The organism is Stenotrophomonas maltophilia, assembly GCF_006970445.1.
In the GTDB taxonomy this organism is placed as follows: domain Bacteria; phylum Pseudomonadota; class Gammaproteobacteria; order Xanthomonadales; family Xanthomonadaceae; genus Stenotrophomonas; species Stenotrophomonas maltophilia_AU.
On sequence record NZ_CP033877.1, the window covers coordinates 3,085,992 to 3,143,662 of the forward strand.

50 protein-coding genes and 3 tRNA genes (2 of these 53 cut by a window edge) are annotated in these 57,671 nt (G+C 66.1%); 8 read left to right on the forward strand and 45 right to left on the reverse strand.

Features of this window, described 5'->3' with window-relative positions:
- The 5 genes from EGM71_RS14310 to thrS form a co-directional block, all read right to left on the reverse strand.
- Nucleotides 1-450, reverse strand: partial view of a phenylalanine--tRNA ligase subunit alpha gene (locus tag EGM71_RS14310; RefSeq protein WP_005417865.1) — the beginning only. It extends 546 nt beyond the left edge of the window; the window shows 450 of its 996 coding nt (coding positions 1-450); it begins with the start codon at nt 448-450; its stop codon lies off the left edge, out of view.
- A gap of 193 nt (nt 451-643) precedes the next feature.
- The gene (gene rplT, locus EGM71_RS14315) at nt 644-1,003 is read right to left on the reverse strand and encodes a 50S ribosomal protein L20 (RefSeq protein ID WP_005410435.1); all 360 of its coding nucleotides are present in this window, start codon (nt 1,001-1,003) and stop codon (nt 644-646) included.
- Between the two features lie 11 nt (nt 1,004-1,014).
- Nucleotides 1,015-1,212 carry a 50S ribosomal protein L35 gene (rpmI, locus tag EGM71_RS14320; protein WP_005410436.1) on the reverse strand — a complete coding sequence of 66 codons (198 nt, stop codon included), beginning with the start codon at nt 1,210-1,212 and terminating at the stop codon, nt 1,015-1,017.
- A gap of 266 nt (nt 1,213-1,478) precedes the next feature.
- On the reverse strand, nt 1,479-2,021 hold the full coding sequence (gene infC / locus EGM71_RS14325; protein WP_079222586.1) for a translation initiation factor IF-3: 543 nt from the start codon (nt 2,019-2,021) through the stop codon (nt 1,479-1,481).
- 48 nt (nt 2,022-2,069) lie between these two features.
- Nucleotides 2,070-3,971 (reverse strand): threonine--tRNA ligase, encoded by a 1,902-nt coding sequence (thrS, locus tag EGM71_RS14330; RefSeq protein WP_188485449.1) that lies wholly within the window; start codon nt 3,969-3,971, stop codon nt 2,070-2,072.
- Between the two features lie 430 nt (nt 3,972-4,401).
- On the opposite strand from thrS, the gene EGM71_RS14335 reads away from it, so the two are divergent.
- The 3 genes from EGM71_RS14335 to EGM71_RS14345 are packed head-to-tail and all read left to right on the forward strand — an operon-like array spanning nt 4,402 to nt 6,531.
- Entirely contained in the window at nt 4,402-4,698 is a 297-nt protein-coding gene (locus EGM71_RS14335; RefSeq protein WP_049445770.1) for a hypothetical protein, read from the forward strand.
- The gene (locus EGM71_RS14340; RefSeq protein ID WP_188485450.1) at nt 4,698-4,961 is read left to right on the forward strand and encodes a hypothetical protein; all 264 of its coding nucleotides are present in this window, start codon (nt 4,698-4,700) and stop codon (nt 4,959-4,961) included. The genes EGM71_RS14335 and EGM71_RS14340 overlap by 1 nt, the downstream gene beginning before the upstream one ends.
- Nucleotides 4,962-4,971: 10 nt before the next feature.
- Nucleotides 4,972-6,531, forward strand: a complete 1,560-nt coding sequence (locus EGM71_RS14345) for a PepSY-associated TM helix domain-containing protein (protein ID WP_188485451.1) — start codon at nt 4,972-4,974, stop codon at nt 6,529-6,531.
- 24 nt (nt 6,532-6,555) lie between these two features.
- On the opposite strand, the gene EGM71_RS14350 is transcribed toward EGM71_RS14345, so the two are convergent.
- Both EGM71_RS14350 and EGM71_RS14355 read right to left on the reverse strand, forming a co-directional pair.
- On the reverse strand, nt 6,556-6,960 hold the full coding sequence (locus tag EGM71_RS14350) for a VOC family protein (RefSeq protein ID WP_075677149.1): 405 nt from the start codon (nt 6,958-6,960) through the stop codon (nt 6,556-6,558).
- 90 nt (nt 6,961-7,050) lie between these two features.
- The gene (locus tag EGM71_RS14355; RefSeq protein WP_188485452.1) at nt 7,051-8,241 is read right to left on the reverse strand and encodes a glycoside hydrolase family 18 protein; all 1,191 of its coding nucleotides are present in this window, start codon (nt 8,239-8,241) and stop codon (nt 7,051-7,053) included.
- Nucleotides 8,242-8,463: 222 nt separating this feature from the next.
- On the opposite strand from EGM71_RS14355, the gene EGM71_RS14360 reads away from it, so the two are divergent.
- A complete protein-coding gene (locus EGM71_RS14360) occupies nt 8,464-9,450 on the forward strand; it encodes a hypothetical protein (protein WP_223224479.1) in 987 nt (328 codons plus the stop codon).
- Between the two features lie 134 nt (nt 9,451-9,584).
- On the opposite strand, the gene pnp is transcribed toward EGM71_RS14360, so the two are convergent.
- The 27 genes from pnp to EGM71_RS14495 all read right to left on the reverse strand — a co-directional run bounded on the left by pnp (nt 9,585) and on the right by EGM71_RS14495 (nt 37,087).
- Nucleotides 9,585-11,693, reverse strand: a complete 2,109-nt coding sequence (pnp, locus tag EGM71_RS14365) for a polyribonucleotide nucleotidyltransferase (RefSeq protein WP_188485454.1) — start codon at nt 11,691-11,693, stop codon at nt 9,585-9,587.
- Between the two features lie 151 nt (nt 11,694-11,844).
- A complete protein-coding gene (gene rpsO / locus EGM71_RS14370; protein WP_005410445.1) occupies nt 11,845-12,105 on the reverse strand; it encodes a 30S ribosomal protein S15 in 261 nt (86 codons plus the stop codon).
- A 174-nt stretch (nt 12,106-12,279) separates the two neighbouring features.
- Nucleotides 12,280-13,188: a tRNA pseudouridine(55) synthase TruB gene (gene truB / locus EGM71_RS14375; protein ID WP_188485455.1), complete on the reverse strand. Its 909-nt coding sequence runs from the start codon at nt 13,186-13,188 to the stop codon at nt 12,280-12,282.
- Between the two features lie 107 nt (nt 13,189-13,295).
- Nucleotides 13,296-13,679 (reverse strand): 30S ribosome-binding factor RbfA, encoded by a 384-nt coding sequence (gene rbfA, locus EGM71_RS14380; protein ID WP_005410447.1) that lies wholly within the window; start codon nt 13,677-13,679, stop codon nt 13,296-13,298.
- Nucleotides 13,680-13,760: 81 nt separating this feature from the next.
- Nucleotides 13,761-16,412: a translation initiation factor IF-2 gene (gene infB / locus EGM71_RS14385; RefSeq protein ID WP_188485456.1), complete on the reverse strand. Its 2,652-nt coding sequence runs from the start codon at nt 16,410-16,412 to the stop codon at nt 13,761-13,763.
- Between the two features lie 92 nt (nt 16,413-16,504).
- A complete protein-coding gene (gene nusA / locus EGM71_RS14390; protein WP_005410449.1) occupies nt 16,505-18,016 on the reverse strand; it encodes a transcription termination factor NusA in 1,512 nt (503 codons plus the stop codon).
- A gap of 4 nt (nt 18,017-18,020) precedes the next feature.
- The gene (rimP, locus tag EGM71_RS14395) at nt 18,021-18,611 is read right to left on the reverse strand and encodes a ribosome maturation factor RimP (protein WP_014037945.1); all 591 of its coding nucleotides are present in this window, start codon (nt 18,609-18,611) and stop codon (nt 18,021-18,023) included.
- Nucleotides 18,612-18,978: 367 nt separating this feature from the next.
- Nucleotides 18,979-19,055, reverse strand: a tRNA-Met gene (locus EGM71_RS14400).
- Nucleotides 19,056-19,137: 82 nt separating this feature from the next.
- Nucleotides 19,138-19,214, reverse strand: a tRNA-Met gene (locus EGM71_RS14405).
- Between the two features lie 127 nt (nt 19,215-19,341).
- On the reverse strand, nt 19,342-20,802 hold the full coding sequence (nuoN, locus tag EGM71_RS14410) for an NADH-quinone oxidoreductase subunit NuoN (RefSeq protein WP_075677141.1): 1,461 nt from the start codon (nt 20,800-20,802) through the stop codon (nt 19,342-19,344).
- 15 nt (nt 20,803-20,817) lie between these two features.
- A complete protein-coding gene (locus tag EGM71_RS14415) occupies nt 20,818-22,326 on the reverse strand; it encodes an NADH-quinone oxidoreductase subunit M (RefSeq protein ID WP_188485457.1) in 1,509 nt (502 codons plus the stop codon).
- Nucleotides 22,327-22,349: 23 nt separating this feature from the next.
- A complete protein-coding gene (nuoL, locus tag EGM71_RS14420) occupies nt 22,350-24,515 on the reverse strand; it encodes an NADH-quinone oxidoreductase subunit L (protein WP_188485458.1) in 2,166 nt (721 codons plus the stop codon).
- Between the two features lie 7 nt (nt 24,516-24,522).
- Nucleotides 24,523-24,828, reverse strand: coding sequence for an NADH-quinone oxidoreductase subunit NuoK (gene nuoK, locus EGM71_RS14425; RefSeq protein WP_005410454.1), 306 nt, complete (start codon nt 24,826-24,828; stop codon nt 24,523-24,525).
- Nucleotides 24,825-25,481, reverse strand: coding sequence for an NADH-quinone oxidoreductase subunit J (locus tag EGM71_RS14430; RefSeq protein ID WP_093999837.1), 657 nt, complete (start codon nt 25,479-25,481; stop codon nt 24,825-24,827). Before EGM71_RS14430 ends, nuoK begins: the two co-directional genes overlap by 4 nt.
- Nucleotides 25,482-25,490: 9 nt before the next feature.
- Nucleotides 25,491-25,979: an NADH-quinone oxidoreductase subunit NuoI gene (gene nuoI, locus EGM71_RS14435; protein WP_005417924.1), complete on the reverse strand. Its 489-nt coding sequence runs from the start codon at nt 25,977-25,979 to the stop codon at nt 25,491-25,493.
- A gap of 4 nt (nt 25,980-25,983) precedes the next feature.
- Nucleotides 25,984-27,078, reverse strand: a complete 1,095-nt coding sequence (gene nuoH / locus EGM71_RS14440; RefSeq protein WP_012511706.1) for an NADH-quinone oxidoreductase subunit NuoH — start codon at nt 27,076-27,078, stop codon at nt 25,984-25,986.
- Complete coding sequence (nuoG, locus tag EGM71_RS14445) at nt 27,075-29,309, reverse strand: NADH-quinone oxidoreductase subunit NuoG (protein ID WP_188485459.1); 2,235 nt, start codon at nt 29,307-29,309, stop codon at nt 27,075-27,077. The genes nuoH and nuoG overlap by 4 nt, the downstream gene beginning before the upstream one ends.
- On the reverse strand, nt 29,306-30,646 hold the full coding sequence (nuoF, locus tag EGM71_RS14450) for an NADH-quinone oxidoreductase subunit NuoF (protein WP_005410459.1): 1,341 nt from the start codon (nt 30,644-30,646) through the stop codon (nt 29,306-29,308). The genes nuoG and nuoF overlap by 4 nt, the downstream gene beginning before the upstream one ends.
- 4 nt (nt 30,647-30,650) lie before the next feature.
- Entirely contained in the window at nt 30,651-31,178 is a 528-nt protein-coding gene (gene nuoE, locus EGM71_RS14455) for an NADH-quinone oxidoreductase subunit NuoE (protein WP_006381132.1), read from the reverse strand.
- Between the two features lie 97 nt (nt 31,179-31,275).
- Nucleotides 31,276-32,583 (reverse strand): NADH-quinone oxidoreductase subunit D, encoded by a 1,308-nt coding sequence (locus EGM71_RS14460; RefSeq protein ID WP_006458796.1) that lies wholly within the window; start codon nt 32,581-32,583, stop codon nt 31,276-31,278.
- A complete protein-coding gene (locus EGM71_RS14465; RefSeq protein WP_188485460.1) occupies nt 32,580-33,329 on the reverse strand; it encodes an NADH-quinone oxidoreductase subunit C in 750 nt (249 codons plus the stop codon). The genes EGM71_RS14460 and EGM71_RS14465 overlap by 4 nt, the downstream gene beginning before the upstream one ends.
- Nucleotides 33,330-33,362: 33 nt before the next feature.
- Entirely contained in the window at nt 33,363-33,917 is a 555-nt protein-coding gene (locus EGM71_RS14470; protein WP_005417936.1) for a NuoB/complex I 20 kDa subunit family protein, read from the reverse strand.
- Nucleotides 33,908-34,264 (reverse strand): NADH-quinone oxidoreductase subunit A, encoded by a 357-nt coding sequence (locus EGM71_RS14475; RefSeq protein WP_005414075.1) that lies wholly within the window; start codon nt 34,262-34,264, stop codon nt 33,908-33,910. Before EGM71_RS14475 ends, EGM71_RS14470 begins: the two co-directional genes overlap by 10 nt.
- A gap of 111 nt (nt 34,265-34,375) precedes the next feature.
- Nucleotides 34,376-34,460 (reverse strand) — tRNA-Leu (locus EGM71_RS14480).
- Nucleotides 34,461-34,511: 51 nt separating this feature from the next.
- Nucleotides 34,512-34,949 (reverse strand): preprotein translocase subunit SecG, encoded by a 438-nt coding sequence (gene secG, locus EGM71_RS14485; protein ID WP_014037951.1) that lies wholly within the window; start codon nt 34,947-34,949, stop codon nt 34,512-34,514.
- A gap of 31 nt (nt 34,950-34,980) precedes the next feature.
- On the reverse strand, nt 34,981-35,736 hold the full coding sequence (gene tpiA / locus EGM71_RS14490) for a triose-phosphate isomerase (RefSeq protein ID WP_188485461.1): 756 nt from the start codon (nt 35,734-35,736) through the stop codon (nt 34,981-34,983).
- A 415-nt stretch (nt 35,737-36,151) separates the two neighbouring features.
- Complete coding sequence (locus EGM71_RS14495) at nt 36,152-37,087, reverse strand: isopenicillin N synthase family dioxygenase (RefSeq protein ID WP_188485462.1); 936 nt, start codon at nt 37,085-37,087, stop codon at nt 36,152-36,154.
- 196 nt (nt 37,088-37,283) lie between these two features.
- Between EGM71_RS14495 and EGM71_RS14500 the strand changes: the two genes are divergently transcribed.
- Genes EGM71_RS14500 through EGM71_RS14510 form a run of 3 tightly spaced genes read left to right on the forward strand, consistent with a single transcriptional unit; the run spans nt 37,284 to nt 41,177 of the window.
- Nucleotides 37,284-39,161 (forward strand): DUF3413 domain-containing protein, encoded by a 1,878-nt coding sequence (locus EGM71_RS14500; RefSeq protein ID WP_188485463.1) that lies wholly within the window; start codon nt 37,284-37,286, stop codon nt 39,159-39,161.
- 20 nt (nt 39,162-39,181) lie between these two features.
- A complete protein-coding gene (locus EGM71_RS14505) occupies nt 39,182-40,327 on the forward strand; it encodes a glycosyltransferase family 4 protein (RefSeq protein ID WP_188485464.1) in 1,146 nt (381 codons plus the stop codon).
- Nucleotides 40,320-41,177, forward strand: a complete 858-nt coding sequence (locus EGM71_RS14510) for a polysaccharide deacetylase family protein (protein WP_188485465.1) — start codon at nt 40,320-40,322, stop codon at nt 41,175-41,177. The genes EGM71_RS14505 and EGM71_RS14510 overlap by 8 nt, the downstream gene beginning before the upstream one ends.
- A gap of 48 nt (nt 41,178-41,225) precedes the next feature.
- On the opposite strand, the gene EGM71_RS14515 is transcribed toward EGM71_RS14510, so the two are convergent.
- The 6 genes from EGM71_RS14515 to trpB form a co-directional block, all read right to left on the reverse strand.
- Nucleotides 41,226-41,708, reverse strand: coding sequence for an RcnB family protein (locus EGM71_RS14515; RefSeq protein WP_188485466.1), 483 nt, complete (start codon nt 41,706-41,708; stop codon nt 41,226-41,228).
- A gap of 259 nt (nt 41,709-41,967) precedes the next feature.
- Complete coding sequence (glmM, locus tag EGM71_RS14520; protein WP_014037959.1) at nt 41,968-43,329, reverse strand: phosphoglucosamine mutase; 1,362 nt, start codon at nt 43,327-43,329, stop codon at nt 41,968-41,970.
- A complete protein-coding gene (accD, locus tag EGM71_RS14525; protein WP_005410473.1) occupies nt 43,329-44,204 on the reverse strand; it encodes an acetyl-CoA carboxylase, carboxyltransferase subunit beta in 876 nt (291 codons plus the stop codon). The genes glmM and accD overlap by 1 nt, the downstream gene beginning before the upstream one ends.
- Nucleotides 44,205-44,419: 215 nt before the next feature.
- Complete coding sequence (gene trpA / locus EGM71_RS14530; RefSeq protein ID WP_188485467.1) at nt 44,420-45,229, reverse strand: tryptophan synthase subunit alpha; 810 nt, start codon at nt 45,227-45,229, stop codon at nt 44,420-44,422.
- A 1-nt stretch (nt 45,230) separates the two neighbouring features.
- On the reverse strand, nt 45,231-45,911 hold the full coding sequence (locus EGM71_RS14535; protein WP_188485468.1) for a hypothetical protein: 681 nt from the start codon (nt 45,909-45,911) through the stop codon (nt 45,231-45,233).
- Entirely contained in the window at nt 45,908-47,125 is a 1,218-nt protein-coding gene (gene trpB, locus EGM71_RS14540; protein WP_014647880.1) for a tryptophan synthase subunit beta, read from the reverse strand. The genes EGM71_RS14535 and trpB overlap by 4 nt, the downstream gene beginning before the upstream one ends.
- Nucleotides 47,126-47,222: 97 nt before the next feature.
- Here trpB and EGM71_RS14545 point away from each other — a divergent pair, with 97 nt between their 5' ends.
- A complete protein-coding gene (locus EGM71_RS14545; RefSeq protein ID WP_188485469.1) occupies nt 47,223-48,110 on the forward strand; it encodes a LysR family transcriptional regulator in 888 nt (295 codons plus the stop codon).
- Nucleotides 48,111-48,189: 79 nt separating this feature from the next.
- On the opposite strand, the gene EGM71_RS14550 is transcribed toward EGM71_RS14545, so the two are convergent.
- The 5 genes from EGM71_RS14550 to EGM71_RS14570 all read right to left on the reverse strand — a co-directional run.
- Nucleotides 48,190-49,299, reverse strand: a complete 1,110-nt coding sequence (locus tag EGM71_RS14550) for a toxic anion resistance protein (protein WP_188485470.1) — start codon at nt 49,297-49,299, stop codon at nt 48,190-48,192.
- A gap of 44 nt (nt 49,300-49,343) precedes the next feature.
- Nucleotides 49,344-50,051: a hypothetical protein gene (locus tag EGM71_RS14555; RefSeq protein WP_188485471.1), complete on the reverse strand. Its 708-nt coding sequence runs from the start codon at nt 50,049-50,051 to the stop codon at nt 49,344-49,346.
- Nucleotides 50,048-55,441 carry a DNA repair ATPase gene (locus EGM71_RS14560; RefSeq protein ID WP_188485472.1) on the reverse strand — a complete coding sequence of 1,798 codons (5,394 nt, stop codon included), beginning with the start codon at nt 55,439-55,441 and terminating at the stop codon, nt 50,048-50,050. Before EGM71_RS14560 ends, EGM71_RS14555 begins: the two co-directional genes overlap by 4 nt.
- An 85-nt stretch (nt 55,442-55,526) precedes the next feature.
- On the reverse strand, nt 55,527-57,545 hold the full coding sequence (locus tag EGM71_RS14565; protein WP_049445572.1) for a hypothetical protein: 2,019 nt from the start codon (nt 57,543-57,545) through the stop codon (nt 55,527-55,529).
- On the reverse strand, nt 57,542-57,671 hold the 3' end of the coding sequence (locus tag EGM71_RS14570) for a DUF1449 family protein (RefSeq protein WP_188485473.1). The gene runs 545 nt beyond the window's last position; 130 of the gene's 675 nt are visible here — the last part of the coding sequence; its start codon lies off the right edge, out of view — the gene reads right to left on this strand; it ends in the stop codon at nt 57,542-57,544. The genes EGM71_RS14565 and EGM71_RS14570 overlap by 4 nt, the downstream gene beginning before the upstream one ends.

Sequence of the window (57,671 nt, forward strand, 5' to 3'; positions counted from 1 at the left end):
CGGGTGGTGCGGCGGGAAGTTCAGCGCCTCGAAGTTGTGCCAGTCGTCCTCGATCTCCGGCCCTTCCGACAGCTCGTAGCCCAGTCGGCCGAAGATGCCGGTGATGCGCTCCAGGGTGCGGGTGATCGGATGCAGGCCGGCGCGGTCGCCGTTGCGACCCGGCAGGGTGATGTCGATGGCTTCGGCGGCCAGGCGCGCATCCAGTGCCGCGTCTTCCAGCAGCGCCTTGCGCTCGCCCAGCGCGCGGGTCAGCGCGTCGCGGGCCTGGTTGATCGCTTCACCGGCGGCCTTGCGCTCGTCGGCCGGCAGGGCGCCGAGCTGCTTGAGCTGCGAGGTGATGCTGCCACTCTTGCCAAGCAGGGCCACGCGCAGCTGTTCCAGCACGTCGGGGCTCTGTGCGGCGGCCACATCGGCCAGCGCCTGGGTGGTGAGGGATTGGATGTCGCTCATGGGGGGCCGGAACTCCAGTCGATCTGCCATCGCGATGCGCGAAGGGCCGACCCCTGTCGCCACCGCCGTCCCCGCGCTGCCGCCATGGCCTCGCCGGGACCCAAAAAAGAATGGGGAAGGACTTGCGCCCTTCCCCATGCATTGCCTTGACCTGACACCGTTCCGAGTGAACGGTTACGGCATCGGGAAGGACTTATGCCGCCAGCGCGCCCTTGGCCTTTTCGGCCAGCGCAGCAAAACCGGCTGCGTCGTGCACGGCGATGTCAGCCAGGACCTTGCGATCCAGGGTGATGCCGGCCTTCAGCAGACCGTTCATGAAGCGGCTGTAGCTCAGGCCGTTGATGCGGGCAGCCGCATTGATACGGGTGATCCACAGCGAACGGAAGTTGCGCTTCTTCTGCTTACGGCCGATGTAGGCGTACTGCTGTGCCTTGATGACCGCCTGCTTGGCGACGCGGAAGACCTTGCGACGGGCGTTGTAATAGCCCTTGGCGAGATCCAGAATCTTCTTGTGGCGGCGACGCGCCTGTACGCCACGCTTAACTCGTGCCATTTTTCAGTTCCTCAGAGGTAAGGGAGCATGCGGTCCAGACGGCCTGCGTCTTCTGCACGGACATGGCCCGTCTGACGCAGATTACGCTTACGCTTGGTCGCTTTCTTCGTGAGGATGTGGCTACGGTTGGCGTGGCCGCACTTGTACTTGCCCGAGGCGGTCTTGCGGAAACGCTTGGCCGCTGCCCGGTTGGTCTTGATCTTGGGCATTGCAATGTCCTTGATGGGATATGACCCTGGTTTCTGACTGATCTGGCGGCGGCCTGGGCCGCTCTTTCCGTCCTGCCATGATCGGCGTACGACCCGTCCTGGGTGGGTCGAGCCGGGCATGATACAGGCAAAACCGCCCTGTCACCAGCCCCTGCAACCCTTTCGCCGGCAATTCACCGGCCTGCTGCAAAAGCAAAGGGACGCCAGCGGCGTCCCCTTACCCTGAACCATTCAGCCAGGCGCCCCGAAAGGCGGCCCGTCAGGCCTCAGGTCTTCTTCTTCGGCGCGATCATCATGACCATCTGACGCCCTTCCAGGCGCGGACGGGATTCAATGACGATGTCCTCGCCCAGATCGGTCTCGATCCGGTTGGCCATTTCGCGACCCAGTTCCTGGTGGCTCATTTCACGGCCACGGAAACGGATGTTGACCTTGATCTTGTCGCCCTCTTCGAGGAACCCGCGCATCTTGCGCAGCTTGATCTGGTAGTCGCCCTCGTCCGTGACCGGACGGAACTTCACTTCCTTGATCTCGACCTGCTTGGTCTTCTTCTTGGCCTCGCTGGCCTTCTTCTGCGCTTCGAACTTGAACTTGCCGAAGTCCATGATCTTGCAGACCGGCGGATCGGCCTGCGGCTGGATTTCGACCAGGTCCAGGCCTTCATCTTCGGCCATGGACAGCGCTTCGTCGCGCGACAACACGCCGATCATTTCTCCGTCACTGCCGATCACGCGGACGCGCGGCACACGGATTTCCTGATTCTTGCGGTTCTGTTTGTTGTCAGGGGTGCTGATATTACGTTCTCCCAAGGGTATCGAACCGGTCCGGGTGCCTGTGCCCCCGGACCGGACCTTTGCTTACGCGCCCTCGGCCTGGAGCCGCTCGATGAAGGCCTGCAGGCTCATGCTGCCCAGGTCTTCGCCAGAACGCGTACGCACCGCCACAGCCCCATTTTCCTTCTCGCGGTCACCAATGACCAGCAGGTAGGGCACGCGCTGCAACGTATGCTCGCGGATTTTATAGCCGATCTTCTCGTTACGCAAATCCGAGCTGACGCGGAAGCCTTGCTCCGCAAGGGTTTTGGTCACGCCCGAGACGTAGTCGGCCTGGGCGTCGGTGATGTTGGCCACCACCACCTGGGTCGGCGCCAGCCAGGCCGGGAACTGGCCGGCATGGTGCTCGATCAGGATGCCCAGGAAGCGCTCCATCGAGCCGACGATGGCGCGGTGCAGCATGACCGGGTGCTTCTTCTGGCTGTTCTCGTCCACGTACTCGGCGCCGAGGCGGCCCGGCATCATGAAGTCGACCTGCATGGTGCCCAGCTGCCAGGTACGGCCGATGGCGTCCTTCAGGTGGTACTCGATCTTCGGGCCGTAGAAGGCGCCCTCGCCCGGCAGCTCCTGCCACTCCACCCCATTGCTGGACAGTGCCGAGCGCAGTGCGCCTTCGGCCTTGTCCCAGGTGGCGTCGTCGCCCAGGCGCGATTCCGGGCGCAGCGCGATCTTGACCTGAATCTCATCGAAGCCGAAGTGCTGGTAGACCGCCAGTGCCTGCTGGTGGAACGCGGTTACTTCCGCCTCGACCTGGTTTTCGGTGCAGAACACATGGCCGTCGTCCTGGGTGAAACCACGCACACGCAGGATGCCGTGCAGCGCGCCGGACGGCTCGTTGCGGTGGCAGGCACCGAACTCACCATAGCGGATCGGCAGGTCGCGGTAGCTGTGCAGGCCCTGGTTGAACACCTGCACGTGGCCCGGGCAGTTCATCGGCTTGAGCGCGTAGGTGCGCTTCTCCGATTCGGTGAAGAACATCGCGTCCTGGTAGTTGTCCCAGTGGCCGGATTTCTGCCACAGGCTCACGTCCAGGATCTGCGGGCAGCGCACTTCGCCGTAGCCGGTCTTGCGGTAGACCTTGCGCATGTACTGCTCGACCACCTGCCACAGCGCCCAGCCCTTGGGGTGCCAGAACACCAGGCCCGGCGCCTCTTCCTGCAGATGGAACAGGTCCTGCTGCTTGCCGATGCGGCGGTGGTCGCGCATTTCAGCTTCTTCGATGCGCTTGATGTACGCCTCGAGCTGCTTCTTGTCGGCCCAGGCGGTGCCGTAGATGCGCTGCAGCTGCTCGTTCTGCGCGTCGCCGCGCCAGTAGGCGCCGGAGATGCGGGTCAGCTTGAAGGCCTTCAGGAAGCGCGTGTTCGGCACGTGCGGGCCACGGCACATGTCCACGTATTCCTGGTGGTAGTACATGCCCATCGCCTGGATGTCGTCGGACATGTCCTCGATCAGGCGCAGCTTGTAGTCCTCGCCACGGGCCTTGAAGATCTCGATCACTTCGGCGCGCGGCGTCACCTTCTTGATGACGTCGTAGTCCTGGGCGATCAGTTCACCCATGCGCTTTTCGATCGCCGCCATGTCGTCCGGGGTGAACGGGCGCTCGGAGTAGATGTCGTAGTAGAAGCCCTCGGCGATCACCGGGCCGATCACCATCTTCACGTCCGGGTACAGTTGCTTGACGGCGTGGCCGACCAGGTGGGCACAGGAGTGGCGGATGATCTCCACGCCCTCCTCGTCCTTGGCGGTGATGATGCGCAGGCTGGCATCGTGATCGATGACGTCGCTGGCATCGACCAGCACGCCATCGACCGAACCGGCGATGGTGGCCTTGGCCAGGCCGGCACCGATCGACTGGGCAACGTCCATGACGCTGACGGGGTTTTCGAACTCGCGGCGGCTGCCGTCGGGAAGGGTAATGTTGATCATCGCATTGGCTTCGTGCGGGGCCCGCGAGGCGGGCTGGAAAGCGTTCCCGGGCCGTTGCCCGGGCAATAAAAAAGCGCCTCGAGGGCGCCTGGAACACAGGGCCTTCGGGGGCAGGTCAACAGTGGGCGGTGGTAGTGCTCATGTCGCACGCTCGGCCGGCGCTGGGCGCGGGCCACCTTGTTCCAGTCAGGGGTTCTGCGATGATCTTAAACCAGCGCACCGGAAAGCCCAAGGGCTACCGTACGGTACGCTGAATGGCCTTCGCTGGCGGCGTGAAAACGCAATGATTACCATGTCCGCGCAGCCCGCCCCGTGCCAGCCTGCCCGCTTCCCCCCAGGACCTCGTGATGCGCCACCCGCTCCGACCGGCTCCCGCCGGCCCCGCCCGTGCCCCGCGTTCGCTGGCCCGCTGCCACGGCGGCCGCCCGCAATGATCACCGTCGGCCTTTCGACCCTTGGCTTCTGCAGCCTGGGCATGCTGGCAGCGATGTTCTCCGCACTGGCCTTCTATGCCGCCTCGCCGCACTGCCGCTGGCCCCGCCTGCGCCGCGCCGGCCGCCTCGGCCACCAGATCGGCCTGGTCGCCGCGGCTGCCGCATTGTGGCTGTGGATGGCCGAACTCGGCTTTGCCGCTGGCCTGGTGGCGATGCTGTGCACCTGGATGCTGGCCGCGATGCTGCTGCCGGCACTGGCCGCCTGGCATCGTCCGGGCACGGAGTCGCCCTGATGTGGCCGCGCGCTTTCGCCGGCATCATCGCGGGCTTCCTGCTTGCGGCCGCCGTTACCGGCCTGCTGGCCTGGCTGCCACCCGGCCCGTGGCAGCGTGCGCTGGTGCCGACCCTGATCGCCTTCATCCCGTTATGGATGCTGTCCGCCCTGTGGGCGTTCAGCTTCCGCAGCGCACTGCGCGCCTGGCTGGTACTGGGTGGCAGCGCCGCGGCCGGCTTCGCCGCGCTCGGGCTGCTGCGCCTGACCGGCGCGGTGCAATGAGAGCTACCCCATGAAGTTCAGTTCGCAGACCCTGCGCACATTCACCACCCTGCACACCTGGGTCGGCCTGGTCGCCGGCTTCGGCCTGTTCGTGGCCTTCTATGCAGGCGCGCTGACCCTGTTCCATCACGACCTGCCGCTGTGGCAGACCCCGGGCGCAGCCACCGCGCTGCCAGCGGGCCTGGACGACGCGCAGTACCTGCTGGAAGACGTGCTGGCGACACACCCGGAAGCCCGCCGCCACGTCGGCATGACCTTCCCTGGCGCCGAGCATCCACAACCACTGGCCTATTGGCAGGCCGATGACGGCAGCTGGCGCTATGCCTGGCCGGGCCAGATCGCCGGCAGCCCGACGCCGCCACAGACCGGGCTGGCCGAACTGGTCAACGAACTGCATTACAGCCTCGGCCTGCCGGTGGCCGGCATCTACGTGATGGGCATCGTCAGCCTGCTGTATGGCATGGCGCTGCTGAGCGGCCTGGTGATCCACCTGCCGAAGCTGTTTGGCGACCTGTTCGCGCTGCGTCCGGGCCGCAACCTTAAGCAGCTGTGGCAGGACGCGCACAACGTGATCGGTGTGCTCAGCCTGCCCTTCCACCTGATGTTCGCAGTGACGGGCGCCCTGCTGTGCCTGGTGTTCGTACAGATGGCCCTGCTCAATCCACTGATCTACGACGGCAAGGCCCTGCAGGCGGTACCGACCGCAATGGACACCGCGCCGGTGCGCGATGCCAGCGGGATTCCGGCGCCACCGGGCAGCCTGCGCGTGCTGCATGCGCGCGCGCTCGAAGTGGCCCGCGCACAGGGCGTGGCGAACTTTGAACCGGCCTACCTGAAGCTGGCCAACGCCGGCGATGCCAACGCCACCATCGAAATCACCGGTGAAGCCAGCGGCACGCTGGGGCCGCTCGGCGCGGTGGCGCTGGACGTGGCCACAGGCAACCTGCTGGCCTCCCAGCTGCCGGGCCAGCGCGATGCCAACCACGCCACGCTCAGCGCGGCCTACGCATTGCACTTTGGCGAGTTCGGCAACGGCGTGGTGGTCTGGCTGTACTTCCTGCTAGGCCTCGGCGGTGCATTCCTGTTCTACTCCGGCAACCTGTTGTGGATCGAGTCGCGGCGCAAGCGTCGCCAGCCGCAGCAGCCACGCGCCGGTGTGAACATGGCGCGGGCCACGGTCGGCGTGTGCATCGGCCTGTGCGTGGCGATCTCGGTCGCGTTCGTCACCGCGCTGGTGCTGGAGCGGCTGGCACCGTCGGCAGTCGACCACGGCATCCGATGGGCGTGCTTCGGCAGCTGGGGCGCTTGTGCGCTGTGGGCTGCGCTGCGTCGCCCTGCACAGGCCGCACGCGAACTGCTGTGGGCCGCAGCGATCAGCACTGCGCTGGTGCCGGTCCTGCACGGCGCACTCAATGGTGACTGGCTATGGCGCGCCGCCGCGCGTGGTCACTGGCCGCTGTTCTGGGTCGATGCCATCGCGCTGGCCATGGCCTTCGGCTTCGCTCGCCTGGCCGTCGCCAGCCAGCGTCGCGCCCGCAGCGGCGACCCCAACAGTGTCTGGGCCAACTGAGTCTTCGCCGGGCATCGCCCGGCGCTACCGCTGCGGGTGTTCTTCGCCCGGGTAACGACTCACTTCGATCAGGTTGCCATCCGGGTCGCGGAAGTACACCGATTCGATCGGCCCCAGCGCACCGGTGCGTGCCACCGGCCCCTCCTCCACCGCAATGGCCTGCGCCTGCAGGTGCGCCAGCACATCGACCGTTGCTGTTCGCGTGACCAGGCACAGGTCGGCACTGCCCGGCGTGGGTCGCAGCGCATGCGGCTGCAGTGGCGCGCTGGCCGGATGCAGATTGATTTTCTGCTGGCCGAACTGCAGCGCGGTACGGCCCGCGCCGAAGCGCACGACCTGCATGCCGAGCACGCGCTGGTAGAAATCACAGCTGCGTTCGATGTCGGCGACGGTGAGGACCAGGTGGTCCAGGCGTTCGAGATGGATCATGCCCGCAGCGTAACGTTGCGGGCATGGACATGCTGTGCGGCGTTCGGCCGATGGCGTTGCGGCATTGCGCCGGACATCGCCTGATGCCGCTCAATCGCCGATGCGTGCCTTCTGCCAGGGGCCCAGCATGGCGTTGAGCAGGCTGGCCTGTTCGTCGTCGCCGGTCAGCTCCCACATGAACACCCCGGCCAGGCCCTGCTCGCGGGCGAACTGGGCACGCAGGCCGATCGAGCGCGGGTCTTCATAGCTGATGAAGATTTTCTGCCCGGCGTTGTACAGCCACGGGCTCTGCGCCTGCGGCTGCCAGTGCTTGGTCCAACCCGGCTGGTCGAGATAGCGCGCCTTGATCACCCGCCAGTCGCCGGCGTCGGCCGGTGCGCTGTAGGACTGGTACAGGCCATCCGCTGCATCGCCGGTGACCTTGAAGCCGCGTCCGTAGAACGGCACGCCCAGCACCAGCTTGTCGGCCGGCACGCCATGCTCGCGGTAGTACTGCACGGCGCCGGCCACGTTGTTCCAGCGCCGCAGCTCCGGCGCCAGCGGATCGGCCGGCACTTCCTGCAGGGGCGCATTGAAGGTCGACACCGAAGAGAAACCGGTGCCCATGTCGTAGCTCATCAGGTTGATGAAATCGAATACCTTGGCCAGCGCCAGCAGGTCGTAGCTCGCCGCCGGATCATAGGGACCGTCGGTCTGCAGGCGACCGGCGGCCAGTGCGGCGGTCAACAGCATCGGCTGCCCCGCCTTGCGGCCATGCGCATCAAGGGCCACGCGGAACGCCTGCGCGAGCCGGGTCAGATTGGCGCGGTCCTGCGGGCGGTGTGCCAGCTCCTTCGGTCCGCCACTGACCGGGAACTCCCAGTCGATGTCCACGCCATCGAAACTGCCAGCATGACGATCGAAGAACAGCGCCATGCATGAGTCGACCAGGCGCTTGCGGCTGCCCTCGGTCAGCGCTGCATCGGAGAATCCACCTGCGCCCCAGCCACCGATCGAAATCAACGTGCGCAGATGCGGGTGCGCCTTCTTCAGCTCGGCCAGCGCCGCGAAGTTCTTCGGCGCTTCCGCACCGATCGTGCAGCGCCCGTCCTCGATGGTGGAGAACGCGTAGAACAGGTGGGTGAGGCGCTCGGCCGGAATGCTCGACACCGGGTAGCGCTCGGCCGAACCACCGGGGTAGTAGGCACCGAAGATCGGCGGCTGCGCGGGTGCCGCATGCACGGCTATGGGCAAGGCACCGGCAATCAGCACGGCAAGGGCAACCACAGTCTGGCGGAACATGGGATCTCCCGGTTCGAAGGCGCAGCCACGTTAGCAAACGGATGGGGCTGTGGGACGGTTGTCGTGGCATGTCGTCCAGTGGACAAGTGCATCCCGCCGGATGACGACAACGCGCCAGTCATGCAACGACCCTCATGCACTGCAGCAGGACACACGCCGACGCTGCGTTCGCGGGCTCGCGCATCGGCTAAGGTAGCCGCGGACCTTCAACCGCGCATGGACATGAGCACCGACCACGACAGCCTCGACGACGGCGACCTGCTGGACGACGAAACCCTCGACGAATGCCAGGCCCTGGAGGCACGCGCCTACGCCGCCTTCCGAGAGGGCGACCTGCAGCAGGCGGTGGCGCTGTTCGGCGAGCTGATCGCACTCGCCCCCGAAGTGCCGTACCTGCATTACATGCGCGGATTGGCGCACAAGTACCTGCGCGACTGGGCTGCCTCACTGCAGGACAACCTGCAATCGGAGCAGCTGCGTGGGGAATTCGATGTCGCCACTGCCTGGAATGCCGGCATCGCCGCCACCGGCATGGCGGACTGGGCCGAAGCACGACGCCAGTGGACCCGCTGTGGCATCACCCTGCCCGAAGGCGAGGGCCCGATCGAGGGCCACTTCGGCGTGGCCTGCGTGCGCCTGGCACCGTGGTCGGATGCCGAAGTGGTGTATATGAGCCGCATTGATCCGGTGCGTGCACGCATCGACAACGTACCGCTGCCCGAAAGCGGCTTCCGCTTCGGCGACATCGTGCTGCACGACGGCGCCTCGACCGGCCGCCGTACGTACAGCGAACACGAGGTGCCGGTGTTCAATGCAATGCAGCACCTGCAGGCATCGGACATGGCGACCTTCACCGTGTTCGTGCAGTGCGATTCGGCCGATGACATCGCTGCGCTGGAGGCAATCACCCTGCCCGGCATCGGCATGGTCGAGGACTGGACGGCTACCGTGCGCCGGCTGTGCCGCCGCTGCAGCTACGGCACGCCGCACCAGCATGGTGATGAGGCGCCAGATGAAGACCAATGGAGACGCGAACGTGACCTCGGCGTGGCCGCACAGGGCCGGGCTGCGGTGGAAAAGCTCATGGCGGTGTGGGTCGCTGCAGCCCCCGGCCGGGTGCTGGAGGCCATCGAACAGCGCGAGCACCCGATGAGCGACCCGGAGCCAGGCCAGGTCTGGTGGCTGGGGGAGGACGAAGAAGACGCGTAAGTGCAAGGACCAACGGTCCTCATCCACAGGATTCCAGGCAAAGAAAAAGCGGGCCGAAGCCCGCTTTTTCATTTCAGCGATTCCAGAAGCGTGTCAACCAAGGTTGACACCTACCGTAATCGACCGGAGGTCGATTATTCGGCGCTGGCGGCTTCGCCTTCTTCAACGGCCTTCATCGACAGGCGGATACGGCCCTGCTTGTCGACTTCCAGCACCTTGACCTTGACCACATCGCCTTCCTTCAGCACGTCGCCGACCTTCTCGACGCGATCGCTGGAGATCTGCGACACGTGGACCAGACCGTCCTTGCCCGGCAGGATCGTGACGAACGCACCGAAGTCCATGATCTTGGCGACCTTGCCTTCGTAGATGCGGCCCGGCTCGACGTCCGAGGTGATCTGCTCGATGCGGGCCTTGGCAGCCTGGGCAGCGATGGCATTGACCGAAGCGATGACGATGGTGCCGTCATCCTGGATATCGATCTGGGTGCCGGTTTCCTTGGTGATGGCCTGGATGGTCGAACCACCCTTGCCGATCACTTCGCGGATCTTGTCCGGGTGGATCTTGATGGTCAGCAGGCGCGGCGCGTAGTCCGACAGCTCTTCACGCGGAGCGGTCAGGCCGTGGGCCATCTCGCCCAGGATGTGCAGACGGCCAGCCTTGGCCTGCTGCAGAGCCTGCTTCATGATCTCTTCGGTGATGCCTTCGATCTTGATGTCCATCTGCAGGGCGGAAATGCCCTCAGCGGTACCAGCCACCTTGAAGTCCATGTCGCCCAGGTGATCTTCGTCACCCAGGATGTCGGACAGGACGACGAAGCGCTCGCCTTCCTTGACCAGGCCCATGGCGATACCGGCCACCGGCGCCTTCACCGGCACGCCGGCGTCCATCAGGGCCAGCGACGAGCCGCAGACCGATGCCATCGACGAGGAACCGTTCGACTCGGTGATTTCCGAGACGACGCGGATGGTGTACGGGAAGGATTCCAGCGACGGCATGACAGCCAGCACGCCGCGCTTGGCCAGGCGACCGTGGCCGATTTCGCGGCGCTTCGGGCCCATCATGCGGCCGCACTCACCCACCGAGAACGGAGGGAAGTTGTAGTGGAACAGGAAGTTTTCCTTGTACTCACCGGCAACGGCATCGATGACCTGGCCATCACGGGCAGTGCCCAGGGTGATGGTCACGATGGCCTGGGTTTCGCCACGGGTGAACAGCGAGGAACCGTGGGTACGCGGCAGCACGCCGGTCTTCACGGCGATCGGGCGGACGGTGTCCAGCGCACGGCCATCGATACGGACCTTGGTGTCCAGCACCGAGTCACGCATGGTGCGGTATTCCAGCTCGCCGAATTCCTTCGACAGCTCAGCCGGGTTCCAGCCTTCAGCGGCCACGCGGCCAGCCAGGGTTTCGACCACGTCCTTCTTGATCGCCGAGATGGCGTCACGGCGCTGCAGCTTGTCACGCACCTGGAAGGCTTCGCCCAGGCGCGGGCCGATGGCTTCCTTCAGGGCGGAGATCAGCACGTCGTTCTTGGCCGGGGCTTCCCAGGTCGACGGCTTGGTGCCGGCTTCGACGGTCAGCTCGTTGATCGCGTTGATGACCTTCTGCATTTCGCGGTGACCGAAGGTCACGGCGCCCAGCATCACTTCTTCGGACAGCAGCGCGGCTTCGGATTCAACCATCAGCACGGCGTTGGAGGTACCGGCGACGACCAGTTCCAGCTGCGAGTCAGCCAGTTCGCTGACGGTCGGGTTCAGGATGTACTCGCCGTTCTTGTAGCCGACCTTGGCAGCGCCGATCGGGCCCATGAACGGGGTGCCGGCCAGGGACAGGGCGGCCGAGGCACCGATCAGGGCAGCGATGTCGCCGTCCACGTCCGGGTTCAGCGACATGACCGTGGCGATGATCTGCACTTCGTTCTTGTAGTCTTCCGGGAACAGCGGACGGATCGGACGGTCGATCAGACGCGAGATCAGGGTTTCCTTCTCGGTCGCACGGCCTTCACGCTTGAAGAAACCACCCGGGATGCGGCCGCCGGCGTAGAACTTTTCCTGATAATCGACGGTCAGCGGGAAGAAGTCCTGGCCTTCGCGCGCGCTCTTGGCGGCGACGGCGGTGACCAGCAGTACGGTGTCGTCCATCTTGACGATGACGGCACCGCTGGCCTGACGGGCGACTTCGCCGGTCTCAAGCGTGACGGTGTGCTTGCCGTACTGGAAGGTTTTGGTGATTTTTGCCACGGAGGGTGTCCTTGGGGATGCTGTCTGCGAATTTGGACCGTCGGCGACCCTTGCCGCCAGCGGGTGGCCGGATCGTTCCGGCCTGAATCGGGGATTGCGGTGCTACAAAACAAAACCGCGGCGCATCGCTGCGCCGCGGGGGATTCGTTGCTTAGCGACGCAGGCCAAGCTTCTCGATCAGGGCCTTGTAACGCTCGACGTCCTTCTTCTTCAGGTAGTCGAGCAGGCTGCGACGGCGGTTGACCATCTGCAGCAGGCCGCGGCGGCTGTGGTGATCCTTCTTGTGGGTCTTGAAGTGGCCGGTCAGCAGTTCGATGCGGGCGGTCAGCAGTGCAACCTGGACTTCCGGGGAGCCGGTGTCAGCCGAGCTGCGCTTGTTGTCTTCAATGACCTTCTGGGTGTCGATCGACATTTTCTTTTTTCTCTGTGATGCGTGGCCGGCAGGAACGCGCTTCGCGCACCGCCAGGCTCGCCGTGGACTACGAGGATGAAACCTGCGCGAGGCAGGTTGCCGGAAAACGGCCGCGAAATTGTAACGGCCAGGGGCTTCCGGGACAAGGACCGGGGCTGAACCACCCTGCCCCGGTCAGAGGTTGAAACGGCGTTGCGGGGCCAGCAGGCCACTGTCGTCGACCTGGCCCAGGCCCTGGACAGCATCGTCCGGACCGAACACGGCCACCAGGCCATGCGGCCAGGACGCGCCACGCTGGCGCTGACCCACGCAGAAGCGGTGGATCTGCTCGGCATCGAGGTCGACCCGCGGGTATTCAGCCAGGCCGGCTGCCAGCGGCAGCAGCAGCGCGTCCATGCCCGCCTCGTCGCCCGCCTCGACCATCGCCCGCAACTGGTCCAGGGTGACCATCGCCGGCTCGCGGAACGGCTCGACCCACAGCCGGCGCAGGGCGCTGATGTGGGCGCCACAGCCCAGGCTTTCGCCGAGATCGCGGGCCAGGCTGCGGATATAGGTGCCGGAGCCACAGGTCACGCGCAGCCGCAGCCGTTCCGGCTGCTGCTCCAGCACCTCGATGGCCTGCACCTGGACCTCGCGCTCGGGCGCTTCGATGGCATCACCGCGGCGCGCCTTCACATACAGCGGTTCACCGCCCTGCTTCAGCGCCGAATAGATCGGGGCACGCTGGCGGATGTTGCCGGTCAGTGGCGCCAGCGCAGCCTGCAGGGCTTCGGCGCTGATCGCCGGCACCGGGCGCTGCAGCAGCACCTGGCCTTCGGCATCATCGGTATCCGTGGTCTGGCCAAGCACGATCTCGGCGTCGTAGGCCTTGGCCGAACCCAACAGCAGGCCGGCGATCTTGGTCGCCTCGCCGAAGCACAGCGGCAGCAGACCGGTGGCCAACGGGTCGAGGCTGCCAGTGTGGCCACCCTTCTCGGCACGGAACAGGCGGCGTGCCACCTGCAGGGCGGAGTTGGAGCTCATGCCGGTCGACTTGTCGAGCAGCAGGATGCCATCCAGACGGCGGAACTGAATTCGGGTCATGACAGGAAAGTGTTGAGCCGAGCCGTGCTCGGCTGCCGCAGCGCGGTCTGTATCAGACATCGCGCAGCCGGAATGCAACAACGCCGGGCATGCCCGGCGTCGCGCGGTTATTCTTCGTCGCTCTCGCGACGCTTCTCGGCGGCCAGCGTATCGGGCAGGTCGCGCAGGATGTTGTCGATGTGCTCACCACGGTCGACCGAGTCGTCGTAGTGGAAATGCAGCTCCGGCACGTGGCGCAGCTTCATCGCACGGGCCAGGTCCATGCGCAGGCGGTAGCCCAGCTCCTTCAGGCCGGCCACGGCTTCAGCCGAACGTTCCGGCATCAGCGCGGTGACGAACACCTTGGCATGGGCCATGTCGCGGGTGATTTCCACGTCGGACACGCTCACCGAGGGCAACCCGTGCTCGCGCACGGCGTTGTGCACCAGGGTGCCGAGTTCACGGCGCAGCTGGGCGGAGACACGGTCGGTTCGATGGAAAGTCTTGGGCACGCGTCAGGCTCGTATGGGTTGCGTTGTTGCAGTTTACGGGATGAAACAGGACCGGCCCGTGAGGGCCGGTCCAGTGCAGCATTACAGGGTGCGCGGCACTTCGATACGCTCGAAGCACTCGATCTGGTCACCCGGCTTGACGTCGTTGTAGGCCTTCACCGCGATACCGCATTCGGTACCGTTGCGGACTTCCTCGACGTTCTCCTTGAAGCGACGCAGCGATTCCAGCTCACCCTCGAAGATCACCACGCTGTCGCGCAGCACGCGGATCGGCTTGTTGCGCTTGACCACGCCCTCGATGACCATCGAACCGGCGACGGCGCCCAGCTTGGAGCTGCGGAAGACGTCGCGGACCTCGGCGATACCGATGATCTCTTCGCGGATCTCCACGCCCAGCAGACCGGAAGCCACCTGCTTCACCTGATCGATCACGTCATAGATGATCGAGAAGTAACGCAGGTCGACGCCGTTGGATTCAATGATGCGACGGGCCGAAGCATCCGCACGCACGTTGAAGCCGATGACGGTGGCCTTCGAAGCGGCCGCCGAGTTGGCGTCCGATTCGGTGATGCCGCCCACGCCGGAGTGGATCACGTTGATGCGGATGTCTTCGTTGGACAGCGCGACCAGTGCCTGGCTCAGGGCCTGCACCGAACCCTGCACGTCGGCCTTGATGACCAGGTTGAGGACCTGCTGGCCCTCGCCCTTGCCCAGGGTCGCCATGATGTCTTCCATGCGGCTGCCAGCGGTGGCGACCAGGCGCGATTCACGACGCTTGGTCTCGCGCTGCTGGGCAACGTCCTTGGCCAGGCGCTCGTCCTCGACCACCACGAAGTCGTCACCGGCTTCCGGCACACCGGACAGGCCCAGGACCTGCACCGGGATCGACGGGCCGGCGAACTCCGGCTGCTTGCCGGTTTCGTCGAACAGCGCACGCACGCGGCCGTACTGGATGCCGCACACCAGGTAGTCGCCCTTCTTCAGGCGGCCCTGCTGCACCAGCACGGTAGCGACCGGGCCGCGGCCCTTGTCCAGCGACGATTCGATCACCACGCCCGAGGCGCGGCCTTCGTCAACGGCCTTCAGTTCCAGCAGTTCGGCCTGCACCGACACCGCGTCCAGCAGGTCGTCGATGCCCAGGCCGGTCTTGGCCGAGATCTCCACCATCTGGATGTCACCACCGAAGTCTTCGGCCACGACCTGCTCGGAGAGCAGCTCGTTCTTGACCCGCATCGGGTCGGCGCCGGACTTGTCGATCTTGTTGATCGCCACGATCAGCGGCACACCCGCCGAACGGGCGTGCTGGATCGCTTCCTTGGTCTGCGGCATGACGCCGTCGTCGGCAGCCACCACCAGCACCACGATGTCGGTCAGCTTGGCACCGCGGGCACGCATCGAGGTGAACGCGGCGTGGCCCGGGGTATCCAGGAAGCTGATGACGCCCTTGGGCGTCTCGACGTGGTAGGCACCGATGTGCTGGGTAATGCCGCCGGCTTCGCCGTGGGCGACCTTGGTGCGGCGGATGTAATCCAGCAGCGAGGTCTTGCCGTGGTCGACGTGACCCATGATGGTGACCACCGGCGGGCGCTGCACGGCTTCGCCCTGGTTTTCACCGGTCGAGGCCAGCAGTGCGTCTTCGGCGTCGTTGTCGTTGGCACGGATCGCCTTGTGGCCGAGTTCTTCGGTCACCAGCGCAGCGGTGTCGTGGTCGATGGACTGGGTGATGGTCGCCATCACGCCCATCTTGAACAGCGCCTTCACCACCTCGCCGCCCTTCAGCGCGAGCTTCTGCGCCAGGTCGGCCACGGTGATGGTCTCGCCGATCGCCACTTCACGCACGACCGGTGCGGTCGGACGCTCGAAGGCGTGCGGACCGGCGTTGTTGCCACCACGCGACATGTCGCGACGGCCACCGCTCTGGTTGCGGCCACCCGGACGACCACGGTTGTTGCTGTTGTTGCTGTTGCCACGACGCGCACGGTCGGCAGCCGACAGATGCATCTGGCCGGCGAAACGGTCGCCCGGGCCACGCTCGTTGCGCGGCGCGCTGCGGTTGTTGCGGTCGTCGCTGCGCGGCGGCGGCGGCGGAGCACCACGCGGCGCAGCCGGGGCGGCAGCCGGGGCGCGCGGCGGGCGCGGCGCGGTTTCGTCGATCGGAGCGCGCACCTTGGGCTTGCTGGCAGCCAGCGCCTCGGCAGCCTTGGCAGCAGCCGCAGCTTCCTCGGCCGCCTTCTTCTCGGCTTCAGCACGCTCCTTGGCGGCAACCTCTTCCTCACGGGCACGGACGATGGCCTCGTCGCGCAGCCGATCCTTCTCGGCCAGGGCCTGCTGTTCGGCAAGGTTGCGGGCACGCGACTCTTCCAGCTTGCGCAGGATGTCGGCGCGCTCTTCGTCCGGAGTCATGGCGCGAGCACCATCCTTGACGTAGGTACGCTTCTGGCGCACCTCGACATTCACGGTCGTCTTGCTACGACCGGAATTGACCGTCACTTCCTGCTGCTTCCGGCGGTTGAGCGTGATCTTCTTTGCAGACTGATCGGTCTCTTCCGGGGCCTGCTCGGGCTTGCCGTGCGAACGACGAAGGAAGCCCAGGAGCTTTACCTTCTCGGAGCTGGTCACGACCTGGTCGGGACCGCTGAACTTCATGCCGGCACCGGCCAGCTGTTCCAGCAGTTTTTCGACCGGCGTGTTGACCAGTTCGGCAAGCTTGCGGATGGTGGTTTGCTGCGACATTCGGATCCTATGATCTTGTGGGCGCCCCCCCGCATGTGGAGGTGGCGCGGATTCTACGCCCTGAGCGGCTCAGGGCCCTGTTCATTGCCGGCTCATTCGCCGCGTTCCAGTCGGGCGATCTCCTCGGCACGGGCGGCCAGGATCAGCGCAGCGGCGCGCGCCTGATCCAGTCCTTCGATGCCGAAGTCCATGACCTCGTCGGCGGCCAGGTCGGACAGGTCCTCACTGGTACGCACGCCGTGGCCGGCCAGCGCATATGCGGTGGCTTCGTCCATGCCCTTCAGGGACAGCAGGTCCTGCGCCGGCTGGCCGTCTTCAAGGCCTTCCTCGACTGCCAGGGCCTCATTGAGCAGCGCATCGCGGGCACGAGCGCGCAGCTCTTCGACGATGTCCTCGTCGAAACCTTCCACGGCCAGCAGTTCGCCGACCGGGACATATGCGATTTCCTCGACGGTGCCGAAGCCTTCGCTGACCAGGATGCCGGCGATCTCTTCGTCCACTTCCAGCTTGTCCATGAACAGCTGGCGGGCCGAAGCCTGCTCGGCCTCCGACTTGGCGGTGACCTGGTCCTGGGTCATCACGTTGAGCTGCCAGCCGGTCAGGCGGCTGGCCAGGCGCACGTTCTGGCCACCCTTGCCGATCGCCTGGGCCAGGCGGTCTTCGGCGACGGCCAGGTCCATCGAGTGCTTGTCTTCATCGACGATGATCGACTGCACTTCGGCCGGCGCCATCGCGTTGATGACGAAGTTGGCCGGGTTGTCATTCCACAGCACGATGTCCACGCGCTCGCCATTGAGCTCGTTGGACACGGCCTGCACGCGCGAACCGCGCATGCCGATGCAGGCACCGATCGGATCGGTGCGCTGGTCGTGGGCCAGCACGGCGATCTTGGCGCGGTCGCCCGGATCGCGGGCGCAGGCCTTGATTTCCACCAGGCCCTGGCCGACTTCCGGCACTTCCAGCTTGAACAGCTCGATCATGAATTCCGGGGCGGCACGGCTGATGAACAGCTGCGGGCCACGCGGCTCCGAGCGCACTTCGGCCAGGTAGCCGCGCACGCGGTCACCGGCGCGCAGCACGTCGCGCGGAATGCCCTTGTCCTTCGGAATGAAGCCTTCGGCGTTGCCACCGAGGTCGACATAGATGTTGCCGCGCTCGGCGCGCTTGACCACGCCGGTGATCAACTCACCCACGCGATCCTTCCACGCATCCACGACCTGCTGGCGCTCGGCTTCGCGCACGCGCTGGACGATGACCTGCTTGGCGGCCTGGGCAGCGATGCGGCCGAAATCCGGGTTCTCGATCTGCTCTTCGATGTAGTCGCCGACGTCCACGCCCTCGGCTTCATCGACGGCGTCCATCAGGCGGATCTGACGGTCCGGCGATTCCATGACCACGTCATCGGCCACCACTTCCCAGCGGCGGAAGGTTTCGTAGCTGCCATCCTTGTGGTCGATGACCACGCGGGTCAGCACTTCCTCGTCGGGATAGCGCTTCTTCGCTGCCGAGGCCAGGGCGGCCTCGATGGCATCGAAGATCACTTCACGCGGCACGCCCTTCTCGTTGGCGACTGCGTCGACTACCAGCAACAGTTCCTTGCTCATTGGCTCACTCCGCGCGCGGCTTCTTTGCCGCCGGCTCGTTGGAAGAAGAATTCTTGTTCGGCTTCGGACGCTTCGGTGCCGGACCGGTCGGCTTGCTCGGGGCCAGCCCCAGCGCCACCCAGTCGGGCATGATCCGTGCCTTGTCGATGTTGTCGGCCGACACGACCACTTCCGCCTTGTCGACGATGAAGGTGATGGTGTCTGCGGCCTCGTCGGTCGCCTCGATGCGGCCCTGCAGGCGACGACGATTGTCCTGCGGCAGCTTCAGCGTGACCTTGGCCATTTCGCCGAGGTGACGGCCGAACTGCTCCAGGTTGAACAGCGGACGGTCGACGCCCGGCGAAGACACTTCCAGCGTGTAATTGCCGCTGATCGGGTCTTCGACGTCCATCTGCGCCGACACTTCACGGCTGACGCGTTCGCAGTCGTCGACATTGATGATGCGCTCGGGCTGTTCAGCCAGCGGCACGTCGATGTAAAGGCGCAGGGTCGCACCGCCGGGGGCCGGCAGATACTCAACGCCCAGCAGCTCCAGGCCCAGCGACACAACGGTCGGGGCGAGCAGATTCGCGATGTCGGTTGCCTTGTCGCTCACAGCCTGCCTTGATCTCTATGGTTGGGTGCCGGCCTTGGCCGGCGTGGAAACATGACGCCCCGGAAACGACAAAGGGCCCGTTGGGCCCCTTTTCCGGAAAGACTCCGGTGACTGGATTCCGGTTGCAACCTGCATTGCCTGCCGGTTGCGGCCCTCCTTCCGGGTCCGGACTCCCGCTGGGAGGCCGCCTTCAGGGGTACTGCTAGGCCGCTGATGATAGCGACTGCACCGCGCTGGTGCAAGGTGCGGACCCGGGGTCAGATCCCTTTTCCACGGGAAAAGGGATCTGACCCCAATCACTCGGAAACGACGCAGACCCCAAAGAAAAACGCCTTCGAAGCAGGACTTCGAAGGCGATTTCTTTACTTGGTAGCGGGGGCAGGATTTGAACCTGCGACCTTCGGGTTATGAGCCCGACGAGCTGCCAGACTGCTCCACCCCGCATCAGAAGCGGAATTATGAGTGAATGCTTCAAAACATGCAAGCCTTCCCTCATTCATCAAACCGGTTGGCGCCGATATGAAGTTGGTAGCGGGGGCAGGATTTGAACCTGCGACCTTCGGGTTATGAGCCCGACGAGCTGCCAGACTGCTCCACCCCGCACCGGAAGTGTTTGAACTGCTGCCCTGCTCTTTCGAGGAGGGCTACCGCAACGATGTTCTGGCTGAACCGCTGCAGTGACAACTCAGGCTGCGCATATTACACGAATCGCGCAGCTTTGTGTCAACTTTTATGCAAGATGCGCAAATGCCTGCTGGCACCAGACCATGATCGGGTTCCAGGCCAGGCCCAGGGCCAGCAGTGCCAGCGCGTTCACGCCCAGCACCACGCCCAGCACGCGGTCGTTGCTGCGCGGCATGGCCTCGCCCACCGGCTCATCGAAGTACATGACCTTGATGACACGCAGGTAGTAGAAGCAGCCGACCACGGCGCACAGCACGCCGAGGATGGCCAGCCACAGCAGGCCGCCGTTGACGGCCGCGCCCAGCACCGCCAGCTTGGTCCAGAAGCCCAGGAACGGCGGGATGCCGGCCAGCGACGCCATGATGCACAGCACCAGGCCGGCCATCCACGGGTTGCGGGCATTCAGGCCCTTGAAGTCTTCGATGTTCTCGGCTTCGAAGCCGGCACGCGACAGCGCGATGATCGCACCGAAGGCGGCGGTCGACATGATGGCGTAGGCCAGTGCGTAGAACAGTGCGGCGGCATAGCCCTGCGAACCGCCACCGGCGATGCCCATCAGCAGGAAGCCGATGTGCGAGACGGTGGAGAACGCCAGCATGCGCTTGAGGTTGCTCTGCGCGATGGCCATCAGGTTGCCGATGACCAGCGAGACCGCGGCCAGGCCGGCGATCAGCAGCTGCAGTTCGGTCGACAGCGGGCCCACGCCCATTTCCAGCAGGCGGTACGCCATGCCAAAGGCGGCCAGCTTCGGCGCCGAGCTGATGAACAGTGCGATCGGTGCCGGGGCACCCTGGTACACGTCCGGCAGCCACATGTGGAACGGCGCGGCACCCAGCTTGAAGGCGACACCGGCGATCATGAACACCGCACCGGTGATCAGCAGCACGCGCTCTTCAGAGTGCGGGATGGCCTCGCGGATGACGTCCAGGTGCAGGCTGCCGGTGGCGCCGTAGATCAGCGACATGCCGTACAGCAGCAGGCCCGAGGCCAGCGAACCGAGCACGATGTACTTCATCGCCGCTTCCGAGGCCAGGCCGTTCTCGCGGTTGCTGGCGACCAGGGCGTAGGAGCACAGCGCCAGCAGTTCCAGGCCCAGGTAGACCATCAGCAGGCTGCCGGCCGAGACCAGGATCATCATGCCGGCGGTGCCGAACAGGATCAGCACCGGGATCTCGCCCTGGAACAGGTTGCGGTCACGCAGGTAGCGCCAGCCGTAGACCAGGGTCAGGCCGCTGAGGAGCACGATCCCGGTCTTCATCACGTCCGCGGCGGTATCGCGCACGAACATGCCATGGAAGACCTCCCCCTGCCCGCCCACGCCGGTGGCCAGCATGAACAGCACCACGGCCAGCGCAGCGAGCGAGAACAGGTGGGTGACGATCTTGTTCCGGTTGCTGACGAACAGGTCGAGGATCATCAGGGCGAAGGCGCTGCCGATCAGCACCAGCTCGGGAGCGAGCGGTGGCAGGTCAGCGGCGGTCAATGGCAGCAGCGGCGAGGTGGTCATCATCAAATCCTGGAATTACAGCAGCTTGCTGGATGCGATCTGCATCGCCAGCTTCGCGATCGAGGGCTCCATCAGGTCGGTCAGCGGCTTGGGATAGATGCCCAGCGCCAGCACGCCAATGGCGAACACGCCCAGCACCAGCCATTCGCGGCCGTTGATGTCCTTCAGTTCGGCAACATGGCTGTTGGCCACTTCACCGAAGAAGATGCGCTTGTACAGCCACAGGGTGTAGGCGGCGCCGATGATCAGGGTGGTGGCCGCGCCCAGTGCGATCCACGGATTACGCTGGAAGGCCGACAGGATGACCATGAACTCGCCGACGAAACCGCTGGTACCCGGCAGGCCCGCATTGGCCATGAAGAACAGCATGGCGAAGGTGGCGAACCACGGCATCACGTTGACCACGCCGCCGTAATCGGCGATGCGGCGGCTGTGCATGCGGTCGTACAGCACGCCGACGCAGGAGAACATCGCGCCGGACACGAAGCCGTGCGAGATCATCTGCACCATGGCGCCCTGCAGGCCCAGGCGGGCGGCATCGGCGTTGCCGGCTTCACGCACCAGCCACAGGGCGATGAAGGTGCCCAGGGTGACGAAGCCCATGTGCGCGATCGACGAATAGGCGATCAGCTTCTTCATGTCGTCCTGCACCAGGGCGACCAGGCCGACGTAGATCACCGCGATCAGCGACAGCGCGATCACCAGCCAGGCCCATTCCTGCGATGCGTCCGGGACGATCGGCAGGTTGAAGCGCAGGAAGCCGTAGCCACCGATCTTCAGGGCGATGGCGGCCAGGATCACCGAACCGGCGGTCGGCGCCTCCACGTGGGCATCCGGCAGCCAGGTGTGGACCGGGAACATCGGCACCTTGACCGCGAAGGCGATCAGGAAGGCGAAGAAGATCCAGGTCTGTTCCTTGGCCGACAGCGGCAGCGCGTACAGGTCGGCCAGCTGGAAGCTGCCGCCCTTCATGTACAGGTAGATCAGCGCCACCAGCATCAGCACCGAGCCGAGGAAGGTGTACAGGAAGAACTTCAGCGCAGCATAGATGCGGCGCGGGCCACCCCAGACACCGATGATCAGGAACATCGGGATCAGCATCGCCTCGAAGAACACGTAGAACAGCATCGCGTCCGTCGCCGAGAAGATACCGACCGTGACGCCTTCCAGGATCAGGAAGGCCGCCACGTACTGGTTCACGCGCTTGTCGATGGCGCTCCAGGCGCCGATCAGGGCAAGCACGCTGACCAGGGTGGTCAGCAGGATCAGCGCCACGGCAATGCCGTCCACGCCCAGGTTGTAGCCGATCTTGTACGCCGGGATCCAGGCATGGGTCTCGACGAACTGCAGACCGTCGATGCCCGCGTTGTAGCCGCTCAGCAGCGAGAGGCTCGCCACGAACGTCAGCACCGCTACGCCCAGCGACGCCCAGCGGGCGGTCTGCGCATCACGGATCGCAAGGATCAGGGCGCCACCGAGGATCGGCAGCCAGATGAGGACACTGAGTAGAGGCCAGTTCGACACGTCTTCTTATTCCGTACAGGTCATCAACGCAGGTAATGCATCAGCACGCCCAGCAGGGCAATCAGGCCGATGATCATCGCGAAGGCGTAGTGATAGAGGAAACCGGATTGGGTGCGACGCAGCACGCCGGCTGCAACGTCCACAACACGTGCCGAGAGATTGACCACGCCGTCGACGATGTTGCTGTCGATCCAGCGCGAGACCTTGCCCAGCTTGACGCTGCCACCGGCAAAGCCATCGATCCACAGCTTGTCGAAGCCGTACTTGTTTTCCAGCACCGACACCAGCGGAGCGAAGGTCTTGCGAGCCTTGCCCGACAGGTCCGGCTTCCACAGGTAGAACAGTGCGGCCAGCAGGAAGCCCGCAACGGTCAGCATGAACGCCGGAGCCATCATGCCGTGCAGCGCGAAGGCAACCGGGCCGTGGAACTCTTCACCCAGGAAGCCGATGGTGTTCTTGGCCGGATCGTAGAAATCGACGACGCCGGTGAAGAACGTATGCGCCTGGCCCTTGATGGCATCGTGCGCGTGGTTGCCGGCCCAGTCGGTGCCGTACAGCATCGGACCGATGCTGAAGAAACCGATGGCGATCGACGGGATGGCCAGCAGGATCAGCGGCAGGGTCACCACCCACGGGGTTTCGTGCGGCTCATGCGGACCGTGGCCATGGCCGTGGTCATCGTGATGCGCATCGCCGTGGTGGGCGTCGGCGGCGTGGTGATCGTCATGGCCGTGACCATGATCGTCATGATGCGCGTCGCGGAAACGCTCCTTGCCGTGGAAGGTCAGGAACAGCAGGCGGAAGCTGTAGAAGCTGGTGACGATCACGCCCCCCAGCACCGCCCAGTAGCCATAGGTGGCCACCCAGTTGTTGGACAGGTGCGCGTGCAGCTCGGCGGCCTCGATGATGGTGTCCTTCGAGTAGAAGCCGGAGAAGAACGGCGTACCGACCAGTGCCAGGGTACCGATCCACATGGTGATGAAGGTGATCGGCATGTACTTGCGCAGGCCGCCCATCTTGCGCATGTCCTGCTCGTGGTGCATCGCGATGATGACCGAGCCGGCACCCAGGAACAGCAGCGCCTTGAAGAAGGCGTGGGTCATCAGGTGGAACACGGCGGCCGAGTAGGCCGACACGCCCAGGGCGACGGTCATGTAGCCCAGCTGCGACAGCGTCGAGTACGCAACGACGCGCTTGATGTCGTTCTGCACGATGCCGATCAGGCCGGTGAAGAACGCGGTGGTGGCACCGATGAACAGCACGAAGTTCAGCGCGGTCTGCGACAGCTCGAACAGCGGCGACATGCGGGTGACCATGAAGATACCCGCGGTCACCATCGTCGCGGCGTGGATCAGTGCCGAGATCGGGGTCGGGCCTTCCATCGAGTCCGGCAGCCACACGTGCAGCGGGACCTGGGCCGACTTGCCCATGGCACCGATGAACAGGCAGATGCAGATGACGGTGGCGATCGACCAGATCACCGGCTCGTTCAGCAGCTGCATGCCCAGGATCGTGCCGTCCCAGATCTGCAGCTGGGCACGCGGGTCAGCCAGCATGCCGGCCTGAGAGAACACCTGCGAGTAGTCCAGGGTGCCGAACACCCACAGCACGCCGGCGATGCCCAGCAGGAAGCCGAAGTCACCGACGCGATTGACCAGGAACGCCTTCATGTTGGCGAAGATCGCGGTCGGGCGCTTGAACCAGAAGCCGATCAGCAGGTACGACACCAGGCCCACCGCTTCCCAGCCGAAGAACAGCTGCAGGAAGTTGTTGCTCATCACCAGGGTGAGCATCGAGAAGGTGAACAGCGAGATGTAGCTGAAGAACCGCTGGTAGCCCGGATCGTCCTGCATGTAGCCGATCGTGTAGATGTGGACCAGCAGCGACACGAAGGTCACCACCACCATCATCATCGCGGTCAGCTTGTCGACCATGAAGCCGACATGCGCGGAGTACTGGCCAACTTCGAAGAACGTGTAGATGTTCTGGTTGAACGGCTGTGCGCCACCCCAGATCAGCTGGTAGAGCGTGTACATCGACAGGCCGCAGGCAACCGCGACGCCGAGGATGGTGATGGTCTGCGCGCCGAAGCGCTTGACCTGGCGACCGAACAGGCCGGCGATGATGCTGCCGAACAGCGGTGCAAGCACCACTGCGATCAACAGACTCTTGGAGAGAGTGATTTCCATCTGTGGATCAGCCCTTCAACGAATCGACTTCGCCGACATTGATCGTGCGGCGGGTGCGGAACAGGGTCACCAGGATCGCCAGGCCGATGGCGGCTTCCGCGGCGGCGACGGTCAGGATGAAGAACACGAACAGCTGGCCGGACGGATCGCCCAGCTGACGCGAGAAGCCGACGAAGTTGATGTTCACCGACAGCAGCATCAGTTCGATCGACATCAGCAGGACGATGACGTTCTTCCGGTTGAGGAAGATGCCGGCCAGGCTGATGGCGAACAGCACCGCGCCGAGCGCAAGCATGTGGCCAAGGGTAATCACGGCTGGGTCTCCTCGCCGGCGGCCGGCTTGCTGTTGCTGTGCACGACCGGTGCCTCGGCGCCCATCTTGACCATGCGCAGGCGCTGGCCGGCCTTGACCATGGTCTGCTCGCCCGGGTTCTGGCTCTTCACGCCGGTACGGCGACGCAGGGTCAGCATCACGGCGGCAACCACGGCCACGGTCAGGATGACGGCGGCAAACTCGAACGGCAGCAGGTACTCGGTGAACAGCGTGCGCGCCAGCCAGGTGACGTTGGAGCTGTCGGCAGCGACCGCGGCGGCGTTGTCGGCCGGGAACGGGGTCACCGCCCTGCCCTTCACGCCGATCAGGATCAGCATCTGCACCAGCATGGCCACGGCAACGATCAGGCCGACCGGCAGGTAGCGCACCCAACCCTCACGCATCTTGGTGGGGTCGATGTCCAGCATCATCACCACGAACAGGAACAGCACCATCACCGCGCCGACGTAGACCAGCACCAGCGCCACGCCGAGGAATTCGGCGCCCACCAGCAGCCACACGCAGGCGATGGAGAAGAAGGTCAGCACCAGGCAGAGCACGGCGTGAACCGGGTTGCGCACGCTGATCACCGCACCGGCCGAAACCGTTGCCGCGATGGCGAACACCCAGAAAGCGATATTTACCCAATCCATCTCTCGACCTCAGCGGTAAGCGGCATCGGCGGCGCGACGCTCGGCGATCTCGGATTCGAGACGGTCGCCCAGGGCCAGCAGCTGCGGCTTGGTAACGATGTTTTCGCCACGATTCTCGAAGTGGTACTCGAGGATGTGGGTTTCGACGATCGAGTCCACCGGGCAGCTTTCTTCACAGAAGCCGCAGAAGATGCACTTGAACAGGTCGATGTCGTAGCGAGTGGTACGGCGGGTGCCGTCTTCGCGCTTGGCCGAGTCGATGGTGATGGCCAGTGCCGGGCACACCGCTTCGCACAGCTTGCAGGCGATGCAGCGCTCTTCACCGTTGGGGTAACGGCGCAGGGCGTGCAGGCCACGGAAACGCGGCGACTGCGGGAACTTCTCCATCGGGTACATCATCGTGTACTTGGGCTTGAAGCTGTACTTCAGCGTCAGCCAGAGACCGGCCAGCAGTTCGAGCAGCAGCAGGCTCTTGAAGTAATGGGTAATCCTGTTCATCACTTTAGACGCCCTTTTGAATCACGCCGAAGAACACCATGACGGCGGTAACCGCGATCCACAGAATGGCCAGCGGGATGAAGACCTTCCAGCCCAGGCGCATGATCTGGTCGTAGCGGAAGCGCGGGAAGCTGGCACGGAACCAGATGTAGGCACTGGCGAAGAAGAACACCTTGACGAACAGCCACGGTGCACCGCCCTTCCAGATCCAGTCGACCAGCGGCGAGATGTCGCCCGGGTTGACCCAGCCCTGGATCGGGCTCAGCCAGCCGCCGAGGAAGAAGATCGAGATCAGGAAGCTGATCAGGATCATGTTCGCGTATTCGGCCAGGAAGAACAGGGCGAACGCACCGCCGGAGTACTCGACCATGTGGCCGGCGACGATTTCCGATTCGCCTTCCACCACGTCGAACGGCGCGCGGTTGGTTTCAGCCACGCCCGACACCCAGTAGATGACGAACAACGGGAACAGCGGCAGCAGGAACCAGTCGAAGAAACCGGAATTACCGGCCTGCGCCATCACGATGTTGCTCAGGTTCAGGCTGCCCGACGCGATCATCACGCCGACCAGGGCGAAGCCCATCGCGATTTCGTAGCTGATCATCTGCGCCGAGGCGCGCATGGCACCCAGGAACGCGTACTTCGAGTTCGACGCCCAACCGGCCAGGATGATGCCGTAGATGCCCAGCGAGGTCATCGCCAGCAGGTACAGCAGGCCGGCGTTGGCGTTGGACAGCACGATCTGCGAATCGAAGGGCACCACCGACCAGGCCGCGAAGGCCGGCGCCAGGGTGATCAGCGGTGCCAGCAGGTAGATCGCCTTGTTGGCGCTGCTCGGCTGGACCACTTCCTTGAACAGCAGCTTGAAGACGTCGGCGAAGGCCTGGAAGATGCCCATGCCCACGTACATCGGGCCGTGGCGGACGTGCATCCAGCCGATCAGCTTGCGTTCCCAGACCACGTAGAAGGCCACCGAGACGATCACCGGAACGGTGATCACCAGGATCTTCAGGATGATCCAGATCAGCGCGCCGATGTCACCGAGGCCAAGCAGCCACTGGTGCAGCGGGTCGACCGCGTTCAACAGCAATTCGTTCATGCAGCCACCACCGTTACGCGAGCGGCACCCAGCGGCGCGGTCGCGCCGTGGCCCGATTCAATCCAGACCGAACCCGCAGCGACGCGGGCGTCGACCACCACCGGCAGGGTGGCCTTGCCGGCATCGGTGCCGACCTTGGCCATCTGCCCTTCCTGCAGCTGCAGGCGAGCGGCATCTTCAGCGTTCAGCACGATGCGCGGGGCGTTGTTGAGCGGATGCGACTGCAGCGCCGGGGCGCGACGGACCACCGCATCGGTGCGGTAGATCGCGGCGGTCGAAGCCACTTCCAGGCCTTCGCCGGCAACGCCCGGCTGCGCCGAAGCGGCAACGGTGACCGACACCGCGGCCAGGCTGGCACGCAGGCCGGCCAGGTCGGTGAAGTCGAAACCGGCCAGCGCCATGTCGCCGCCCAGTGCGCGCAGCACGCGCCAGCCTTCACGGGCCTCGCCCGGCAGCTTGCCGCCGGCACGGGCCGACTGCTCGCGACCATCGAGGTTGGTCAGGGTGGCGTCGATTTCCGGCAGCGCGCCGATCGGCAGGATCACGTCGGCAACGTCGCGGGTGGAGACGCAGGCGAACTGGCTGAAGGCCACCACCTGGGCGCCGACCAGCGCCTTGCGCGCGGCAGGTGCATCGGCGAAGTCCAGGCCCGGCTCAAGGCCGTACACCACGTAGGCCTGGCGCGGCTGCGCCAGCATCGCGGCGACGTCCTTGCCGGCCGGTAGCACGCCGGCGCGGGTCAGGCCAACGGCGTTGGCGCCCTGCGGGATGCGGCACAGCTTGGCACCGGTGGCGGCGGCGAACTCACGCGCAGCGGCGCGGATGGCGGCAGCCTGCGGGTGGTTTTCGGCGATGCCACCGACGATCAGCACGGTGTTGTTGCCGCCCTGCACTGCCGAACGCAGCTCGGCGTTGGCCAGCGCGTCGACGAACTTCGACGGTGCGACGATCTGCTTGCCGGCAATGCTGAAGGCGAAGTCGAAGTCCACCGGGTTGACGACGTGGATCTTCGCGCCGTTGGTGGTCTGCGCCTTGCGCAGGCGGGCGTGCAGCAGCGGCAGTTCGTGGCGGATGTTGCTGCCCAGAACGACGATGCGGTCGGCGCCTTCGATCTCGGCCAGCGGCAGGCCGAACACTTCGGCGGTTGCGGCGTCGGAGAAATCGCGGTTGTTGATGCGGTGATCGATGTTGCTCGAGCCCAGGCCCTTGGCCAGGCGGGCCAGCAGCGCGCCTTCCTCGTTCGAGGTGGACGGATGCACCAGCACGCCCAGGTTGTCGCCCTGGTTCGCCTTGAGGATCTCGGCGGCCGCGGCCAGGCCTTCGGCCCAGCTCACTTCCTTCCACTCGCCATTGACCTTGCGCAGCGGCTTGACCGCACGGTCTTCGCTGTACAGGCCCTGGTGCGAGTAGCGGTCACGATCGGACAGCCAGCACTCGTTCACCGCTTCGTTGTCGCGCGGCACGGTGCGCAGCACTTCGCCGCGACGCACGTGCAGGAACAGGTTCGAACCCATCGCGTCGTGGTAGCCCAGCGATTCGCGCGCGGTCAGTTCCCACGGGCGGGCGCGGAACTGGAACACCTTGTTGGTCAGCGCGCCGACCGGGCAGACGTCGACGACGTTGCCGGACAGCTCGGTGGTCAGCGGCTTGCCGTCGAAGGTACCGATCTGCAGGTTCTCACCGCGGTACATGCCACCCAGCTCGTAGGTACCGGCAACGTCGGCGGTGAAGCGGACGCAGCGGGTGCACTGGATGCAACGGGTCATCTCGGTGGCGACCAGCGGGCCCATGTCCTCGTCCGGCACCACGCGCTTGCGCTCGTTGAAGCGGCTGACCGAACGGCCATAGCCCAGCGACACGTCCTGCAGCTCGCACTCGCCGCCCTGATCGCAGATCGGGCAGTCCAGCGGGTGGTTGATGAGCAGGAACTCCATCACCGAGCGCTGGAACTTCAGTGCCTTCTCGCTTCGGGTGGCGACCTTCATGCCATCCATCACCGGGGTGGCGCAGGCCGGCGCCGGCTTCGGCGACTTCTCCACGTCAACCAGGCACATGCGGCAGTTGGCGGCGATCGGCAGCTTCTCGTGGTAGCAGAAGCGCGGAATCGAAATGCCGGCCTTGTCGGCCGCCTGGATGATCATCGAGCCCTTGGGCACGACCAGCGACTTGCCATCGATCTCGATGGTGACGTGATCGGGTGGGACGCTCGGATTTACGGGTTGCGCGCTCATGCGGCGGCTGCCTCCACCTTCTTGCCGTCAACCATCGAATGACCGTTGACGATGTAGTACTCGAACTCGTCCCAGAACTGGCGCAGGAAGCCCTGGATGGGCCATGCAGCCGCTTCGCCGAACGCACAGATGGTGTGGCCTTCGATCTGGCCGGCCACCGCCTTCAGCTGGTGCAGGTCTTCCATCGTGGCCTTGCCGGCGACGATGCGCTCCAGCACGCGGTGCATCCAGCCGGTACCTTCACGGCACGGGGTGCACTGGCCGCAGGATTCCTTGTGGAAGAACTGGCTGATGCGGCAGGCGAACTTGACGCAGCAGACGCTGTCGTCGAGCACCACGATCGCACCCGAACCCAGGCCGGAGCCCAGCGCACGGATGGTGTCGTAGTCCATCGGCAGATCCTTCAGCTCGGCCGCGGTCAGCACCGGCATCGACACGCCGCCCGGGATCGCGCCCTTCAGGGTGCGGCCCGGACGCAGGCCACCGGCCATTTCCAGCAGGTCGTGGAATTTGGTGCCGAGCGGCACTTCGAAGTTGCCGCCGTTCTGCACGCAGCCGGACACCGAGAAGCACTTCGGACCGCCATTGGCGGTCAGGCTCAGGCCCTTGAACCACTCCGGACCGTTGCGGATGATCGCCGGCACCGAACCGTAGGTTTCGGTGTTGTTGATCGTCGACGGCTTGCCGTACAGGCCGAAGTTGGCCGGGAACGGCGGCTTGTAGCGCGGCTGGCCCTTCTTGCCTTCCAGCGATTCCATCAGCGCGGTTTCTTCGCCGCAGATGTACGCGCCGGCGCCCAGCGCGCCGTAGATGTCGATGTCCACGCCCGAGCCCATCACGTTCTTGCCCAGCCAGCCGTTTGCATAGGCGTCGGCCAGGGCCTGCTCGAAGTGCTCGAACGGCTCGTGGTGGAACTCACCGCGCAGGTAGTTGTAACCCACGGTCGAACCGGTGGCGTAGCAGGCGATCGCCATGCCTTCCACCACCGAATGCGGGTTGTAGCGCAGGATGTCGCGGTCCTTGCAGGTGCCCGGCTCGGATTCGTCCGAGTTGCAGAGGATGTACTTCTGCATGTTGCCCTTGGGCATGAAGGACCACTTCAGGCCGGTCGGGAAGCCTGCGCCACCGCGGCCGCGCAGGCCCGAGGCCTTGACCATCTCGATGACCTGCTCCGGCGGGATCTTCTCTTCGAGGATCTTGCGCAGGGCGGCGTAGCCACCGGTCTTCAGGTAGCTTTCGTACGACCACGGGGTGTCGTAATGCAGGGTGGTGTAGACCACCTGGTGCGGCAGCGGCGCGGGGCCGACCGGACCCTTGGATTCGTGGTGATGTGCCATGCCCTTACTCCAGCCCGTCCAGCAGCTCGTCGACCTTTTCCAGGGTCAGACGCTCATGGTAGTGACCGTTGATGACCATCATCGGCGCGCCACCGCAGCCGGCCAGGCACTCTTCCTCGCGCTTGAGGTAGACGCGGCCGTCCGGGGTCGATTCACCGTGCTTGATGCCCAGCTTCTTCTCGCAATGGCGGACGATGTCCTCGGCGCCATTGAGCCAGCAGCTGATGTTGGTGCAGATGGCCACGTTGTTGCGGCCCACCTTCTCAGTCTCGAACATCGAGTAGAAGCTGGCGACCTCGTAGGCCCACACCGGCGGCAGGTCGAGGTACTTGGCCACGCCGGCGATCAGTTCGTCGGTCAGCCAGCCCTCGTTCTGCTCCTGGGCCGCATGCAGGCCCTGCAGCACGGCAGAGCGCTTGCGGTCCGGCGGGAACTTGGACAGCCAGTGATCGATGTGAGCGCGGGTCTTGTCGCTCAGCACCACCATCGGGTCGACGTCGCGCGCCGCCTCGAAATTACCTGTCGCCTTCATCGGCCGACCTCAGCGAAATGCATAACGTGAAATTCCAGAAACTGCGGCGCCGGCTTGCGCCGGCTGCCTGCAGCGGGCGTTGGCGTGGCGGACGGCATTACCGGTCAACCTCGCCGAACACCAGGTCGTAGGTACCGATCATCGCCACCACGTCGGCCAGCATGTGGCCGCGCACGATCGAATCGATCGAGGACAGGTGGGCGAAGCCCGGTGCGCGCAGGTGCACGCGGAAGGGCTTGTTGGCGCCATCGGAGACCAGGTAGCAGCCGAACTCGCCCTTGGGCGCTTCCACTGCCGCGTAGGTTTCGCCGGCCGGCACGCAATAGCCTTCGCTGAACAGCTTGAAGTGGTGGATCAGCGCTTCCATGTCGTCCTTCATGTCCTCGCGCTTGGGCGGAGCGACCTTGAAGTTCTTGACCATGACCGGGCCGGGGTTGGCCTTCAGCCACGCCACGCACTGCTTGATGATGCGGTTGGACTCGCGCATTTCGGCAACGCGGACCAGGTAGCGGTCGTAGCAGTCGCCTTCCTTGCCCAGCGGGATGTCGAAATCGACGGCATCGTACTTGGCGTACGGGCGCTTCTTGCGCAGGTCCCAGGCGATGCCCGAACCGCGCAGCATCACGCCGGTCATTCCCCACTGGTGGGCCAGTTCCGGAGTGACCACGCCGATGCCGACGGTACGCTGCTTCCAGATACGGTTGTCGGTCAGCAGGGTTTCGTATTCGTCGATGCGCTTGGGGAACTCGACGGTGAAGTTCTCCAGGAAGTCCAGCAGCGAGCCTTCGCGCGAAGCATTGAGCTGCTTCAGCGCCTTGCCCTTGTGCCAGCGCGATTCCTTGTACTTCGGCATGTGGTCCGGCAGGTCGCGGTAGACACCGCCCGGACGGTAGTACGCCGCGTGCATGCGCGCGCCGGAGACCGCTTCGTAGCAGTCCATCAGCTCTTCGCGCTCGCGGAAGGCGTACAGCATCACCGCCATCGCACCCAGGTCGAGCGCGTTCGAACCCAGCCACATCAGGTGGTTGAGGATGCGGGTGATTTCGTCGTACATGGTGCGAATGTACTGCGCACGCTCCGGCGCCTCGATGCCCATCAGGGTCTCGATCGCGCGCACGTAGGCGTGCTCGTTGCACATCATCGACACGTAATCCAGGCGATCCATGTAGCCGATCGACTGGTTGAACGGCTTGGACTCGGCCAGCTTTTCGGTACCACGGTGCAGCAGACCCACGTGCGGGTCGGCGCGCATGATGGTTTCGCCGTCCATTTCCAGGATCAGGCGCAGCACACCGTGAGCGGCCGGATGCTGCGGGCCGAAGTTCATGGTGTAGTTGCGGATTTCCTGCCGGCTCTCGGCGGCGTTGCTGGCGAATGCTTCGCCGGCCTGGTGTACGTGGCTCACTTCACTGCCTCCTGCGCGCGCTCACCTTCTGCGGTCTGCAGACGGGCGTCGTCGCGGATCACGCGCGGCACGCCGACGCGCGGCTCCACCGAGGTGACCGGTTCGTAGATCACGCGCTTCTTCTCTTCGTCGTAGCGGACTTCGACATTGCCGATCAGCGGGAAGTCCTTGCGGAACGGATGGCCGACGAAACCGTAGTCGGTCAGGATCCGGCGCAGGTCCGGGTGGCCTTCGAAGATCACGCCGTACAGGTCGAACGCTTCGCGCTCGAACCAGTTCAGGCCCGGCCAGATATTGGTCAGCGAGGACACCACCGGCAGCGCTTCGTCAGGGGCGAAGCAGCGCAGGTGCATCATCAGGTTGTGCTGGTACGAACGCAGCTGGGCGACCACGGCGAAGCGCTGGGTCGGCATGTGCTGCGGGCGGGCACCGTCGGCACCGTTTTCCTCGGTGGGGAACTCGCCCCACGCGAAGCGGCCCTGGGCCTTGCCTTCGACGCCACGGCTGAAGCCCTGCGAGGACACGTCAGCGGTGTCCCATTCGTCGGAGCCATAACCGAGGTAGTCGACGCCGCAGAGATCCACGGCCTGTTCGAAACCAAACTCGTCACGCAGCGCCAGGGCGGTGGCGTGCCACTCGGCGGCAGGCACTTCCAGCGTCACTTCGCCGCGGGGTTCGACCACGATGACCTTCGCACCTGCGAAACGTGCGGAGAGTCGGTCGATGAAGGATGCTTGCTCTGCCATGGGGGCTTGGCGCGCTCTTGTCAGGTGAAGGGGTCAGCGGGCGATGGTCTGTGTACGCCAGATCTTCTTCTGCAGCTGCAGGATCCCGTACACCAGCGCCTCGGCGGTCGGCGGGCAGCCCGGGACGTAGACGTCCACCGGCACCACGCGATCACAGCCGCGCACGACAGAATAGGAGTAGTGGTAATAGCCACCGCCGTTGGCGCAGCTACCCATCGAGATGACCCACTTCGGGTCCGGCATCTGGTCGTAGACCTTGCGCAGCGCCGGGGCCATCTTGTTGACCAGGGTACCGGCCACGATCATCACGTCGGACTGACGCGGCGACGGGCGGAACACCACGCCGTAGCGGTCAAGGTCCAGGCGCGCGGCGCCGGCGTGCATCATCTCGACCGCGCAGCAGGCGAGACCGAAGGTCATCGGCCACATCGAGCCGGTGCGCGCCCAGTTCAGCAGTGCGTCGACGCTGGTGGTGACGAAGCCCTTTTCCAGCAGCGGGTTGTCGCCTTCCGGCCGCAGGATGTCATCAACCCGGCCTTCCGGCGACGGGTTGTTCATGAGGCCATCGAGAGTCTGAATCACTCCCATTCCAGCGCTCCCTTCTTCCAGACGTAAATGAAACCGAGGAACAGCATGCCGACGAACAGGCCCATGGTGACCAGCGAACGGGCGCCCAGTTCCATGAAGACCTGGGTCCACGGCACGATGAAGATGATTTCCAGGTCGAAGACGATGAACTGGATCGCGATCAGGTAGTAGCGCACGTCGAACTTCATGCGCGCGTCTTCGAAGGCCTCGAAGCCGCACTCGTACGGCGACAGCTTTTCCAGATCGGGGCGGCGGGGACCGAGGAATCGACCAACCAGCATCAGCGTAATGCCGATACCGGTGGCAACGATCAGAAACAGCAGAGACGGCAAATATTCGGCCAGCACAGCGATTCTCTCTTGCCTCTGCCGCTGCGCCTGCAGGCGCTTTGGCATGGGGGAGTGGACGGGAATCTGCCTGACGCCTTGCGCGCCAGACGAACCCGCTTTACTTACAAATGGTGCCCAAGAGGGGACTCGAACCCCTACGACTTGCGTCGCTACCACCTCAAGGTAGTGCGTCTACCAATTCCGCCACCTGGGCAAACGATCACATCAGACTATCTTCCCGATGCGCCGCGTATTGTAACCGGCTTCAGTCTTTCTGGGAGCCTTCCGAAGGCTTTTCTTCACCAGAAACCGAAGATTCCGCCTTAGCCGGCACATTCGCGGCCGGAACCGGGGCTGCCGGGACCGCATCGGCCTTCGGAACGGCCGGCAGTTCGCCCGCCGGAGCCGCCGGAGCGGTCGCCGCCGGGGCGGACATCAGGCCCAGATCCTGGTCGGCCGCCGGACGGGTGCCGTGACCGGCATACCAGGCCATGAAGAGGCTGATGCCAAAGAACACGACAGCCAGCCACTTGGTCGACTTGGACAGGAAGTTCGAGGCGCCGCGCGCACCGAACACCGTGCCCGAGGCACCGGCACCAAAGCCCGAACCCGCCGCCGCACCCGAGCCACGCTGCATCAGGATCAGCGCGATCATGGCCACAGCGACCAGCACGTAAACGACATTGAGGATCAACATCAGCATTGGAAACCGCCCTCGGACAATACTTCTAGGATTAGTTCGCGGCCGCCGCCCGTGCGATGGCCAGGAAGTCCGCGGCCACCAGGGAGGCGCCGCCGACCAGCCCACCATCGACATCCGGCTGCGCGAACAGTTCCCCGGCATTGTCGGGTTTCACGCTACCGCCGTAAACAATGGGCAGTGAATCAGCGATTCTAGCATCGATACGCGCGACTTCGCCACGGATGAACGCGTGCACCTGCTGTGCCTGTTCCTTGCTGGCGGTACGACCGGTGCCGATGGCCCAGACCGGCTCGTAGGCGACCACGGCCTTGGCGAAACCGGCCGCGCCGACCAGCTCCAGCACCGGCGCCAGCTGGCTGGCGATGACCGTTTCGGTCTGCCCAGCCTCACGCTGCTCCAGCGTCTCGCCCACGCACAGCACTGGCACCAGGCCAGCATGCTGGGCGGCGGCGAACTTGCGCGCGACCAGCTCGCTGCTTTCATGGTGGTACTGGCGACGCTCGGAGTGGCCGACCAGGCCATAGCGGGCCCCGACCTCGACCAGCATGGCCGCGCAGACCTCGCCGGTATAGGCGCCCTTCTCGTTGCTGCTCACGTCCTGCGCACCAAAGGCCAGGCCGGTCGCGCCGAAGTCCTCGACCAGCTCGCCCAGGTACGGCAGCGGCGGCAGGATCACCACGTCCACCCCCTCCAGCGGCAGCCCGGCGGCCACCTGCCCCAGCAGTTCATTGGCGAATTGACGGCTGCCATGCAGCTTCCAGTTTCCGGCGACGATCTTGCGGCGCATGAGCGGGTGGCTCCTGTGTGAAGTCAGCCGGTCATGATACCCGCTACGGCAAAAATCCGTTTCCGTGTAAGCGGTTACATGGATTTTCAGCCAATGGCGCAGCCCCTCGTGGCGGGCCGGCTGGGTTGGGTGGGTCGCGGAGAGCCCGGTTGGATTTGGGGCTTGACCGGGCGGGCGGGACTGCGCAGGGGGCGCTGCAAGTCCCCCTCCGGGGCCCGGCCCAGCCGCTGGCGGCTGTGCCGGACCGCGGAGCGGGGTTTACGGCGTGTCCTGCCAACCCACACCGCCCCGCCCAATCAGCAGAAACCCAGAGCCGCTTCGGCTTTGGACTTGCCGGCCAGCGGCCGGCACTACCGCGGGTGCAGGGCGCAGCCCTGCAAAGAAAAAGGCCGCCTTTCGGCGGCCTCACTTTTCTTTACTTCAGCTTGATCTCGCGCAGGCGTTCCTCGAGGAAGCCGTGGGCGGTGATCGCCTCCGGGTACCGGCTCGGGTTCTCCGGGGTGATGCACGAAGGCAGCACGTCGATCAGGAAGTCCGGGTTCGGGTGCAGGAAGAACGGCACCGAGTAGCGCGGCTGGCGTGCCAGGTCACCCGGGGGGTTGACCACGCGATGGATGGTCGACGGATACACGTGGTTGGTCAGGCGCTGCAGCATGTCGCCGATGTTGACCACGATGGTGTCCGCGTCCGAGGTGAACGGCACCCATTCGCCCTCGTGCGACTGCACTTCCAGGCCCGCGGCACTGGCGCCGACCAGCAGGGTGATGAAGTTGATGTCGCCGTGGGCACCGGCACGCACGTTCGGAATGTCGTCGGTGGTGATCGGCGGGTAGTGGATCGGGCGCAGGATCGAATTGCCGAAGTTGGTCTTGTCGGCGAAGAAGTTCTCCGGCAGGCCGATGTGCAGGGCCAGCGCCGACAGCACGCGCGAACCCAGGTTGTCCAGCGCCTGGTACAGGCCGTAACCGCGCTCGCGGAAGCCCTCGACCTCGGTCGGCCACAGGTTCGGCGCCATCACGTCACGGTACTTGGAGTCGTCGGCGATCTCGCGGCCGATGTGCCAGAACTCCTTCAGGTCGAAGTGCTTGGAGCCCTTGGCAGTCTCCACGCCGAAGGGGGTGTAGCCGCGGGCGCCGCCGCTGCCGGCCACGTGGTACTTGCGCTTGACCTCTTCCGGCAGGGCGAAGAAGGCCTTGAAGGCATCGTAGGCCGCGTCGATGTCGGCCTGCGGGATGCCGTGGTTGCGGATGCCCGCGAATCCCCATTGGCGATAGGCCGCGCCCAGCTCGGCCACGAAGGCCTCGCGGTCGCTGTCGAAACGGGTGATATCGAGGGTGGGGATCTGGCTCACAGCGGTTCCTGGCTTGTCGTTGGGTCTGAGGGGGCCAGCGCATTTATGGCCCGCATGAACATTGTGACAGATCGCCCGGGGGACGCCACTCGATACGAAGAAACAAACCGATACAATGCGCGACCCGCGCGCGGCGTAACGCTTCCGTCACGTTCGGCCCCTCCCCTTTCCCCGCGTTCCCTGAATCCGCCTCGACATGCCCGCAGCCGCCCCTGCCACCCCCGACAATGAAGGTTCCGCCCGGCGCTGGCGCCGGCTGGCCTGGTGGTCGCTGTTCGTCGCTGGCAATGCGGCCCTGGCTGCGGCGATCGCCCTGGGCAACGTGCCGCTGCGTGACAATCCGGGCGGCAGCGCGGGCCTGGCCTACCTGGCGATCGCCCTGCCCGGGCACCTGCTCGCCTTCGGCGCGCTGGCCGGTCTGCTGCCGCTGCTGCTGGGTCTGTGGCCGCGCAGTGCGCGTACGTTGAGCATCAGTGCCGTACTGCTGCAGGGCCTGTGGCTGTGCCTGCTGCTGGTCGACGCCAAGGTCTTCACCCTGTACCGCTTCCACCTCAACGCCATGGTCGTGAACATGGTGTTCGGCGGCGCCCTGCAGGACCAGGTCGCCCTGTCCTGGAAGACCTGGCTGCAGGTCGCGCTGCTGGTCGCTGCGGTCTTCACCGCCGAAGGCCTACTGGCTTGGGCGTGCTGGAAACTGCTGCCGGCCGCGCCGCGCCGGCGACGGGTACTGCAGGCCTGGGCAGTGGTCGCGCTGCTGATGGGCGGCGGGCAGGTCGCCACGGCCTACTACGACGCCCGCGGCGACCGCGATGTGATCGCGCAGTGGAACTACCTGCCGTGGGCGCAACCGATCACCGCCAAGAGCTTCATGCGGCGCCTGGGCGTGGTCAGCCAACAGCAGGCCGGCCTGCCCGACCCGCGCCATGCGCAGCTGCTGTACCCGCTGAACCCGTTGCGCTGCCAGAGCCCGCATCGCCCCAATGTGCTGATGGTGGTGCTGGAATCGCTGCGCCAGGACGTGCTGACACCGCAGCTGATGCCCAACACGTCGGCGCTGGCGCAGGACGCGCGCGTGTTCGATCACCACTTCAGCACCGGCAATGCCACCCGCTACGGCCTGTTCGGGCTGCTGTACGGCCTACCCGGGGGCTACTGGCCAAGCATGCTCGACGAGCAGCGGGGCTCGCAGCTGTTCCAGGTGCTGGGCCAGCAGGGCTACGACCTGCACCTGTACGGCAGTGCGCCGTTGTACAGCCCGGAATTCGATCGCACGGTGTTCGCCGATGTGCGCGACCAGCTGCACCAGGGGCCATCGGCCCTGAAGTCCGACGGCCGCGACCGCGCGATCATCAGCGCATTGCAGCAGGACATCCGCGCCAGCCAGGCCGCGCAGCGCCCGTGGTTCGGCTTCGTGTTCCTCGATTCCACCCACGCGCCCTACCACATGCCCGACGGTTACCCGCCGGTGGCGACGCCGATGGCTGCGGACATCGACTTCCTCAAATTCGGCCCGGAGCATGACCCGACGCCGGAACTCAATCGCTACCGCACCGCCGTGCACTACGCCGACAGCCTGATCGGCTCGCTGCTGGACGACCTGCGCGCCCAGGGCCTGGCCGAGGACACCATCGTGCTGGTCACCGGTGACCATGCCGAAGAGTTCAACGATCTCAAGCTGAACTATTGGGGCCACAACGGCAACTTCTCCGACTACCAGCTGCAGGTCCCGTTCGTGCTGCATTGGCCGGGCAAGGCCGCTGGTCACGACACACGCACCAGCTCGCACGAAGACTGGGTGCCGACACTGATGCGCCACGCGCTGGGTTGCGAGAACGCACTGACCGATTACAGCACCGGCCAGGACCTGCTGGCCGAGCCGCAGGGCACGCGTGCGCTGGTGGTCGAAAGCTGGTCGCAGCGCGCGGTGCGCCATGGCAATGCCATCTACGTGTTCGACAAGTTCGGCAACGCCACCGCTCTGGACCTGCGCTACCGGCCGCTGCCACAGCAGGCGCCCGATGCGGCCGCCGTACGCACTGCATGGGAAGCGCTGACCCGCTTCCGCAACCGCTGACCCTCAAGGATCGATCCTGCATGAACCGTCCGCTGCGCATCCTGCACACCGAAGCCGCCAAGGGAATGGGTGGGCAGGAGATCTACATCTTCCGCCACATGCAGGTGATGCGCGCGCGTGGCCACGAGGTGGCGCTGTTGTGCCAGCCCGAAGCGCGACTGGCCCAGCTGGCACGCGATGATGGTTTCACCGTGCACACCCTGCGCATGGGCGGCCTGCTGCGCCTGCTGCGCGGCATCTGGTCGGTCTCGCGCCTGGTGCGCCGCGAACGCTATGACGTGGTCAACACCACCAGCCGCCGTGACGCGCTGATCGCTGCCGCCGGCGCACGCCTGGGCGGCACGCCGCTGGTGGTGCGCTCGCGCCACCTGATGAGCCCGGTCAACTCGCTGCTGACCTATACCGGCCTGCCGCACCGGGTGCTGACCGTCAGCAGCTTCGTCAAGCAGCTGCTGGCCGAGCGCGGCATTCCGGCCGAACACATCGGTATCGTGCCGCCCATCGCGGTCCCGCCGCGCTGGAGCGAGATCCGCAAGGACGATCCCTGGCAATGCCTGCAGGAGGTACGCGCGGACGTGCGCGCCGAGCTCGGCTTCGGCGAACAGGACATCGTGGTCGGTTGCGTGGCGGTGCTGCGCGAACCCAAGGGCCATGCCGACCTGCTGCAGGCGATGGTGCCGCTGTGCAAGACGCACCCGAACCTGCACCTGGTGGTGGTCGGCGATGGCCAGCCGGTCATGGATCGGCTGCAGGCGCTGCGCGACGAGCACGGGCTGCAGCAGCAGGTCCACCTGCTCGGCTATCGTGATGGCGCATGCCGGCTGATGGCCGGCTTCGACGTCTTCGCGCTGGCTTCGCACAAGGAAGCGGCCGGTACCGTCTTCCTGGAGGCCGCCTATGTCGGGGTGCCGATCGTGGCCACGCGCGTAGGTGGCGTGCCGGAGATGGTGGTCGATGGCAGCAATGCGATCCTCACCCGGCTGGGCGACAATGCAGCCCTGACAGGCGCCCTGCGCCTGCTGGTGGACGATCCGGAACGGCGGCGGCAGATGGGCCGCGCCGGCTGGGACTGGATGCGCAGCGCGCACCGGTTCACTCCCGACGGCCACGGTGAGACCACCGAACACTATTACCACCAGTGGCTGAAGGAGCTGGGACATGGCTGATGCCCGAACCGTACCGGTGCTGATGCACCACCACGTCAGTCCGTCGCCGGGCATGATCACCGTGTCGCCGGAGAATTTCGAGAGCCAGATCGCATGGTTGGCCGGCAACGGCTGGACCTCGCTGACACTGGACCAGTACGCCGGCTTCCTGGCCGGCAAGCCGGTGCCGCGCAAGTCGATCGTGATCACCTTCGACGATGGCTACCTGGACAACTGGGTGTATGCGCACCCGATCCTGCAGAAGTACGGCATGCACGCTGTGGTGTTCGTGGTCACCGGCTGGATGGGCGAAGGCCCGGAGCGGCCCCACGCGGGGCTCGCCGGGGCAACGTTGCCTGCCACGCCGGATCATCGCGGCTGCGAAGCGGCGATCTACGAGCAGAACCGCAGCGACGACGTGATGATGCGCTGGAGCGAAGCGCGCGCAGCCATCGCCGCCGGCACCTTCGAAGTGCATTGCCACACCCATACCCACACCCGTTGGCTGCGCCGCGACGACCTGGACCGCGCACAGCGCCGTGCCGGCCTGAGCCACGACCTGGCAGTCTCACGCGAAGTCCTGCGGGACAAGCTCGGCGAGGTGTCCGATACGCTGTGCTGGCCGTATGGCGATTTCGACCAGGACCACATCGAGGTGGCACGCGAGCACGGCTTCCGCTACCTGCATACCACCCACCCGTTCGGCCGCAACGTGGTGGGCGGCGATCCGGAACGCATCTACCGCTTCGCGATCCGCAACCGCCCGGCGAGCTGGTTGCGCAAGCGCATCGCCCAGAGCTACACCCCCCTGATCGCGCCACTGTTCAATGGCTTCAAGGCGCGCCAGAAGAAGATGGTGCCGGGGCCGTGAACCCGACAACCTCCCCGCCCATGGGGGCGTGGGAGGCCTGCGACGGTGTCAGAAGAATCGCCCGTACACGACCTGCACGATCTCACCGTTGCCGGTATTGATCAGCAGCGCGTCCGGCCCATAGCGCACCCATTCAAAGCCCATCGGTGGCATGTCCAGGCCGAACAGCCAGAAGTCGTTGAGGATGTAGTCGCCAACCCAGTAGGGGCGCGGCAGGATCTGGCCGTAGTGCCAGCGCTGGTAGGCGTAGCCGACGGGCGGATGGTACGGGCCGATGCGGAAGGCGTGGTCGGCACGGAAATTGTGCCGGTACTCTTCACGGAACACGGGGCGCGCATTCCCCAGTTCGCGCGGACGCTCCATACGCGGATAGCCCCACGGCGCACGCATGGGCTCCTCGCGTGGGACGGTCATATGCGGCCCGCCTTCGGGGCGACGTTCGGCAGCGGCAATGGAAACGCCACCCAGCAACGGCAGCACCAGCAGCGCACCTGCCAGCAGGCAGCGGCTGTAGCGCAATGAGGTATTCATGGTCGTGGTCCTTGCAACGAAAGAAGAAGGATGGAGCGCGATCCGCTCCGACCGGGTCCCTGCCTGCGCGGACGCTGCATGACTGCAAGGGATCCTGATCCCGGGAATACGCCGGGCATCGTTCACGACGCGTCACAAAGTGCACAGCCGCAGCTGAACATGATCGCGGGTCGCGATCGATTCATACAGTGCCGCTGTAAAGCGACATGGCCGCGGAAGCGGCCATGTCGAGAAGTGCCAGGTTTTACCGCCGCCTGCCTCAGGCGGCGGCTTCACGTACCGCCGCGGACAGGCGGTCCAGCGTGTCCTGCATCAGCGTTGCATCATCAGCCTCGACCGTGACCCGCACCACCGGCTCGGTACCGGACGGGCGCAGGAACGCACGGCCACGGCCGGCCACCGACTGCTGTGCGACGGCCAGCGCGGCCTGCACGCTGTCGGCCTGCACCGTGGCCTTGGCCGAGACATTGCCCAACCGCACGTTGACCGTCTTCTGCGGCACCCGCACCAGTCCTTTCAGCGCCTGGCGCAGGGTCTGCCCGCTGTTGCGCAACGCCACCAGCACCTGCAGGGCACTGACGATACCGTCGCCGGTGGTCGCCCGATCCAGGCACAGCAGGTGGCCGGAGGCTTCACCGCCGAGCACGCCACCACCCTCGATCAGCGCCTGGTGCACGTAGCGATCACCGACGTTGCTGCGCACGAACGGGATCTGCAGATCGGCGAAGGCCTTCTCCACGCCGTAGTTGCTCATCAGCGTGCCGACCACCGGGCCACGCAGGCGGCCTTCGGCCTGCCATGCACGGGCCAGGATATACAGCAGGTCATCGCCGTCGACCGGGTTGCCCTGGTCGTCGGCCATCAGCACGCGGTCGCCATCACCGTCGAAGGCGATGCCGAGATCCGCGCGGGTTTCGCGGACCTTGGCGGCGAGGTTGTCGATATGGGTGGAGCCCACGCCGGCGTTGATGTTGACGCCGTTGGGCTCGGCACCAATGCCGATCACCTCGGCACCCAGCTCGCGGAACAGCAGCGGTGCGATCTGGTAGGTGGCGCCGTGCGCGCAGTCCAGCACCAGGCGCACGCCACGCAGGTCGAACGCGCGTGGCACGCTGGCCTTGCAGAACTCGATGTAGCGGCCGACCGCTTCGCGAGCACGCGACGCCTTGCCCAGCTTTTCCGATTCGGCGGTGGTGAACGGAACGTCCAGCGCCGCTTCCAGGGCCAGCTCGGTGGCATCGTCGAGCTTCTCGCCCTGGGCGGAGAAGAACTTGATGCCGTTGTCGTAGTGCGGGTTGTGCGAGGCGCTGATGACGATGCCGGCATCCACACCGAGCGTACGGGTCAGGAACGCCACCGCCGGGGTCGGCATCGGCCCCAGCAGCTGCACGTCGGCACCGGCGGCGACCAGGCCGGCTTCCAGTGCCGCTTCGAACATGTAACCGGAAATGCGGGTGTCCTTGCCGATCACCACGATCGGCCGGCGCCCGTCCTGGCCGCGCTGGGCGACCAGGACACGGCCCAGGGCGTTGCCCAGGCGCAGCACGAAGTCGGCCGAGATCACGCCCTGGCCGACCCGCCCACGGATGCCATCAGTACCGAAGTACTTGCGGCCTCCCATCAAGCCACCTCCGGCGCCGGCTGACGGCCAAGCATTGCCAGCAGATCGGACAGGCGGTCGCGCATTTCGCGGCGGTCGCAGATCTGGTCGATGGCACCGTGCTCCAGCAGGAACTCCGAGCGCTGGAAGCCTTCCGGCAGCTTCTCGCGCACGGTCTGCTCGATCACGCGCGGGCCGGCGAAGCCGATCAGCGCCTGCGGTTCGGCGATGTTGATGTCGCCCAGCATCGCGAAGGAGGCCGACACGCCACCGGTGGTCGGATGGGTCAGCACCGAGATGTAAGGCAGGCCGGCTTCACGCAGCTTGCCCAGCGCGGCCGAGGTCTTGGCCATCTGCATCAGCGAGAACAGGCCTTCCTGCATGCGGGCGCCACCGCTCTGCGAGAAGCACACATAGGGCGCACCGATCTCGACCGCGGTCTCCGCGGCTAGTGCGAAACGCTCGCCGACCACCGAGCCCATCGAGCCGCCCATGAAGGCGAAGTCGAAGGACGATGCCACCAGCGCACGGCCCTTGAGCAGGCCGCGCATGGCGATCAGCGCATCGTACTCGCCGGTGTTCTTCTGCGCGATCTTGATGCGCTCGCTGTACTTCTTCTGGTCCTTGAACTTGAGCAGGTCGGTCGGGCCCAGGCGCGCACCGATCTCGGTGGTGCTGTCAGCGTCGAACAGGGCGGCCAGGCGCGCACGCGCACGGATCGCCATGTGATGGCCGCACTTCGGGCAGACTTCCAGGTTCTCTTCCAGTTCCGGACGGTACAACGCGCTGCCGCAGTTGCTGCACTTTTCCCACAGGCCCTCGGGGACACTGCGCTTCTTGCTGGGGGTGTTGTCGGTGCGGATGCCGGACGGCATCAACTTGCTGAGCCAACTCATGCGGGAGGACACTTCCGTTCAGGGCGGCCCAGGGGCCGCAAAGGCGGACAGTCTAGCTCCGCTTTCCCTGCCCGTGCACCCCCTTGCCGGCCACGGGGCAGCCGGAAAAAACCATGCTGGGACGTACGTTTAGGTGCTGGGAGTGCCGGCCACTGGCCGGCAGCCCCTGTGCGCAGGCGGGTACGGAGGATGCCGGCCAGCGGCCAGCACCACCGTTACGCGTCCAGCGCCTGCCGCAGCGGGGCGAGGAAGGCCCGGGCGCGCTGCGCGGCCTCTTCCGTCGAGCCCGCTTCGGCCAGCGCCGCCACCAGCGCGCTGCCCACCACCACGCCGTCGGCCTGGCGGGCCATGGCTGCGGCACTGTCAGCATCCTTGATGCCGAAGCCCGCCACCACCGGCACCGACGCACGCGCGCGCAAGGCCTGCAGGCGGGCACTGGCGGCATCGCTGTCCAGGCGCTCGGACGCGCCGGTGACACCGGCAAAGCTGACGTAATAGAGATACCCACGGGCCAGCGCCAGCAGCTTGTCGGCACGCGCCTCGCTGGTGGTCGGCGACGCCAGCAGGACCAGCGCAAGGCCGGCCGCGTCGAACGCCTGCAGCGCTTCGCCGGCTTCTTCCGGCGGCAGGTCGACCAGCAGCACGCCGTCCACGCCGGCGTCGACGGCGGCCCTGGCGAAGGCCGCGTAGCCATGGATCTCCACCGGGTTGAGGTAGCCCATCAGCACCACCGGGGTCTGCGCATCGCGCTCGCGGAACTGCGCCACGGCCTGCAGGACGTAGCGGCTGCCCGCACCGCGTGCCAGCGCGCGCTCGGAGCTGCGCTGGATGGTCGGGCCATCGGCCATCGGGTCGGAGAACGGCACGCCCAGTTCGATCACGTCGGCACCGGCATCGACCAGTGCGTGCATGACCGGCACGGTGGCCTCCAGCGAGGGATCACCGGCGGTAATGAAGGGAATCAGCGCTTTGCGCTGCTGTTCGCGCAGACGCTGGAAACAGGCATCGAGTCGGGATACGGACATTTCAGGCACATCCTTCAATCAGTTCAATCGCATCACTGGTTCCCCAGTACATCCGGGTGACCTTCCCTTCAAACAGTTCCAGGCGGATGCCCAGGTCCGAACCCGGGTCCTGCCAAGTGAGGTACTCGCCCTGGTCACCGTCGTAGGCATGCGGGCTGGATACCGGCGGCTTCGGAAACTGGGCCATGGCCTGGGCGCGGGTCATGCCGACACGCAGGCCGAACGGACCGGGCTGTTCAACCGGCAGCTCAGGGTCGTCGCCCGGCTTCAGATCGAAACGGACCACGCGGTCGTCGTCGGTCATCATCGACACGCCTGGCGGCAGCCCCCTGCCGTCGTAGTACTCGCAGTCGCCTTCGAAGAACTCTTTCGCGCCCTGCGCCTTCCAGGGGCCCAGTGACTTCAGGTCACCCATATGCTGGCCAACCAGCACGTCACCGGCGTGGTCCAGCGCCACCGACGCCACCGCCGGCGCGTCATCGCTGTTCGTGCCCTCTTCGGAGGGCGGATCGACAATCGGCGCACGCGCCATCGGGTCGAGGTCATCGTTGGCGGCCGCCTGCTGTGCCGGCTGCGTGGTGGCCTTGGCAGCCGGTGCCAGCACCGGCGGCTCCGGCGGCTGGCACGCGGCCAACCCCAGCGCCAGCAGCAGCACGCCACTGTTGCGCAACAGCGCGCTCACAGCACCAGCCCTTCGCGCGCGGCAATGGTATGCACGTCCTTGTCGCCACGGCCGGACAGGTTGCACAGCACGATCTGGTCACGCGGACGCTCACGCGCCAGCTTGATCGCCTGCGCCAGTGCGTGGCTGGACTCCAGTGCCGGCAGGATGCCCTCGGTATGCGCCAGCAGGTGGAAGGCCTGCAGCGCTTCTTCATCGGTGATGCCGAGGTAGCGCGCACGGCCGGTATCGGCCAGGAATGCATGCTCCGGACCGACGCCCGGATAGTCCAGGCCGGCCGACACCGAATGGGTCTCGATGATCTGGCCGTCGTCGTCGCACAGTACATAGGTGCGGTTGCCATGCAGCACGCCCGGGCGACCGGCAGCGATCGATGCGGCGTGGCGCCCGGTGCTGATGCCGTCACCGGCGGCTTCAGCGCCGACGATCTCGACCTGGCGGTCGTTGAGGAAGGCATGGAACAGGCCGATGGCGTTGCTGCCGCCGCCCACGCAGGCGGTGATCGCATCGGGCAGGCGGCCATACTCGGCCAGCATCTGCTCGCGTGCTTCGCGGCCGACGATGGCGTTGAAGTCGCGCACCATGCGCGGATAGGGATCCGGGCCGGCGACCGTACCGATGATGTAGAAGGTGTCCTGCACATTGGTCACCCAATCGCGCATCGCTTCGTTGAGCGCGTCCTTCAGGGTGGCCGAGCCGGAGGTGACCGGCACCACCGTCGCGCCGAGCAGCTTCATGCGGTAGACGTTGATCTTCTGCCGCTCGATGTCGGTGGCGCCCATGTACACCACGCATTCCAGGCCCAACCGCGCGGCAACCGTGGCACTGGCCACGCCGTGCTGGCCGGCACCGGTCTCGGCGATGATGCGCTTCTTGCCCATCCGCGCCGCCAGCAGCGCCTGGCCGATGGTGTTGTTGATCTTGTGCGCGCCGGTGTGGTTCAGGTCTTCGCGCTTGAGCAGGATCTGCGCACCGCCGACATGGTCGCTCAGCCGCTGGGCGTGGTAGATCGGGCTCGGCCGGCCCACGTAATGGGCCAGGTCGCGGTCGTAGGCGGCCTGGAATGCCGGGTCCTGGCGGGCCTGGTCATAGGCCTGGGCCAGTTCCTGCAGCGGGCCGACCAGGGTTTCGGCAACGAAGCTGCCGCCGTAGCGGCCGAAATGGCCCTGGGCATCCGGGAAGGCGTGGTAGTCGGCAATGGGGGAGGCAGACATGGAAGCGACCGCTGGTTCGGGACAGGTGGATACTCTAGCGCACGGGTCGTGACCGGAAAATGGATATTATCTGGCGCATATCGTCAGGAAATCTCACATGAGCCGTTCCCTGCTGCCCCCCCTCAATGCGCTGCGCGCGTTCGAGGCCACCGCCCGTCTCGGCGGAGTTGGCCGCGCCGCACAGGACCTGCATGTCACCCACGGCGCGGTCAGCCGGCAGTTGAAGCTGCTGGAAGACCATCTCGGCCTGGCGCTGTTCCAGCGTGCCGGTCGCGGCCTGCGCCTGACCGCTGCGGGCACGCGCCTGCAGGCAGCGTGCAGCGAGGCCTTCAGCGGCATCGAAGACTGCGTGCGCGAACTGCGGCGGCCGGCGGCGGCCCCGGCGCTGGTACTGGGCTGCAGCGGCAGCGTGCTGGCGCGCTGGATGATCCCGCGCCTGCCTGCGCTGCAGGCCGCCCTGCCCGGTGTGCGCCTGCAGTGGTCGGCGCTGGATGGCAGCTTCACCGAGGCGCAGTCAGCGCTGGATGCGGTCCTGCTGCTGGCGCAGGGGCCGTGGCCCCGAGGCTGGCAGGTGCGTGAGCTGGCACCGGAACGGGTCGGCGTGGTGGTGGCACCCTCGCATCCGGCCGCGCAGCGACTGCGGCATGTACCACCCTCGGCGCTGCTGCAGGAGACGCTGCTGCACACCAGCTCACGGCCACAGGCGTGGCCGGCGTGGGCGCAGGCGCATGATCTGGACACCTCGAAGCTGCAGCTGGGCACCGCCTTCGAGCATCTGTACTACCTTCTGGAGGCGGCCGTGGCCGGGCTGGGTCCGGCGATCGCGCCCGAGCCGCTGGTGGCCGAGGACCTGGCCGCGGGCCGGTTGGTCGCACCCTGGGGATTTGCTGCCACCGGTGGCTTCTGGGTGCTGGCGCGACCGGATGGTCTGGCCGATGCGCGCGTGGATGCGCTGGCCGACTGGCTGGGCCAGCAACTCCGTTGACAACGAGAAAGGGGACGGAGGGAATCAAGTCGTATGTGGCGTATACGACTTAATCCCCTCCGTCCCCTTTTTCTTTATTTCAGGGTGCGGTGGGGGCGGCCAGCCGCTGCTGCAGGTCTTCGCGCAGGCGCGACAGTTCCACTTCCGCCTGCTGCCGCTGCTGCATGCCTTCGCGATGGATGCTGCGCACTTCCTCGACCGTGGCGATCAGCTGGTCGTGCACATGGCGCAGGGTGGCCACGTCGATCACCCCACGCTGGTTGCTGCGGGCGGTATCCACCGAAGCCTGGCGCAGCAGGTCGGCATTGCGGCGCATCAGCTCGTTGGTGGCATCATCGATGGCCGTGGACAGTTCGACCGCCGCCTTCTGTTCGCCCAGCGAGAGCTGGATGGCGAACTGGCGCTTCCACGACGGAATGGTGATGTCGCGGACGGTGTTGAACTTCTCGATCAGCTGCAGCGCGTTGGCCTGGATCAGGCGGATCATCGGCAGCGACTGGTCGGCGGCGTGCTGCATCAGCTGCAGGTCGGACACGCGCTTTTCGATCAACCGGATCGCGTTGTCGATCTCGCCCTGGCGGATGCGCTGCTGCGGATCCTCACTGCCCTGCCCGGCCAGCTGTTCGGCCTGCAGTTCGCCCAGCCGCTGCTTGCCCGCAGCCGCATACAGGCCGAGCGCATGGCGTTCTTCGCGGACGATGTCGTGCATGCGGTCGAATTCGCCCACGCGCTTGGCCATCAGGGCCTGCTGCACACCGACGTCGCCCAGCAACTGCTCGATCTGCGCGTTGGTGTCGCTGAACTTCTGCACCAGCTCGCCCTTGGATACGCGCAGGCGGTCGATCAAGCCACCGATCACAGGCACCTTCGATCGCTGTGCGAAGCCGTCCAGCTTCAGGCTGCGTGCGATGCGCACGACTTCGCCCAGCTTCTCGCCACTGGCATCGAGGTCGCGATTGCGCACCTGGTCCAGCAACTGGCTGGAAAACGCTGCGGTGCGCGTGGCCGCTTCGCGACCGAAGACCTGCAGGTTGCCCGGGCGCAGATCTTCCAGCTCCAGACGGATCTCGGCGATGCGCGGCAGATCCTCGCGGACCAGTCCCAGCGCCTGCAGTGCGCCTTCATCGAGCGCAGCGGCGATGGTCGTGCCGGGCACGAGGGCACCGGGGGTCTGGCTGTCCTGGGTCATCGGGCAGTCTCCTTGCAGTTGGGTAAGCGGCAGCGGCGGCCGGCTCAAGGCAGTCTAGCCTGAGCCGCGGCCACCTCGTCATCGATCTGTGCATGCAACGTGGCGACCTTGCCGGCCAGCGCAGCGCCCGCAGCGGCCTGGCCTGCCAGTGCAGCCTGCCGCCAGGCCGGCAGCAGGACGTCATGGATGCGCGCGAAGCGATGCAGCAGCATGCTGTCCTGGTCCTGCAGCAGCTGCCATTGGCCGGCTTCCAGACGGCGCAGCGAGGCCAGCCGGCGAAGATGGTCCAGCCGTTGCGACAGCGCGGCCTGGCCGGCGATATCCAGCGGTGGCAGCGGCGACGCCGCCAGCTCGGCCCAGGCCTCCAGTGCCGTGGCTGCCTCTGAATGCTCGATGATGGCCCTGGCCCGCAGCTGCATGTGCTGCTGCAGGTGCTGGGCCTGCTCGCGCGCCTGCAGGGCCAGCACGCCCAGCTGCGACTGCAGCGCCCGCCCTTCTGCCTCGCGAGCGACATCGCGCCCCAGCAATCGGCCCCACCAACTTTCCTGCTGCCGGATCTGCGCCGGGTTGGCGGCCTGCAGGGCCAGCGCGATGCGTGCCAGCGCGGAGACCAGGCCCTCGCCCGCACCCGGCGGCACGGTTGTTTCGCGCCGTGCCAGCGCCTCCAGCAACGGCGCACCATAGTCGGCCAGCACGGCGACATCGACCGTGTCCGGCAACCTCGGTGACGGCAGTGGCGCCTGCGTGGTCACGGCAGCGGCGGCGGCTTCGGCGTGGATGACGGAGTGGCATCACCGTCTTCCGGCGGCAGTGACTCGCCGTAGAAGTGGCGCATCAGGGCCTCATCCAGTGCCCGCTCCTCCGGCGTCGCGGCACGGCGCACGCGCGCACGCTGCGCCACCACGGCACCCGGTGCGCCACGCTCGACCTGCTGCCGCGCCCAGCCGGCGAACGCGGCCAGGGTCTGCGACACCTGTACCTGCTGCGCCTGCGACGCCGCCAGCAGTTCCACCAGCGGCGCCAGGCCCGCCTGCAGGTCGTCGGCCAGGACCGTGGCCGGCACGCTGGGGGCTGCCGCGGCCGGCACCGGCACCGGCGCGGCGGCGGGACGTGTTTCGGAAAGGCGATGCAAGGCCTCCAGCAACGCCGGCCACGGCGCCGGGTCCGCAACGGCGATCGCTTCCGGTGCCGGCGGTGGCAGCTGCAGGGCGGTGGCGATATCGGCCAACTGCGCAACCACGCGCCCGCCGACATCGCCGTCGTCGGCACCCATGGCCTTGTTGCGCAGGAAGTCGCGCTTGATCTGTGCCCAGCGCTGAGCCTGCGTGTCATCCAGTACGCCGCGCAGTTCGGCCAGCTTCAACAGGTTCTCTTCGGCGCCGGTGGTCAGCAGCTGTGCCTCGCCCAGGTAGTGGTCGGAGATCAGCTGCTGCAGCTCGTCCTCGTTCATCACCGGCGAGATCTTCTCGGCCAGCTTGTTCATGTTGCGGTAGCTGCCCTGCAGGCGGAACGGCGGCTCGGTGCGGTAGCGGTCGTCCTGTGCGGCACTGGCGATGTACTGCTGATTGACCCGGTAGACCACGTCGCGCACGCGCAGCATGCGCTGCAGGGTGGCGGTGATCTCGTTGATCTCCGCGCTGCTGTAGGCGTGGCTGAGCCCGTTGGTCGAGACCTCCTTGCCCATCGCGCGGTCGACCAGCACGTACAGGTCAGCCATGTCGCGCGTGGCCAGCGGCGCCAGCACCGGATTGGAGGTCAGGCTGTTCTCGATGTAGCTGAGGGTGAAGGCTGCCTCCATGCCACCGAGCACATCACCGAGGTTGTAGATGTCAGCACGGTTGGCCAGCATGTCCGGGATCTTGAACACCTCGCCGGACTCGGTATACGGGTTGCCGGCCATCACCACGCAGAACTTCTTGCCGCGCATGTCGTACGTACGGGTGCGACCGCGCCACACGCCCTCGATACGACGGGTGCCATCGCACAGCGAGATGAACTTCTGCAGGAACTCGGGATGGGTGTGCTGGATGTCATCCACATACAGCATGGTGTTGTTGCCCATCTCCAGCGCCAGATTGAGCTTCTCCAGCTCCTGCCGCGAGGTCGCGTCCGGTGCCTGGGCCGGGTCCAGCGAGCGCACCTCATGCCCCAGCGCCGGGCCGTTGATCTTCATGAAGACCAGGCCCAGGCGGTGCGCCACGTATTCCATCAACGTGGTCTTGCCGTAGCCCGGGGGCGAAATCATCATCAGCAGGCCCATCAGGTCGCTGCGCTTGTTCTCGCCGACCGTGCCCATCTGCTTGGCCAGGTTGTCACCGATCACGCCCAGGTAGACATCGTTGATCAGCTTGTTGCGCACGAACGAGGACAGCGGCCGCGCCTTGAACTCGGAAAGCCGCAGGGTCTCGCGCTCGCGCCCGATGATGCCCTGGCGCAGCGCCTGGTAGGCATGGAACGCCGGCACGAAATGGCGCAGGTGCTGCTTCAGGCGTGCCAGGAAGTCATCCAGCGACACCACCAGCGTGCCATTGCTGATGCGCGCGTGCTCGCCCAGCAGGCCGCCGACCTCCGACTGCAATGCGGCGTCGCTGGCGCGGCTGCGCAGCTGCCGCTGCACCAGCAGCAACGCCGCGGCTTCATCGACATAACCGGCATGCGTGGCATGCGCCGGCATCCGCGCCAGCGCACGCAGCCACTGCCCGGCCAGCGCCCAGCGCGCGGCCAGCGGGTCCTGGCTACGCTGCAGCGCGCGTTCGACCGCCTCGCGCTGCCCGGCCTGTTCCAGCTGCTGCGCCAGTGCCTCCAGCAACGCCACCGCGTGGCGGCTGCTGCTGAACACCGGATCGCCCGCCGCCAGTTCTTCGCCCAGATAGGCGGCCGCGGCCTCCGCGGCATCGGCATCGAACGGCAACGCGTGGGACTGCGCATACGCCAGCAGCGCCTCGGCCATTTCCGCACGCAATGCCAGGCGCCCTTCGTCGGACCCCAGCAGGCGTGCCAGCGCCTCGGCGCCCACCTGCCGCGCCGACCATTGCGCCACCGCCTCGCGGCGCTGCTCCCCTGCCCAGAACAGCAGCGCCAGCGCACGCACCCGTGGTGCATGGCGCAGGCTGCCCGCGGCCTGCTGCAAGGGCAGCAACGCACGCAGGATCAGCGCGGCATCATGGTCATGGATGCCACGCTCGTAGCCTTCGCGGTAGCGCGGCGCGGCGAACGCACGCACGCGCTGGTCCAGCGCATCGGGATTGGCAACGTCCTGCTGCAGCATGGCCAGATCGAGGCCGTCGCGTCCCTCCTGCGCAGCCATCAGCAGGCTGCCGGCCAGGTACTCGCCGCGATACAGCGTGGGAGATTCGGAGTCCAGCGTGACCGGCCAGAACGGCTTCAGCGCATCCAGCTCCGGATCGTGCAGGGTCTCCAGGAAGTCGGTGCCGGTCAGATGGATGGCCAGCGTATCGCCACGCGGCAACAGGGTCAGGTCCAGTGCCTGGGTGTTGACGCTGAAGCGATGGCGCGGCCCCAGCCGCACCACGTTGCCGCCGGCTTCGTACAGGTCACTGCGGTCGCGCAGCTGGCGCACCGCCTGGTCACGCACGCCCTTCAGCCGCGCCTCGATGTCGTCGGCCTTGACGTTGTCGTGCAGCGTGCGCAGGCGCTCGGCCAGCTCACGCAGCTTGAGGATCAGCGGATCGCCGGCGAAGAAGGCGTTGAGTTCATCGGCGGTGGCGAAGCGCTCGGTGCGCTTGGCCAGGCCGTCGAGGATGCGGTTGGCCGCGTCCAGGACCGAACGCGCCTTGCGCTGGCGGTCATCCAGCAATGCCTGCTTGTGCGTTTCGAAGGCTTCCACCAGCTCTTCGCGCTTGCTCAGGATGTCGCCGAGGAACTGCTCGTGCTCGCCGAACTGGCTCTCCAGTTCCTCCAGCTGCACCAGCAGGCGCGACAGCTGCTCGTCGGCGCGTTCGGGATCGGTGGCCAGGGCCAGCGCGCTGGTGATCGACTGCGAGAACAGCGCGAACTGTGCGGCGAACTGCGCCACGGCCTCGGCCGAACCGAGCGACCTGCGGCGCTGATCAGCGCGCGCACGGGCCTGGTTGAGGCGGCCGTACAGCACCGAAATGGACTCGACCACGCGGGTGCGCGCAGTGGCATCGTCCACCTTCAGGCCGGCCATCAGCTCGGACAGCATGTCCAGGTCGGCCGCCATCCCGCGCAGCCCCTCCAGCTGCTCATCCAGCAGGCGTGCACTCTGCGCCTGCTGGGCCGCTTCATCCAACGCCTGCAGGCGCGTGGTCAGCGGCACCAGCGCGGCATCACCGGCGAGGAACTCACCCGTGGCGGCGCCGACATGGTCCTGCGCCTCCATCAGTTCGGCCGTCATCGTCTCGATGCGCGCGGTGTCGATGTAGCGCAGCTCGCGGATGGTCAGCAGCCGCCCACGCAATGCGGTGATCGCATTGAGCGCCTCGACGAAGGCCTGCACCTCGTTCCAGTTCTGCGGCTGCAGCCGGCCCAGCAGCGCCTTGTGCGCGGCCTCTGCTTCGACCATCGCCTGCGCCGACTGCTGGCGGATCGACTGCACCTTCTCGTATTCGTCCAGCACCGATTCGCCGGTGGCGCTGATCTGCCGCAGCAGGGCCTCGGCGCCATCGCAGGCCTCGTCGCCCAGCCAGTGGTGTGCATCGAACAGGCGCCGGGTATCGGCCACCAGTCGCTGATAGCGCTGTACCGACACGTCCTGGCCTTCAATCTCGCGCGCCAGGTTGAACAGGTTGGAGATACCGCGCACCAGCTCGGCGTTGCCGATGCGGCCCATGAAGGTGTTGCCGGGCGGTCGGCTGGCGGCAAACTCGTCACTGCTGAACGGCGTCTGCCAGACCTGCATCGGATGGATGCGGGTCGGTTCGCTGCCCTCGGCATGGAACAGCACCATGCGCCCGTCCTGCATCAGGGCGTAGCCATGGCCGAACACCGGGTTCTGCAGCACGCGCTGGATGGTGTTGTAGACGAACAGTGCCGAGCGCCCACCTTCGCGCTCGTAGAAGATGTACAGCACATCCTCGCCGTTCGGCGAACGGATGCTGCGCTTGAACTGCATGCCGGCCATCGAGGCGTCGAACGCCTTGTGCTCGCCGCCCTGCAGGTAATAGCCGCCCGGGAAGATCACGCCGTGGTCTTCGGGCAGCTGCACGCAGGCCTGTACGATCGCATCGTTGCGCACGATGGCGCCGGTCAGCGTGTTGTAGATCAGGCCACGCCACTCCGTCTCGCGGTACGGCAGCACCTTCAGCAGCACCAGCGAACCGACCCGGGCGAATTCGAACTGGGCGTCGTCCAGCGACTGCGTGCTGTCCTCGACCGGCTCGCTGTAGATGCCCTGCCCGGTCTCGGTATTGTTCTCGACCTTGATGGTGAGGTCGCCGCCGGTGGTCTCCACGAACAAGGTATCGAGGATGTTCAGGTGTGAATGGCGGCCATTGACCGCCAGGTCGCGGGTCGCCTTGGTCCATTCGAAGTCGAACGGCGGCGGCAGGGCAATATCGCGCTCACCGCGCGCATCCAGGTAGGTCAGTTCGCCATCGCGCGACAGCGCCCAGCGGAACACGCGCACGTCGCTGCTGCGCTCGCCGATCTGGAACGAGGCCAGCAGCTTGTCACCCACCACGATCAGCTGCAGCAGGCGTGCGTGCTTGTAGTAGGCGTACAGCTCATTGAAGTCGTGCACGAAGCCGGGCTGGTCGAGGAAGCTGCCCTTCAGCTCGAGCGCGGCCACGTCGTAGCCGTCGTTGCCCTGCACCAGCCGGTACAGGCCGAACACGTCCTCGATGCGGGTCTGGGTTTTCAGCCCGATGAACACGTTGTAGCCGAACAGCAGGCGGTGCGGCCCGACCTGCACGATGTCACGGCCGACGCAGTTGTTCTCGCTGCGGATGCGGAAACGCCCGGCCACTTCCAGGCGGCTGTCGCCGAACTCGGCCAGGCGCTGGCGGTTGAGCGTCTCGGCCAGGCCCTGCAGGCGCTGGCCCTGCTCGGCCAGGCGGCGGCGCAGGACTTCGTAGGCGCCGCCCTGGGCAACGGCCTGGTCGACGGTATTGCCGCCGGCCTCCGGTGCGGTGGATTCGGCGGACGGATGGGTATCAGACATCAGCAGGCTTCCGGCTCACGGGCGGACGGCCGCGGTTGCGGCCGGCGCGGGCGGGCGATGGCCGCAGCAGCCATCGCCCGATGCATCAACGGGCGCTGTCGACCACGGTGGCCGACACGGTCGGCACCGCTTCGGCATCCTCGGCGATCTGGCGCGGTGCCGGTTCGGCCACGGCCACGCCCAGGTAGCGCTGCATCAGCTCCTGCACGATCGGGCTCTTGCCGGCAAAGCCTTCGATCGACTTGCCCAGCGACACCGCCTTGACCAGGTTCTCGAACATGCCGCCGTCGCCACCGACCAGGTCGATGTCGGCGTTGCGCAGCGCGCTGGCGATGACATTGGCGTTCTCGCGCGAGACTTCCTTGCCGGCTTCGATCGAGGCAAGCGCCTGCTTCAGGCTGTTGTCCAGCATCATGCGGAACTCTTCGTGGCCACGTGCCTGGTCGCTCAGCGAGGCGATGGCTTCGAACTTGCGCACCAGGCCCTCGGCCTCGGCCAGCAGCTTCTTCTGCACCACGCCGGCTTCGGCGTTGCCCAGCGACTCGGTGGCGGTGGCACGGGCCAGGCCCATCTTCTCCTCACCCTGCGCCTGCGCCTGCAGGGTCTCGGCCAGCACGCGGGCTTCGTTGCTGCCCTGCTTCAGGCTGGCTTCGGCCTTGGCTTCGATCACGCGCGCTTCGGCGATGCCAACCTTCTCGATGGCCAGCGCCGAGGCTTCACGCACCTGCGCCTCGGCCAGGCCAGGAGCGGCCTGTTCGGCACGGTAGGCGTCGGCCAGCAGGCGCTTGGCTTCGGCCTGCTTGCCGGCCGCTTCGTGCTCGGCCTGGGCCAGCGTGGTCAGTTCCACCGCACGATGCTTGGAGGCGGTTTCGCGCGCCTGCGCTTCCTTCACTTCGCGCACCAGCGATTCCTGCGCCTTGGCTTCGGCTTCCAGGATCAGCACCTGCTTCTGGCGGTCGGCCTCGGAGACCTCGCGCACTTCCTTGATGCGCTCTTCTTCCTGCGCCACGGTCTTGTCGATGGAGATGCGTTCGCGGGTGATGTTGGCCACGTCCATCTTGCCCTGCTCGACCACCTTGTCGCGCTCCACGCCCTGCAGCTGCACTTCACGGTCAGTGGTGACCTGCTCCAGCTGGCGTGCGCGCTCCACGCGCTCGGCTTCGATGGCCACGGCACGCTGGCGGTTCTGCTCGGCCACTTCCACTTCGCGCAGGCGGTTCTGGTCGCGGATCTCGATCAGCTGCTGCGCTTCGATGCGGGCATTCTCGGACAGCTGGCGCTGTTCTTCCTGCACCTTGGCGGTCTCGGCCTCCTCGCGCGCGCGGATGGTCTCGATCTCGCGCTTCTGGCGTGCTTCGGCTTCGGCCTGCTGGCGTTCCAGCGCCAGCAGCGCTTCACGCGCTTCCACGTTCTTCTTGGTGATGGCGAGCTTCTCGTTCTGCTCCAGCTCGTTGGTCACCACGTTCTGCGCGGCGGTCAGCTCGGTGATCTTGCGGATGCCCTGGGCGTCGAGGATGTTGAACTGGTCCAGCAGCGACTTTGGGGTCTGCTCCAGGTAATCGATCGCCACGTCTTCCAGCACATAACCGTTGAGATCGTTGCCGATCACCGCGATGATCTCGTCGCGGAATTCCTGGCGCTTCTCGAACAGTTCGGTGAAGTCGAACTTCTTGCCGACCGTCTTCAGCGCTTCGGAGAACTTGGCGTTGAACAGCTCATCGACGGCATGCTTGTCCGATGCACGGTCGGCACCGATGGCCTTGGCCACGCGCAGCACGTCGGCCTGGGTCTCGTTCACCCGCAGGTAGAAGGCCACGGCGATGTCGGCACGCATGTTGTCGCGGCAGATCAGGCCTTCCTTGCCGCGGCGGTCGATCTGCAGGGTGATCAGGCTGATCCGCATCAGCTCGGCGCGGTACAGCACCGGGATGATCAGCGCACCGGTGAAGTGCACCTTGGGCGTGGAGCTCATGTCGTTGACGATCAGGGCCACGCCCTGGTCGACCTTGCGGTAGAAGGCCTTGAACAGGCCGGCCACGCCCAGCAGCAGGACGAGCAGGCCGCCGGCGACGGCCAGGATCGGTAAGAGGGACGCCAACGTCATTGATGATTCTCCTTGTTGCCCGGAAGCAGGTTGTCCTGGAAATCGAGGGCGATCGCATCAGCGCGGACCACCCGGTAATAGTGTTGCTCTGCCATGTGCTCGACCAGCACGATGCGCTCGCCACGC

Bases quoted from the DNA above. Each gene is read 5' to 3' on its own strand.
- rplT (WP_005410435.1), bottom strand. From the start codon at position 1,003: ATGGCACGAGTTAAGCGTGGCGTACAGGCGCGTCGCCGCCACAAGAAG.
- rpmI (WP_005410436.1), bottom strand. From the start codon at position 1,212: ATGCCCAAGATCAAGACCAACCGGGCAGCGGCCAAGCGTTTCCGCAAG.
- thrS (WP_188485449.1), bottom strand. From the start codon at position 3,971: ATGATCAACATTACCCTTCCCGACGGCAGCCGCCGCGAGTTCGAAAAC.
- EGM71_RS14335 (WP_049445770.1), top strand. From the start codon at position 4,402: ATGATCACCGTCGGCCTTTCGACCCTTGGCTTCTGCAGCCTGGGCATG.
- EGM71_RS14340 (WP_188485450.1), top strand. From the start codon at position 4,698: ATGTGGCCGCGCGCTTTCGCCGGCATCATCGCGGGCTTCCTGCTTGCG.
- EGM71_RS14345 (WP_188485451.1), top strand. From the start codon at position 4,972: ATGAAGTTCAGTTCGCAGACCCTGCGCACATTCACCACCCTGCACACC.
- EGM71_RS14350 (WP_075677149.1), bottom strand. From the start codon at position 6,960: ATGATCCATCTCGAACGCCTGGACCACCTGGTCCTCACCGTCGCCGAC.
- EGM71_RS14355 (WP_188485452.1), bottom strand. From the start codon at position 8,241: ATGTTCCGCCAGACTGTGGTTGCCCTTGCCGTGCTGATTGCCGGTGCC.
- EGM71_RS14360 (WP_223224479.1), top strand. From the start codon at position 8,464: ATGAGCACCGACCACGACAGCCTCGACGACGGCGACCTGCTGGACGAC.
- rpsO (WP_005410445.1), bottom strand. From the start codon at position 12,105: ATGTCGATCGACACCCAGAAGGTCATTGAAGACAACAAGCGCAGCTCG.
- truB (WP_188485455.1), bottom strand. From the start codon at position 13,188: ATGACCCGAATTCAGTTCCGCCGTCTGGATGGCATCCTGCTGCTCGAC.
- infB (WP_188485456.1), bottom strand. From the start codon at position 16,412: ATGTCGCAGCAAACCACCATCCGCAAGCTTGCCGAACTGGTCAACACG.
- nusA (WP_005410449.1), bottom strand. From the start codon at position 18,016: ATGAGCAAGGAACTGTTGCTGGTAGTCGACGCAGTCGCCAACGAGAAG.
- nuoN (WP_075677141.1), bottom strand. From the start codon at position 20,802: ATGACCACCTCGCCGCTGCTGCCATTGACCGCCGCTGACCTGCCACCG.
- nuoL (WP_188485458.1), bottom strand. From the start codon at position 24,515: ATGGAAATCACTCTCTCCAAGAGTCTGTTGATCGCAGTGGTGCTTGCA.
- EGM71_RS14430 (WP_093999837.1), bottom strand. From the start codon at position 25,481: ATGGATTGGGTAAATATCGCTTTCTGGGTGTTCGCCATCGCGGCAACG.
- nuoI (WP_005417924.1), bottom strand. From the start codon at position 25,979: ATGAACAGGATTACCCATTACTTCAAGAGCCTGCTGCTGCTCGAACTG.
- nuoH (WP_012511706.1), bottom strand. From the start codon at position 27,078: ATGAACGAATTGCTGTTGAACGCGGTCGACCCGCTGCACCAGTGGCTG.
- nuoG (WP_188485459.1), bottom strand. From the start codon at position 29,309: ATGAGCGCGCAACCCGTAAATCCGAGCGTCCCACCCGATCACGTCACC.
- nuoF (WP_005410459.1), bottom strand. From the start codon at position 30,646: ATGGCACATCACCACGAATCCAAGGGTCCGGTCGGCCCCGCGCCGCTG.
- nuoE (WP_006381132.1), bottom strand. From the start codon at position 31,178: ATGAAGGCGACAGGTAATTTCGAGGCGGCGCGCGACGTCGACCCGATG.
- EGM71_RS14465 (WP_188485460.1), bottom strand. From the start codon at position 33,329: ATGGCAGAGCAAGCATCCTTCATCGACCGACTCTCCGCACGTTTCGCA.
- EGM71_RS14470 (WP_005417936.1), bottom strand. From the start codon at position 33,917: ATGGGAGTGATTCAGACTCTCGATGGCCTCATGAACAACCCGTCGCCG.
- secG (WP_014037951.1), bottom strand. From the start codon at position 34,949: ATGCTGATGTTGATCCTCAATGTCGTTTACGTGCTGGTCGCTGTGGCC.
- tpiA (WP_188485461.1), bottom strand. From the start codon at position 35,736: ATGCGCCGCAAGATCGTCGCCGGAAACTGGAAGCTGCATGGCAGCCGT.
- EGM71_RS14500 (WP_188485463.1), top strand. From the start codon at position 37,284: ATGCCCGCAGCCGCCCCTGCCACCCCCGACAATGAAGGTTCCGCCCGG.
- EGM71_RS14505 (WP_188485464.1), top strand. From the start codon at position 39,182: ATGAACCGTCCGCTGCGCATCCTGCACACCGAAGCCGCCAAGGGAATG.
- EGM71_RS14510 (WP_188485465.1), top strand. From the start codon at position 40,320: ATGGCTGATGCCCGAACCGTACCGGTGCTGATGCACCACCACGTCAGT.
- EGM71_RS14515 (WP_188485466.1), bottom strand. From the start codon at position 41,708: ATGAATACCTCATTGCGCTACAGCCGCTGCCTGCTGGCAGGTGCGCTG.
- glmM (WP_014037959.1), bottom strand. From the start codon at position 43,329: ATGGGAGGCCGCAAGTACTTCGGTACTGATGGCATCCGTGGGCGGGTC.
- accD (WP_005410473.1), bottom strand. From the start codon at position 44,204: ATGAGTTGGCTCAGCAAGTTGATGCCGTCCGGCATCCGCACCGACAAC.
- trpA (WP_188485467.1), bottom strand. From the start codon at position 45,229: ATGTCCGTATCCCGACTCGATGCCTGTTTCCAGCGTCTGCGCGAACAG.
- trpB (WP_014647880.1), bottom strand. From the start codon at position 47,125: ATGTCTGCCTCCCCCATTGCCGACTACCACGCCTTCCCGGATGCCCAG.
- EGM71_RS14545 (WP_188485469.1), top strand. From the start codon at position 47,223: ATGAGCCGTTCCCTGCTGCCCCCCCTCAATGCGCTGCGCGCGTTCGAG.
- EGM71_RS14550 (WP_188485470.1), bottom strand. From the start codon at position 49,299: ATGACCCAGGACAGCCAGACCCCCGGTGCCCTCGTGCCCGGCACGACC.
- EGM71_RS14560 (WP_188485472.1), bottom strand. From the start codon at position 55,441: ATGTCTGATACCCATCCGTCCGCCGAATCCACCGCACCGGAGGCCGGC.
- EGM71_RS14565 (WP_049445572.1), bottom strand. From the start codon at position 57,545: ATGACGTTGGCGTCCCTCTTACCGATCCTGGCCGTCGCCGGCGGCCTG.